This window comes from Mesorhizobium sp. LEGMi-168a (genome assembly GCF_058312955.1).
The window spans coordinates 1-56,828 of the sequence record NZ_JBZEGV010000010.1 but is presented as its reverse complement, the minus strand read 5'-3'; the positions used below and the strand labels follow the sequence as shown (position 1 = coordinate 56,828).

Annotated in this window: 49 protein-coding genes (1 of these 49 running past the window's edge); 28 read left to right on the top strand and 21 right to left on the bottom strand. The window is 64.7% G+C overall.

The features are described from left to right. The 5 genes from AC4FWB_RS15605 to AC4FWB_RS15585 all read left to right on the top strand — a co-directional run. Positions 1-322, top strand: the end of a protein-coding gene (locus AC4FWB_RS15605; protein ID WP_491027064.1) for an efflux RND transporter periplasmic adaptor subunit. 806 nt of this gene lie to the left of the window's left edge; 322 of the gene's 1,128 nt are visible here — the last part of the coding sequence; its start codon lies off the left edge, out of view; the stop codon is at positions 320-322. Next, a complete protein-coding gene (locus tag AC4FWB_RS15600) occupies positions 322-2,271 on the top strand; it encodes a MacB family efflux pump subunit (protein ID WP_491027063.1) in 1,950 nt (649 codons plus the stop codon). The genes AC4FWB_RS15605 and AC4FWB_RS15600 overlap by 1 nt, the downstream gene beginning before the upstream one ends. 258 nt (positions 2,272-2,529) lie before the next feature. Continuing rightward, positions 2,530-3,231, top strand: a complete 702-nt coding sequence (locus AC4FWB_RS15595) for a polysaccharide deacetylase family protein (RefSeq protein ID WP_491027220.1) — start codon at positions 2,530-2,532, stop codon at positions 3,229-3,231. 2 nt (positions 3,232-3,233) lie between these two features. Further along, complete coding sequence (locus AC4FWB_RS15590) at positions 3,234-4,238, top strand: glycosyltransferase family 2 protein (RefSeq protein WP_491027061.1); 1,005 nt, start codon at positions 3,234-3,236, stop codon at positions 4,236-4,238. 184 nt (positions 4,239-4,422) lie between these two features. Further along, the gene (locus AC4FWB_RS15585; protein WP_491027060.1) at positions 4,423-4,935 is read left to right on the top strand and encodes an exopolysaccharide production repressor protein; all 513 of its coding nucleotides are present in this window, start codon (positions 4,423-4,425) and stop codon (positions 4,933-4,935) included. Between the two features lie 236 nt (positions 4,936-5,171). Here the strand turns inward: AC4FWB_RS15585 and AC4FWB_RS15580 are convergent, their stop codons facing one another. The 5 genes from AC4FWB_RS15580 to AC4FWB_RS15560 are packed head-to-tail and all read right to left on the bottom strand — an operon-like array spanning position 5,172 to position 10,818. Beyond that, positions 5,172-5,834 (bottom strand): TetR/AcrR family transcriptional regulator, encoded by a 663-nt coding sequence (locus AC4FWB_RS15580; RefSeq protein WP_491027059.1) that lies wholly within the window; start codon positions 5,832-5,834, stop codon positions 5,172-5,174. Positions 5,835-5,885: 51 nt separating this feature from the next. Beyond that, a complete protein-coding gene (locus tag AC4FWB_RS15575) occupies positions 5,886-6,410 on the bottom strand; it encodes a hypothetical protein (protein ID WP_491027058.1) in 525 nt (174 codons plus the stop codon). After that, the gene (locus tag AC4FWB_RS15570; RefSeq protein ID WP_491027057.1) at positions 6,403-9,285 is read right to left on the bottom strand and encodes a sarcosine oxidase subunit alpha family protein; all 2,883 of its coding nucleotides are present in this window, start codon (positions 9,283-9,285) and stop codon (positions 6,403-6,405) included. Before AC4FWB_RS15570 ends, AC4FWB_RS15575 begins: the two co-directional genes overlap by 8 nt. Then, positions 9,282-9,551: a sarcosine oxidase subunit delta gene (locus AC4FWB_RS15565; RefSeq protein ID WP_491027056.1), complete on the bottom strand. Its 270-nt coding sequence runs from the start codon at positions 9,549-9,551 to the stop codon at positions 9,282-9,284. Before AC4FWB_RS15565 ends, AC4FWB_RS15570 begins: the two co-directional genes overlap by 4 nt. Before the next feature lie 13 nt (positions 9,552-9,564). Next, on the bottom strand, positions 9,565-10,818 hold the full coding sequence (locus AC4FWB_RS15560; protein ID WP_491027055.1) for a sarcosine oxidase subunit beta family protein: 1,254 nt from the start codon (positions 10,816-10,818) through the stop codon (positions 9,565-9,567). 373 nt (positions 10,819-11,191) lie between these two features. On the opposite strand from AC4FWB_RS15560, the gene AC4FWB_RS15555 reads away from it, so the two are divergent. Beyond that, on the top strand, positions 11,192-11,632 hold the full coding sequence (locus tag AC4FWB_RS15555) for a hypothetical protein (protein WP_491027054.1): 441 nt from the start codon (positions 11,192-11,194) through the stop codon (positions 11,630-11,632). A 108-nt stretch (positions 11,633-11,740) separates the two neighbouring features. Next, on the top strand, positions 11,741-12,226 hold the full coding sequence (locus tag AC4FWB_RS15550) for a hypothetical protein (protein WP_491027053.1): 486 nt from the start codon (positions 11,741-11,743) through the stop codon (positions 12,224-12,226). A gap of 41 nt (positions 12,227-12,267) precedes the next feature. Here AC4FWB_RS15550 and fhuB read toward each other — a convergent pair whose 3' ends face one another. Beyond that, positions 12,268-14,310 (bottom strand): Fe(3+)-hydroxamate ABC transporter permease FhuB, encoded by a 2,043-nt coding sequence (fhuB, locus tag AC4FWB_RS15545; RefSeq protein WP_491027052.1) that lies wholly within the window; start codon positions 14,308-14,310, stop codon positions 12,268-12,270. Beyond that, complete coding sequence (locus AC4FWB_RS15540; protein ID WP_491027219.1) at positions 14,303-15,169, bottom strand: ABC transporter substrate-binding protein; 867 nt, start codon at positions 15,167-15,169, stop codon at positions 14,303-14,305. Before AC4FWB_RS15540 ends, fhuB begins: the two co-directional genes overlap by 8 nt. 211 nt (positions 15,170-15,380) lie before the next feature. Between AC4FWB_RS15540 and AC4FWB_RS15535 the strand changes: the two genes are divergently transcribed. After that, the gene (locus tag AC4FWB_RS15535; RefSeq protein WP_491027218.1) at positions 15,381-16,145 is read left to right on the top strand and encodes a pseudouridine synthase; all 765 of its coding nucleotides are present in this window, start codon (positions 15,381-15,383) and stop codon (positions 16,143-16,145) included. A gap of 273 nt (positions 16,146-16,418) precedes the next feature. Here the strand turns inward: AC4FWB_RS15535 and AC4FWB_RS15530 are convergent, their stop codons facing one another. Continuing rightward, positions 16,419-17,000 (bottom strand): histidine phosphatase family protein, encoded by a 582-nt coding sequence (locus AC4FWB_RS15530; protein ID WP_491027051.1) that lies wholly within the window; start codon positions 16,998-17,000, stop codon positions 16,419-16,421. A gap of 189 nt (positions 17,001-17,189) precedes the next feature. Next, positions 17,190-18,524 (bottom strand): dicarboxylate/amino acid:cation symporter, encoded by a 1,335-nt coding sequence (locus AC4FWB_RS15525; protein WP_491027049.1) that lies wholly within the window; start codon positions 18,522-18,524, stop codon positions 17,190-17,192. 235 nt (positions 18,525-18,759) lie between these two features. Here AC4FWB_RS15525 and AC4FWB_RS15520 point away from each other — a divergent pair, with 235 nt between their 5' ends. From AC4FWB_RS15520 to AC4FWB_RS15510, 3 genes are all read left to right on the top strand, one after another. Then, the gene (locus tag AC4FWB_RS15520) at positions 18,760-20,628 is read left to right on the top strand and encodes a sensor histidine kinase (RefSeq protein ID WP_491027047.1); all 1,869 of its coding nucleotides are present in this window, start codon (positions 18,760-18,762) and stop codon (positions 20,626-20,628) included. Further along, on the top strand, positions 20,625-21,971 hold the full coding sequence (locus tag AC4FWB_RS15515) for a sigma-54-dependent transcriptional regulator (RefSeq protein WP_491027045.1): 1,347 nt from the start codon (positions 20,625-20,627) through the stop codon (positions 21,969-21,971). Before AC4FWB_RS15520 ends, AC4FWB_RS15515 begins: the two co-directional genes overlap by 4 nt. A 158-nt stretch (positions 21,972-22,129) precedes the next feature. After that, positions 22,130-22,477 (top strand): hypothetical protein, encoded by a 348-nt coding sequence (locus AC4FWB_RS15510; RefSeq protein WP_491027044.1) that lies wholly within the window; start codon positions 22,130-22,132, stop codon positions 22,475-22,477. Here the strand turns inward: AC4FWB_RS15510 and ggt are convergent. The 3 genes from ggt to AC4FWB_RS15495 form a co-directional block, all read right to left on the bottom strand. After that, positions 22,474-24,213, bottom strand: a complete 1,740-nt coding sequence (gene ggt, locus AC4FWB_RS15505) for a gamma-glutamyltransferase (RefSeq protein WP_491027042.1) — start codon at positions 24,211-24,213, stop codon at positions 22,474-22,476. The two genes, AC4FWB_RS15510 and ggt, sit on opposite strands and share 4 nt — an antisense overlap. Before the next feature lie 397 nt (positions 24,214-24,610). Continuing rightward, the gene (rhaI, locus tag AC4FWB_RS15500; RefSeq protein WP_491027040.1) at positions 24,611-25,903 is read right to left on the bottom strand and encodes an L-rhamnose catabolism isomerase; all 1,293 of its coding nucleotides are present in this window, start codon (positions 25,901-25,903) and stop codon (positions 24,611-24,613) included. 120 nt (positions 25,904-26,023) lie between these two features. Beyond that, entirely contained in the window at positions 26,024-28,126 is a 2,103-nt protein-coding gene (locus AC4FWB_RS15495; RefSeq protein WP_491027039.1) for a bifunctional rhamnulose-1-phosphate aldolase/short-chain dehydrogenase, read from the bottom strand. A 185-nt stretch (positions 28,127-28,311) separates the two neighbouring features. Between AC4FWB_RS15495 and AC4FWB_RS15490 the strand changes: the two genes are divergently transcribed. From AC4FWB_RS15490 to AC4FWB_RS15460, 7 genes are all read left to right on the top strand, one after another. Beyond that, entirely contained in the window at positions 28,312-29,121 is an 810-nt protein-coding gene (locus AC4FWB_RS15490; RefSeq protein ID WP_491027038.1) for a DeoR/GlpR family DNA-binding transcription regulator, read from the top strand. Between the two features lie 55 nt (positions 29,122-29,176). Next, a complete protein-coding gene (gene rhaS, locus AC4FWB_RS15485) occupies positions 29,177-30,172 on the top strand; it encodes a rhamnose ABC transporter substrate-binding protein (protein ID WP_491027037.1) in 996 nt (331 codons plus the stop codon). 84 nt (positions 30,173-30,256) lie between these two features. Beyond that, positions 30,257-31,816, top strand: a complete 1,560-nt coding sequence (locus AC4FWB_RS15480) for a sugar ABC transporter ATP-binding protein (RefSeq protein WP_491027036.1) — start codon at positions 30,257-30,259, stop codon at positions 31,814-31,816. Beyond that, positions 31,813-32,790 (top strand): ABC transporter permease, encoded by a 978-nt coding sequence (locus tag AC4FWB_RS15475; protein WP_491027035.1) that lies wholly within the window; start codon positions 31,813-31,815, stop codon positions 32,788-32,790. Before AC4FWB_RS15480 ends, AC4FWB_RS15475 begins: the two co-directional genes overlap by 4 nt. Then, a complete protein-coding gene (locus AC4FWB_RS15470; protein ID WP_491027033.1) occupies positions 32,787-33,788 on the top strand; it encodes an ABC transporter permease in 1,002 nt (333 codons plus the stop codon). The genes AC4FWB_RS15475 and AC4FWB_RS15470 overlap by 4 nt, the downstream gene beginning before the upstream one ends. Beyond that, the gene (gene rhaM / locus AC4FWB_RS15465) at positions 33,788-34,102 is read left to right on the top strand and encodes an L-rhamnose mutarotase (RefSeq protein WP_491027032.1); all 315 of its coding nucleotides are present in this window, start codon (positions 33,788-33,790) and stop codon (positions 34,100-34,102) included. The genes AC4FWB_RS15470 and rhaM overlap by 1 nt, the downstream gene beginning before the upstream one ends. Next, the gene (locus tag AC4FWB_RS15460) at positions 34,099-35,457 is read left to right on the top strand and encodes an FGGY-family carbohydrate kinase (protein WP_491027030.1); all 1,359 of its coding nucleotides are present in this window, start codon (positions 34,099-34,101) and stop codon (positions 35,455-35,457) included. Before rhaM ends, AC4FWB_RS15460 begins: the two co-directional genes overlap by 4 nt. Positions 35,458-35,466: 9 nt before the next feature. Here AC4FWB_RS15460 and AC4FWB_RS15455 read toward each other — a convergent pair whose 3' ends face one another. Next, positions 35,467-36,723, bottom strand: coding sequence for a D-amino acid dehydrogenase (locus AC4FWB_RS15455; RefSeq protein WP_491027028.1), 1,257 nt, complete (start codon positions 36,721-36,723; stop codon positions 35,467-35,469). Positions 36,724-36,938: 215 nt separating this feature from the next. Further along, positions 36,939-37,934 carry a UDP-glucose 4-epimerase GalE gene (gene galE / locus AC4FWB_RS15450; RefSeq protein ID WP_491027217.1) on the bottom strand — a complete coding sequence of 332 codons (996 nt, stop codon included), beginning with the start codon at positions 37,932-37,934 and terminating at the stop codon, positions 36,939-36,941. Positions 37,935-38,265: 331 nt separating this feature from the next. Between galE and hemA the strand changes: the two genes are divergently transcribed. Then, positions 38,266-39,543, top strand: a complete 1,278-nt coding sequence (hemA, locus tag AC4FWB_RS15445) for a 5-aminolevulinate synthase (RefSeq protein WP_491027027.1) — start codon at positions 38,266-38,268, stop codon at positions 39,541-39,543. A 792-nt stretch (positions 39,544-40,335) separates the two neighbouring features. Here hemA and AC4FWB_RS15440 read toward each other — a convergent pair. Next, the gene (locus AC4FWB_RS15440) at positions 40,336-41,502 is read right to left on the bottom strand and encodes a pyridoxal phosphate-dependent aminotransferase (protein WP_491027026.1); all 1,167 of its coding nucleotides are present in this window, start codon (positions 41,500-41,502) and stop codon (positions 40,336-40,338) included. Between the two features lie 111 nt (positions 41,503-41,613). Beyond that, positions 41,614-42,036 carry a large conductance mechanosensitive channel protein MscL gene (mscL, locus tag AC4FWB_RS15435; RefSeq protein WP_491027025.1) on the bottom strand — a complete coding sequence of 141 codons (423 nt, stop codon included), beginning with the start codon at positions 42,034-42,036 and terminating at the stop codon, positions 41,614-41,616. A 230-nt stretch (positions 42,037-42,266) separates the two neighbouring features. Between mscL and AC4FWB_RS15430 the strand changes: the two genes are divergently transcribed. Next, the gene (locus AC4FWB_RS15430; RefSeq protein WP_491027024.1) at positions 42,267-45,752 is read left to right on the top strand and encodes a PAS domain-containing hybrid sensor histidine kinase/response regulator; all 3,486 of its coding nucleotides are present in this window, start codon (positions 42,267-42,269) and stop codon (positions 45,750-45,752) included. A 26-nt stretch (positions 45,753-45,778) separates the two neighbouring features. Here AC4FWB_RS15430 and AC4FWB_RS15425 read toward each other — a convergent pair whose 3' ends face one another. Continuing rightward, a complete protein-coding gene (locus AC4FWB_RS15425; RefSeq protein ID WP_491027023.1) occupies positions 45,779-46,474 on the bottom strand; it encodes a TetR/AcrR family transcriptional regulator in 696 nt (231 codons plus the stop codon). Between the two features lie 87 nt (positions 46,475-46,561). On the opposite strand from AC4FWB_RS15425, the gene AC4FWB_RS15420 reads away from it, so the two are divergent. After that, the gene (locus AC4FWB_RS15420; protein WP_491027022.1) at positions 46,562-47,218 is read left to right on the top strand and encodes an O-methyltransferase; all 657 of its coding nucleotides are present in this window, start codon (positions 46,562-46,564) and stop codon (positions 47,216-47,218) included. A 114-nt stretch (positions 47,219-47,332) separates the two neighbouring features. Beyond that, positions 47,333-48,634 (top strand): MDR family MFS transporter, encoded by a 1,302-nt coding sequence (locus AC4FWB_RS15415; protein WP_491027020.1) that lies wholly within the window; start codon positions 47,333-47,335, stop codon positions 48,632-48,634. Positions 48,635-48,651: 17 nt separating this feature from the next. On the opposite strand, the gene AC4FWB_RS15410 is transcribed toward AC4FWB_RS15415, so the two are convergent. Continuing rightward, complete coding sequence (locus tag AC4FWB_RS15410) at positions 48,652-49,311, bottom strand: response regulator transcription factor (RefSeq protein WP_491027019.1); 660 nt, start codon at positions 49,309-49,311, stop codon at positions 48,652-48,654. A gap of 134 nt (positions 49,312-49,445) precedes the next feature. Further along, the gene (locus tag AC4FWB_RS15405) at positions 49,446-49,883 is read right to left on the bottom strand and encodes a hypothetical protein (RefSeq protein WP_491027018.1); all 438 of its coding nucleotides are present in this window, start codon (positions 49,881-49,883) and stop codon (positions 49,446-49,448) included. A gap of 171 nt (positions 49,884-50,054) precedes the next feature. Between AC4FWB_RS15405 and AC4FWB_RS15400 the strand changes: the two genes are divergently transcribed. The 3 genes from AC4FWB_RS15400 (at position 50,055) to AC4FWB_RS15390 (ending at position 52,536) form a co-directional block, all read left to right on the top strand. After that, on the top strand, positions 50,055-50,405 hold the full coding sequence (locus AC4FWB_RS15400; protein ID WP_491027017.1) for a DUF952 domain-containing protein: 351 nt from the start codon (positions 50,055-50,057) through the stop codon (positions 50,403-50,405). Then, positions 50,402-51,478 (top strand): quinone-dependent dihydroorotate dehydrogenase, encoded by a 1,077-nt coding sequence (locus AC4FWB_RS15395; protein ID WP_491027016.1) that lies wholly within the window; start codon positions 50,402-50,404, stop codon positions 51,476-51,478. The genes AC4FWB_RS15400 and AC4FWB_RS15395 overlap by 4 nt, the downstream gene beginning before the upstream one ends. Before the next feature lie 95 nt (positions 51,479-51,573). Then, positions 51,574-52,536 carry a PLP-dependent cysteine synthase family protein gene (locus tag AC4FWB_RS15390; RefSeq protein WP_491027015.1) on the top strand — a complete coding sequence of 321 codons (963 nt, stop codon included), beginning with the start codon at positions 51,574-51,576 and terminating at the stop codon, positions 52,534-52,536. Positions 52,537-52,569: 33 nt separating this feature from the next. Here the strand turns inward: AC4FWB_RS15390 and AC4FWB_RS15385 are convergent, their stop codons facing one another. Further along, positions 52,570-53,901, bottom strand: a complete 1,332-nt coding sequence (locus AC4FWB_RS15385) for an MATE family efflux transporter (protein ID WP_491027013.1) — start codon at positions 53,899-53,901, stop codon at positions 52,570-52,572. Positions 53,902-54,048: 147 nt separating this feature from the next. Here AC4FWB_RS15385 and AC4FWB_RS15380 point away from each other — a divergent pair, with 147 nt between their 5' ends. Continuing rightward, positions 54,049-54,951 (top strand): histone deacetylase family protein, encoded by a 903-nt coding sequence (locus tag AC4FWB_RS15380; protein WP_491027012.1) that lies wholly within the window; start codon positions 54,049-54,051, stop codon positions 54,949-54,951. A gap of 10 nt (positions 54,952-54,961) precedes the next feature. Here the strand turns inward: AC4FWB_RS15380 and AC4FWB_RS15375 are convergent, their stop codons facing one another. Next, a complete protein-coding gene (locus tag AC4FWB_RS15375; RefSeq protein ID WP_059185080.1) occupies positions 54,962-55,225 on the bottom strand; it encodes a DUF6460 domain-containing protein in 264 nt (87 codons plus the stop codon). 391 nt (positions 55,226-55,616) lie between these two features. Between AC4FWB_RS15375 and AC4FWB_RS15370 the strand changes: the two genes are divergently transcribed. Both AC4FWB_RS15370 and AC4FWB_RS15365 read left to right on the top strand, forming a co-directional pair. Beyond that, positions 55,617-56,231 (top strand): outer membrane protein, encoded by a 615-nt coding sequence (locus tag AC4FWB_RS15370; protein ID WP_491027011.1) that lies wholly within the window; start codon positions 55,617-55,619, stop codon positions 56,229-56,231. Between the two features lie 159 nt (positions 56,232-56,390). Continuing rightward, positions 56,391-56,780, top strand: coding sequence for a hypothetical protein (locus AC4FWB_RS15365; protein ID WP_491027010.1), 390 nt, complete (start codon positions 56,391-56,393; stop codon positions 56,778-56,780). Positions 56,781-56,828 lie beyond the last annotated feature (48 nt).

Genomic DNA, 56,828 nt, shown 5'->3' with positions numbered 1-56,828 from the left:
GGCAATCTACTACAACGGCCTGTTCGAGGTACCGAACCGCGACAGCCAATTGCGCCCGCTGATGACCGCTCAGGTTCACATCGTGCTCGGCAGCGCGAAGGACGCACTCCTGGTTTCGTGGTCGGCGCTGTCCGGCCGTGACGCCGACGGCCGCTATCATGTCCGCGTCAAGACGGCGCGAGGCGAGATCGAAGACCGGTTTGTCACCATTGGCCTCACCGACAAGGTCCAGGCGCAGGTGATCGATGGGCTTTCGCTTGGCGAAGAGGTGGTCATCACCGCCGATGGGCCGCTCTCCGACCCGACGGCCGGGATGCTGTGATGAGCCTTCTGGAAATTTCCGGACTTTCGCGCGTCTTCCGCGCCGGAGACGAGACGGTCGTCGCCCTCGACGCAATCGACCTGTCGATCGCGGCCGGCGAGATGGTCGCAATCGTCGGTGCAAGCGGCTCGGGCAAGTCGACGCTCATGAACATCCTCGGCTGTCTGGATCAGCCGAGTTCGGGCAGCTACCGGGTGGCGGGCCGCGAAACGGCAAGACTGTCACCGGACGAACTGGCCGAGCTTCGCCGCGGGCATTTCGGCTTCATCTTCCAACGATACCATCTGATGGGCGATCTCAGCGCCTTCGGCAACGTCGAGATACCGGCGATCTATGCCGGAGCTTCCCCTGCAGCGCGCCGCGCCCGGGCCGAAAGCCTGCTCGAGCGTCTCGGTCTCGGCGAGCGGATGCGGCACCGCCCCAACCAGCTTTCGGGTGGCCAGCAGCAGCGGGTTTCGATCGCCCGCGCGCTGATGAACGGAGGCGAAATCATCCTTGCCGACGAGCCGACCGGCGCGCTCGACAGCAAGAGCGGCGAGACGGTCATGAGCGTCCTCAAGGAACTCCACGCCGAGGGCCACACCGTCATCATGGTGACGCACGCCCCCGGCGTGGCCGAACATGCCGACCGCGTCATCGAGATCAAAGACGGGAGGATCGTCGCCGACCGCCGCAAGATCCAAGCCGCGCCTGGCCTGCCTGCCAACATGGCGCCCACTGTCACGTCGAGCACCTTGTCAAGTTTTTGGCGGCGCTTTGCCGAGGCATTGCCCATGGCCTTCCGGTCAATGGCCGCCCATCGCGTGCGCACCTTTCTCACCATGCTCGGTATCGTCATCGGCATAGCCGCCGTTGTCGCGGTGGTCGGGCTCGGCGAGGGATCCCGGCGGAAAGTACTGGCCCAGGTCAGCGACCTTGGCGTCAGTGCCATCGGCATCTATCCCGGCAAGGACTGGGGCGACGAACGCGCCGCAAGCATCAGGACGCTCGTTGCCGAGGACGCCCGCGCGCTCGCGAGGCAGCCCTATGTCGACAGTGTGTCGCCGGAACTCTCGACACCCGGATTGGCCCGCTACGGCAACGTCTCGATCAACGTCACCATCAACGGCGTCGGCGAGAGCTATTTCCAGGTGAACAATCTGAAGATCGGGTCCGGCAGGCTTTTCGATGCGCAGAGCGTCGCTGGCCGGCGGCAGGTTGTGGTAATCGACGACAATACGCGACGCCGGCTGTTTGCCAAGGGCGAAAACCCTGTCGGGCGGCTGATCACGGTCCGCCAGGTTCCGGTGCTGGTCGCCGGCGTGCTTGCGCCGAAGACCGGCGGCGCGGCTGGAGGCGCCCAAAGCCTGCAGGTCTACCTGCCCTATACAAGCATGCAGGCGCGCATGACCGGCTCGTCGTCCGGTCTCAACGGCGTCACGATCCGGGTTGCCGACAATGTCGATACCGCAATGGCCGAGCGCGCGATCGTCAGCCTCCTGACGCTGAGGCACGGCACCAAGGATTTCTTCGCCTTCAACAGCGACCAACTACGAAAGACGGTGCAGCGGACCGCGAAAACCATGTCGCTGCTGATCTCGTCGGTCGCCGTGATCGCGCTGATTGTCGGCGGCATCGGTGTTATGAACATCATGCTGGTGTCCGTAACCGAGCGCACCAAGGAGATCGGGCTGCGCATGGCCGTCGGCGCGCGGCGCGTCGACATCATGCTGCAGTTCCTGATCGAGGCGGTAGCGATCTGCCTGGCAGGCGCCGTTTTCGGCGTCGGCCTGGCGCTTGTTGCCGGCGCCACGCTTGGCTCGACCGATGGCGAGTTCCCGATGATCTTCTCGGTCACGTCGATCGTCGTCGCCTGCCTCTCGGCGATAACCATCGGCCTGGTCTTCGGCTTCCTGCCGGCCCGCAACGCCGCACGGCTCGATCCGGTCGACGCGCTTTCCCGAGAGTGAAAACGATCCCGCGGGCGGCAATCGCGTTGTCCGGCTTTGCCGGCTGTGCTTGCTCACTTCCCGGTATTTGCAGCGGTGGCGCATGGGCCTCCGCCTGGCCTTTGCGAAGCAGATTCCGCCCATCGCGATCATTGACCCATGGAGGGCCCGAAGCTCGCGCCCTCCACGTTTCCTTCGCAAAACCTCGACGAATTACACGCATCGGCATGGTGCATCAGGCGCAGCTTTAGCCTCGACATTGAGCCATTCCAGCACGTCATGCCGATACCGATATTGATGTACCATCAAATAGCTGCCCCCCTCGAGCGCGGCGGCCCTTTTGCCTCTCTCACGGTGGATCCGGGCAAATTCCTCCAGCAGATGACATGGCTGAAGCGAATGGGCTGGACCGGCCTGTCGATGCGAGATTTGTTGCCGTATCTGAAAGGCGACAAGCGCGGGAAGGTGGCCGGCATCACCTTCGATGACGGCTTTCGCAACGTCCATCACAACGCGCTTCCAATCCTGGACGCGTTTGGATTCACAGCGACGAGCTACATTGTCAGCAGACAGATTGGCGGCTTCAACCAATGGGATGCAGCATTCGGTGCGCCCTATTCGGCCTGCATGTCCAGAGACGAAATATGCGAATGGAGCCGATGCGGCCACGAGATTGGGGCCCACACGCTCGATCACGTGCGGCTGACTAAGGTTTCCCCAGCCGAGGCACAACGCCAGGTCACCGAAGTCCGCAAAGAACTGGAAGACCTATTCGGGCACGCGGTGGATGCCTTTTGCTATCCTTATGGCGACTGGTCTCCGCAAATCAGGCACATAGTTGCCGAAGCGGGCTACGTCACCGCCACGACAATGTATCGCGCCAGGGCACGACGCCAGGACGACTTCCTGCGCCTGCCCCGCAGGACGCTGCGCGACACGCACGGCTGGGTTGGCATGTTCCGCAAGTGTTTCGTCGGCTGATCATGCGCAGCACGGCAACGAGAAGCACAGCGACCGCGCGGGAGCGCAGCATTTGTGTCGGAACCATCACTCGCGGTCGCCCCCTGATGCTGCAGAACCTTCTCGTGTCGTATGCCAGGATGCGCGTGCCAGCGGGTGTCCGCCTGGATTTCGTCATCGTCGAGAACAATGACAGGTTCACCTTGCAGGACATCGTCGCCGGTTTTCGCGAACGGCTGCCGCAATGGAGCGTTCGATATGAGCTGGAGCCGCGGCTCGGCATAGCGTTTGCACGCAACAGGGTCCTGGACTGTGCGCTTGGCGCCGGCAATGACCTGCTGACGTTCGCGGACGACGACGAGGCCGTGGAGACGGACTGGCTTGTCCAGCTCCTTGCGGAACGAGATACTTTCAATCTCGACATCGTCGGCTCCCCGGTGCGGATCGCCCCGGCGGCACCGGACGCATCCTGTTGGCAAAAGCTGGTCTGGTCCGGAATTGACCGAATGAACAGAAACAGCGAGGCGAAGCTGCTGCGTCGCCGAAGCAACGGCAAGGTCGACCAGATACCGATCGCAACCGGGAGCTGGATGAGCAGCCTGCCGTTCTTTCGCCGTACGGGGCTGCGCTTTGAAACCGGTTTGGGCCTCGCTGGCGGCGAAGACGGCCTCTTATGGGCCGAGGCCAGAAAACTCGGTGCAAATACGGGCTGGACCCCATTTGCCGTTGCGTACGAGACCGTCCCGGAAGACCGGCTGAGCCTTTTCTATCGGTACAGGCGCAGCAGGGACGAAACGATCGCCAAGTTCAGAAGGAAGCTCGACAGCCCGACACGTGGCGTGCTGCTGAGGCTCCCTGGTTCGCTTGTCGGCAGGACCCTGTCGCTGTGTGTCTGCGTTGCGACCATCCCCTTCACCCGCGGACAAACGCTGGTGCGTGCGGCATGGCACGTGGGCAGCATCGCAGGCATCATACAGGCCTGCATGGGCCGAAAGTCCTTGCACTACGAGCATGTCACCGGTTCGTGAGCCGCGCGGGCTTCCGTCCGCTGGAAGTTTGCTTGCGCAACCGGATCTGATCGGCGGCTCACCCGCCCCCGCCCCAGCCGCTGATCAGACATGTCGGGAAGCCGGCCGCTCTCATGAGCAGCAGCCGGCTTCCCGCTGTCTGCCTTGATCGATGTTTCCGGTCCCACAGGCACCGCAGCGCGACATGTCAGGCCGGATCCAGGCGCAGTTCTGGCAGCTCCTGTTGACGCTGATCAAGCTCATCCAACGGCTTTGTCCGCCCAGGCTTTCTCTACGCTACGTCGACAAAACCTCGGCGGAATCTGTGCCACCCATAACTTCAATGCCGATCAGAACCAGCGCGTCCCGTCTATTCCGGCGTCGTCAAAAACGATGGTTGGCAGCTGGGCAGGCATTCGATCGTCTCAACCTCGGTGACAACGTGTATTTTCCAAAATTTCTGATTGGAATGGCGACATCGCTCGTCGTCGTGGCCTGCTGGACCTACACCCAAACCGGGTCGGCCTGGGTATCGCTGGCATGGACTTTCGCTGCCGCCTTGCTGCTGCAGGCGGGCTACTTCATGGCGATACTGATCATGATTTTTGGCCGCCGAATCCTTCAGATCCGCAGCCCCATTTCCCGGAGCTCGCGGATCGGGCTAATCACAAGCGGCAAGCTTCCCCGCAGTCGGGCCAGGCCGGATCTTGAGCGCTGACCACGAGGCATATCGCGCCGTTGGACATGAAGATTCGCCCAAGCTCATCGTCGCGGGGTACGAATGGGAATGCGCTCCAGAGGCGTATCTTGCGCTGGCTGAAGCTTCTCACACCGTCTTCACGAAACGAGGGGCGCAAAGGCCCTCAGATTTGCGAGCTGGCCGATCTCGTCGCGGACAGACCGCGCGGCAGGCGCAAATCACACGAAGAGGCAATGGGCGCCGGGCGGCCTTGCTTAATCGCGGGCTCGCGGCAGCATCTTTTCGGCAAAGGCTTCCACCTCGCCTACGCGAGGCTCTTTGCCCGTGTGGGTGAGCAGGTAGGCCGGCGTCAGGAAGAGACGGTTGCTCACCGGCTCGACGATCTCGAGCGAGTAATAGCCGATCTGGGTGAAGTACAGCACGCGCGCCCGCACGAACGCTTCCGTGTCCGCATAACCGTGCCGCGAAAACATCGCCCGGATGGCGTCGACCCGCGCGTCGTCCTCCTCGTTCACGATCCGGTGCACTTCGGCGGACTGGCGCGACCAGGCGCGCACGGCGAAATCCAATCGCGGATTGAACAGCTTCTCATCCAGCCAGCACTCGAAGACGTTGAGCACGGCCTGTGTTATCGAGGTAGCAGGCCGTCCCGCCTGCTCGACGATGAAACGGGTGTTGTTGTTGCGCCAATAGTCCAGAAGCTGATCCAGCAGGTCCTGGCGGCTCTTGAAATACCAGTAGAAGCTGGAGCGGGAGACGTTCAGCTTCTGTCCGAGCGCAAGCACGCGCACCGCCTCAACGCCTTCGGCGATCAGCGTCTCCAGCGCGAGCTTCATCCAGTCCTCGCGCGTCACCTTGGTGTTGCCGGTCAGACCGGACCGTCGCGCGACTTCATCAGCACCGGAATCTGAAAGCATAGCGAGCAGCCAAGATTGAGACGCCGGCTAGATAGACGCGAAACGGCGCCGCTACAACACTTGCGACTGTTCGAACCATTCCCAAAGATATGGTGCGAAACCGCGGTCGACGTGGAGACGACCCCGGTTGGCATTGCCGAACCGGTAGAAGAGCACATTGACGCCGGCAAAAAGCACTGAAGCCGAGCGGCTTGCCTGCCCCGGATCGAGCGCCGTGGCCCTGGCGACCAGTCCAGCCAGGCCCGGCCCTTCGAGCTCGAACGCATGCAGCCCGGCATCCATGACCGAGACCGCGAAACCGGCCTCGTGCCAGCCGGCCGCGATGGGGAATGGCCGTTCGCCTACGGCAAGAATGCGATCGCGCGCGATCCGCACCTGGTATTTGTCGCCGCTGGCTAGCGCGCCGGCTCCAACGCCTTCGCCGACAAGGCTGGAAACCTGCGCCCAGGCCGTCAGGTCGCCGCTGACCAGGAGTTGGCTCAGCCCGCCAAGCGTGCGCACGCGAACGCCGTCCTTGTTCAGCGCGGCCGTGGCCCAGTCGGGCGCTGCCGGCCACTTTTCGGCAAGGTTACGCATGCAGGCGACTCCCTTCCGGATCGAGGGCGCAGGGCGCAACTATGGTCGCCTGCCGCACGACGCCGAGATGCTGAACGTCGATCGTTTCGCCATGCCGCGCGGCGCCCCGTTCGATGAGCGCCAGGGCGACCGGGCGGCCGAGGGTCGGACTTTGATAGCTCGAAGTGACGAAGCCGATGCTTCGGCGGCGGCCCCCGCTTTTCTCCACGCCATGCGCGCCGGTCGCCAGCGGCGCCTCGCCGTCGCGGACCGCAAGCCCGACAAGCTGGTTGCGATCGGTTCGGTTCGCCGCTTCGGTGAAAAGCGAGCGCCGGCCGACGAATTCACCTGTGCGTTTGGTCCGCGGCCCGGCGACGCCCAGGTCGTGCGGCATGATGTTGCCGTCGGTGTCCTTGCCGATGACGATATAGCCCTTCTCGGCGCGCAGGATCATCAGCGATTCCAGCCCGAGCAGAACGGCGTCGAACGCGCGGCCCTCCTGCTGCATGCGCTCCCACAGCGCCTCGGCCCGATCGGCGCGGATGGAGATTTCGTAGCTGCGGTCGCCGGTGAAGGAGACCCGGGCGATGCGCACCTCGTCACCGGTAAAACGGCCGGCGGCGACGGCCATGTGCGGCAGGCTGGCATCGTCCAGCGCAGCACCCAGATCGAGCGCTTCCATCAGCTTGCGCGCGTTCGGACCTGACACGGTCAACGTCGCGTATTGCGCGGTGGCGTTATGGATATAGACCGCATCGCGGCCGAAACGGTCCTGGCGCCACTCTTCGAGCCGGGCGTGGACGGCGGCGACATGCGACGAGGAGCAGGAGACGATGAAGCGGTGCTCGTCGAGCCGGACGAGAACGCCGTCGTCGAACACGACGCCGTTTTCCGACAGCATGAAGCCGTAGCGGCAATGGCCGGGCTTCAGGGTCGACATGGTGTTGTAATAGATGAAGTCGACGAATTCGGCCGCGCGCCGGCCGACCACCTCGATCTTGCCGAGCGTCGAGCCGTCGAAGAGCGCGACGGACTGCCTTGCGCGCCGCGCTTCCTCCTGGATCGCAGCCCTGGCTTCGCCGCTTCCGTAATAGGCCGGCCGCAGCCAGCCGCCATATTCCTGGAACACCCCGCCTGCGGCGCGATGGCTTGCCTCCAGCGGCAGACGGCGGACCGGAGCGTGCATGCTTCCCCGGCGCGCTCCGGCCAGGCTGGCAAACGGGACAGGCGTGAACGGCGGCCGGTAGGTCGTGGTGCCGACTTGCGCGATGGCGCGGCCGGTAACCTCGGCCAGCAGCGCCAGGCCGTTCAGGTTCGAGGTCTTGCCCTGGTCGGTCGCCATGCCGAGCGTCGTGTAGCGCTTCAGATGCTCGACGGAGACGAAATTCTCCCGCGCCGCCAGTTCGACGTCCTTGGCGGTGACGTCGCTCTGATAGTCGATCCACACACGACCCTTGGACTTGGGCTTCGGCCACAGACTGACGACGCCCAGCGTTGCTTCAGCCCCCGTGCTGCGAGGCGCGGGCGACGACGATGAACCGAGCGGACCGAGGGCCGCCGCGCCGCTGGCCAAGGTCTCGGAAAGCGAGACCGAGCCGGCCACGGCGCCGGCGACGCCGATATCTTCGACAGCTTCTCCCGGAATGAACGCCGCGAGTTCGTCACTCCAGGCGAGCTTGCCCTTTGCCTGCGAGAACAGGTGCACGGTGGGTGTCCAGCCACCGGAGACAAGCACGCAATCAGCCGCCAGCGTCGTACCATCGTCGAGCAGGACACCCTGGACGGCGTTGTGCCCGCGTGCCGCCGTGACCATGCGCCCCGCCAGGATGCGGATACCGGTCTTCGCTTGCGCGCCACCGTCGTGCCGGCAATCGACCACCGTCACCGAGGCGCCGGCCGCCGCCAGCGCCGAGGCCGGCTCGTAGGCGCTGTCGTTATTGGTGGCGACCACGATCTGGCGGCCGACGAGCACGCCATGCCGGCGCAGATAGGCAAGTGCGGCATCGGCGGAGAGAATTCCCGGAAGGTCGTTGTTGGCGAACGGAACCGGCCGTTCGATCGCTCCCGTCGCCAGCACGATGCGGCGCGGCCGCACGCGCCACAGAGTGTCCGGCCGGCCGTCGCGATGTCGCTGGTTCAGCGCGACCAGATTGTGATCGTAGAGGCCGAAGGCGGTTGTTTCCGTGAGCACGATGTGGCCGCCGCCCTTCAGCCTGGCAACCGTTGCCTCGACCCACGCCTTGCCCTCCACACCGTCGACTTCGCCGGCGCGGTGGCGCAGCGAGCCACCGGGACGCATCCGGTCGTCGACCAGGACGACCGAGTGCCCGGCCGCCGCCGCGCCGGCAGCCGCGGTGAGGCCGGCCGGTCCGGCGCCCACCACCAAGACGTCGCAATGGTGATTGATCTGGTCCGCGACATGGCGGGGCTTCCAGTCGCGGTCGACGATGCCCAGTCCGGCCATGGCGCGGATGCGCGGCTCGAACAGGTGCCAGTCCGGCCACATGAAGGTCTTGTAGTAGAAAGCAGCAGGCAGGAAGCGGGCAAAGCGGTCGAGCACCGCGTTGCGGTCGGCCAGCGCCGTCGGCGAAGCGTTGACGCTCTTGACGACGATGCCGTCGCTCGCCGGCACGGTCGTTGCCCGCGCATTCGGCACGCGGCCGTCGGCGCTCTCGACGTCGACCAGCGCGTTAGGCTCCTCCACGCCGGAGCCCCAGATGCCGCGCGGCCGGTGATATTTGAAGCTGCGGCCGACAACGGCCTGGCCGCTCGCCAGCAGGGCAGAGGCGATGGTATCGCCTGCAAAACCCTCGACGCGCCTGCCGTCGAAAGTGAAGGTCAGCGGGCGGGCGCGATCGATGTCGCTGCCGCCATTGGAGAGACGCGAAGCGCTCATGCGCCGTGCTCCGTTTCGCCGAGCGCGGAAGAACCCGAGACCTTGTGATTGACGCTGTCGCGGCTCATCGCGAAGAACTCGCCGCAGGTAAGATGCATCCAGATCTCACGGGTCGGGCCCTTCGGATTGTCGCGCATGTGCAGATAGGCGGCCCAGCGCTCGGACGTCACGTCGCTGCCTTCGGGCCGAAGGTTGCCGGCCTCGCCGCCATAGTGAAATTCGCTTTCTTCGCGCGGCCCGCAGAACGGGCAGGGAAAGAGCTGCATCTTTTCTATACCTTCAATGGGCAATGCCGGAGCCGGCAGCCTCGTCGATCAGCCGGCCGCGGGCGAAGCGGTCGAGATCGAAAGGCCGGCTGATGTCGTGGTGCCTGCCGGTGGCAAGCAGATGAGCAAGCAGCGTGCCGCCGGCCGGAATCGCCTTGAAGCCGCCCGTGCCCCAGCCGCAATTGAGGAACAGGCCGGGCAGCGGCGCTTCACCGATGATGGGCGAGGAATCCGGGACCACGTCGACGATGCCCGCCCATTGCCGCATCATCTTGAGCTGGCCGAAGATCGGATACATGTCGAGCATGCCGGCGATAACGCCCTCCAGCACCGGCAGGTTGCCGCGCTGGCCGTATGACGGGACGCGGTCGAGCGCGCCGCCGATCACCAGTTCGCCCTTGTCGGACTGGCTGACATAAACGCCCGTGTCCGGCGAGATCACCACCGTGTCGATGATCGGCTTGACCGGCTCGGACACGCAGGCCTGCAATGCGTAGGAGTTGACCGGCAGCCGGAATCCCGCCTTCGCCGCCAGCACCGACGAATGGCCGGCCACCGCCATACCTGTACGCTCGGCGCGGATCGCGCCGCGCGACGTGACGACACCGCGGCAGCGTCCGTTCTCGATGATGAAGTCGGAAATCTCGCAGTTCTGGATGATATCGACGCCGAGACGGCTCGCGGCGCGCGCAAAGCCCCAGGCCACGGCGTCGTGACGGGCGGTGCCGCCGCTCGGCTGCCAGGTCCCGCCATAGACCGGATAGCGGGCATCCGGGCCGAAATTGTAGATCGGCACGACGCGGCGCACGTCCTCGACCGAGAACAATTCGCAGTCGATGCCGTTGACCTGGATGGCGTTGACGGAGCGCGCCGCGGTTTCCATTGCCGCTTCGCTGTGCGCGAGGGTGAGGATGCCGCGCGCGGAAAACATCACATTGTAGTTCAGGTCCTTTGACAGCGTCTTGTAGAGGCTGTGCGCCAGCCCGTAGATCGCCGCGCTTTCTGGATAGAAGTAATTGGAGCGCACAACGGTGGTGTTGCGGCCAGTGTTACCGCCGCCGATCCAGCCCTTCTCGAGCAAGGCCACGTTGGTGACGCCGTGGTTCTTGGCGAGATAATACGCGGTGGCGAGGCCGTGGCCGCCGCCGCCGATGATGACGGCGTCATAACGCGGTTTCGGATCGGGCGAGCGCCAGGCCTTTTCCCAGCCGGTCTGGCCGGCGACGCCTTCCTTGAAGAGTGAAAGCGCTGAATAGTGTCTTGTCATGCACTCAAGCCCGCATCATCAGGCGACTGGTATTGCATCGGTGCGCAGGGGCATTGAGACGCCGCGCCGCCGGCGTGATGCCAAACCGGCGCAATCAACTCGCCCCGCCCTCGAATGTCCATGATCCATTCCGTTCCGCTGCGGATTGACGAAGGCCCTCGACCTTCGCGGGGCGCGAACTTAGCTGGAATGGACACCTGTGTCCATTAGGTATGGACATAATCCTCAAACTGTTTGCCGGTGGAGTCCGCGGTCGTTACAAATCACGGTATTGTGAAATGCATTTGCGCGCATCGGCCCGGTGGCGGATTTGCTTTGCTTGGTGATCCCCCATCGATAGGGCAAACTGCTCGCCGGGCTATCAGGAGGAGAAATGAGAGCACGCGCAGCGACGGTCGGAGACCTCGAGGATGTTTTCCGCGGCCTGTCCAAGCGAATGTCGGACGAGTACCTGGCGGCCGGCAAGGACAGCAAGGCTGCCTACGACAATCTGATGATGAACCTGAAGGAAGGCCGGGCGCACGCGCTGGTCCAGGACGACAAGGCCGTCGCCATCATCGCTTGGCATGAGCACGGCGACGCGGCCGACACGCTGTTTGCCGCACAGGAGGACTTCTTCAGCGCGGCCACCGTTCGCTTCTGCAAGCGCCATATCCGCCATATCCAGGCGCTCGCCGGCAACCTTCCCATACACTCGCGCAGCTGGCTGCATGGACCGGACGTGGCAAGATGGTTCCGGGTCATCGGCTATGTCGACCGGGGGCGGGAGAACGGAGCCACCTTGTTCGAGCTGCCGCCGGCGCCCAATGGCTGAGACCGGTTATTCCCGCAGCGGCTTGCACCGCGCACCAATTGGCGGGATGGTATGGAAGGCAGCCGGGGGCGCTGGCAGGCCGGATATGCATGGCTGCTGGAAATCGAGATGTCGCGCGTTTGCTTGGCCTTTGCCGCCCTTGTTGCCCTGGTGAGGCCGACAGAAGCGGGCGAGCGGCTGCCTCGTCTGCTCGACAACTCCGACCTGGCGGCCGCCTATCTGGGTGAGTCCGACCTTGTAACCGCCTACACGACCGGAATGGCCCGCTACCGCCTTCAGCTCATGGCGCGTACCGGTACAGCCAACCTCGCCGTCCCTCTCGAACCCTTGGCTTTGCGGCCGGAGTTTCGCCAGCGGACATGGCGCTCGGTCGACGGCAGCCTGCTGCAAGGTTTTGCCGGCAAGGGCGGCTTCCGGCTCACCACCGGCAACTGCCTTGCGCGCATCTGCGCGGCCAGCGAATGCAGCGAGGCCGGCTGGCCGGTCTATGCCTGCAGCGACGGACGCAAGCGCAGGATGTCGGTCCAGAGCTTCGTGACGGCGACCTTCGACGGCGTCCCCTACAAGCGATTGAGCGCGCCGCCGGAACCATGACTTCTGCTCGCCGCCCGCGTCGATCCGGAACGGCGCGAGCTTCAGCGCCGCCGCAACAGCCACATCAGCACCGGACCGCCGATGAGCGTGGCAACGAGACCAGCCGGTATCTGGCGCGGGAAGATCAAGGCGCGGCCGATCCAGTCGGCCAAGACCATGATCAGCGCGCCGGCAAGCACGGCTCCGATGGCCTGGGGCAAAGCACGGGCAAGGCCGAGGCGTCGGGCAAGGTGCGGCGCCATCAGGCCGATGAAGGTCAGCGGACCGACGATCAGGGTGGAAGCGGCGGTGAGCATGGCGACCATCAGCAGCACCAGGAGCCGGGTGCCGGCCACATCGACGCCGAGCGAGCGCAGCGCCGGCGCGCCCAGCGGCAGCATGTCCAGCCAGCGGACGAACAGCGGCGACATCAGTAACAGGCAAAGCGCGATCGACGCCGTCAGGATCGCCGAGCCTTGATCGACACCATAGGTCGAGCCGGTCAGCCAGTTGATGAGAAGCATGGCGCGCGGATCGCCGGTGGCGGTGAGCACCAGGATCAGCGCGTCGAACAGCGCCGTCAGCGCGACGCCGGCCAGCAGCAGCCGCTCCGGCGCATAGGCGGCGCAGCGGCCAATCGCAAGCACGACAAGCAAGGTTGCGAAGGCGCCGACGGCGGCTGCCGCGGTCTGCACCGGGCGGCCCGGATCGGAGACGGCAAACATCGCTACCACCATGCCGAGCGCGGCGCCGGCGCTGATGCCCAGAACCTCCGGGCTCGCCATCGGATTGCCAGTCAGCCGCTGCATCATCAGCCCGGCGAGCGCCAGCATGGCGCCTGCGGAAAGGGCTGCGAGCACGCGCGGCCAGCGCCAGGACAGCAAGGGCTGCAATTGATCGCCGACGGCGAAGCTCCAACCGTCCGGCCCGGGTCCGAAAGACAGGGCAAGAACCAGAACCACGAGCATGGCGAGGCTCAGTACCGCGAGCAGGATGCCGGGGCGCCGTAGCCTGGGCAGGCGCTCCGCGGCGAGCACCGGAAGTTCGGCGCCGAGGCTGAGGCGCGGCAGCAGCCAGAGCAGCAGCGGCGCGCCGAGCAGCGCAGTGATGGCGCCGGTCGGCAAGAGGTCGCCCTGCGGTCCGGTCGCCAGTTGCACCGCCTGGTCGGCGGCCCATAGCAGCGCGGCGCCGATCAGCGGCGCCACCATCAGCCGCTGACCGAACCGGCGCGCCCCGCCGATACGGGCAAGTGCCGCGGCCGCGAGGCCGACGAAGCCGATGATGCCGACGGCCGCGACGACGAAGGCGATGAGCGCCACGGCCATGCCAAGCCCGGCGAAACGATAGATGCCAAGCGGCACGCCGAGGCTGCGCGCGCCTTCGTCCTCGAGGCCGAGCAAGGTCAGCGGCCGCGTCATCAGACCGATCGCCAGCGCCGCAATGCCCAGGCGCGGCAGCAGCCACAGCGTCGTCACCCAATCCTGCTGGCCGAGCGCGCCGGCGCCCCAGATGAACAGGCCGGCCAGCCATTCGTGATTGAGGACGACAAGTGCCGCGCCGATCGCTCCGGCATAAAGGCTGACGACGAGACCGACGAGCACGACGGAAAGCGGCGACAGGCTCCTGTGCCAGGATAGCGCAAGCACGGCCGCAAGCGCTGCGAAAGCGCCGGCAAGCGCCACCCATTCGCGGCCGAAGGCGAGCAGCGAAGGCGCTGCAAGCGTTGCCAGCGCCAGCGCCAGATAGGCGCCGGCGGAAACGCCGACGGTTTCGGGCGAGGCCAACGGATTGCGCAGCACCTGCTGCAAAACGGCGCCGGCCAGGCCGAGCGCCGCGCCGCTGAGCAGGCTGACGGCAAGCCTTGGCAGGAAGGCATAGTGGACCAGCACCTGCCGCATATCGTCGATGTCGGGCCTGAACGCCGCGTCGAACCAGAGCGACGCCGGCAGTTGCGCGGCAAGGTTGGCGACCGACGCCGCGAAGCCAAAAGCGGCGAGCACCGCGCCGAGCAAGATGGCGCCAAGCGGCCAGCCGCCCGCGCGCGAAACCGCCGCGCCGGCGAAGCTCGTGCGGCTCTGCGCCATGCCGGCAGCGTCCTCAGCCATGGGCGGTCATCGCTTCGGCAAGCACGCGGGCGAAGCGGGCGGCGGCAGGAAGCGCTCCGAACATCAGCACCGGAGGCAGGCGCATGATCGCGCGATTGCGCACGAAGGGCATCGCGTTCCAGACCGGGCTTTCGGTCAGCGTGCCGCCGGCTCCGGCGGGCAAAGGTTCGAGATAGGCAAGGCGCGCGTCATCCACCGTCGCCAGACCGTCGATGCCGACGGTCGCAAATCCCCAATAATTTGTCTCGGCGGTCCAGGCGTTGCGGATGCCGATGCGGTCGAACACGTCCTGGAACAGGCTCATCCGGCCATAGACGCGCACATTGCGCGGATCCATGAAGGAGACGACATAGACCGGCCTGGCGGCAAATGGCGCCAGTTCCAGCCTGACCTTTGTCAAGCTTGCCTCGGTCGCCGCGACCAGCGCCTCGCCTTCGGCTTGCCTGCCGACCAGCCCGGCGAGTTTTCGAGTGGCTTCGACGGCATTGCGATAGGGCTGGCCGTTCTCCCGATAGATGCCAATGGTCGTCACCGGCGCGACGCGCTCGAGCAGCGGCTTGATGCCATCCAGATAAGGGGTGCTGAGTATCAGGTCCGGCTTGAGCTGCTGAAGAAATTCGAGATTGGGCTCGAGCAGCGTGCCGACATCGGCAACCTCCGGCGGCAGCGCCGGTTCGACCACCCAGTCCTCCCAGACCTTGCGGTCGGCGATGGCGACCGGCCTGACGCCCAGCATCAGCAAAGTCTCCGCCAGCCCATCGTCGAGGCAGACGATGCGCGGCGGCCTCGGCATCGCGGCGACCGGCCGGATGCCCGCGAAAGGCAATGCGAGAAGCCCAAGCGCCGCGCGCCGGGTGATGCGGGCGGGTAGACGCCGAAGCGCGTCGGTTCTCGTTCCGGCCGCCGGCAAGTCGTCTGGCACCACGGTCCCCATCTTCGAAATCCGCTTCGTTGGCTGGTTGATTATGAAACATGAATTCCATAGTCAACATTTAAGCGTTGACCAGGCACTCTCGCGCTCGATGGCGCCGGCTTGCATGGCCTTTGCCATGCATGGCATCTGCGCGGGAATGACACGCAAGCTCATCCCCACGCGGCCGGAAGCCAAACAAGCCGCTTCGGCTCCCAAGGTCAGCCTCAACCGGGCGCTTTCAAAACTCGGGCTGTGCTCGCGCAAGCAGGCCGAACAGATGATCGCCGAAGGGCGCGTGCGCGTGGCCGGCAAGGTGATGCGCGACCCGTCGCTGCGCGTCGATCCAGATCGCGATCGCATCACCGTCGACGGCGAGCGCATCGTCGCCGAGCGCAAGGTCTATCTGATGCTCAACAAGCCGCGCGGCCTGGTCACCACGCGCGATGATCCCGAAGGGCGCGGTACCGTCTACGATTGCATTGCCGATCTCGACCTGCCCTTCGTCTCGCCAGTCGGCCGCCTCGACAAGGCGAGCGAAGGCCTGCTCCTGATGACCAACGACACGCGCTGGGCGAACGGCCTGCTCGATCCGGCCTCGCATGTCGCCAAGACCTATCATGTGCAGATCGCTTCCGTGCCCGACGAGGCGATGCTCGAGCTGTTCCGCCAGGGTGCTGCCGTCGATGGCGAACTGCTGACCGCAAGCTCGATCGAGCTCTTGCGCAGCGGCGGACGCACCGCATGGCTGGAGATCGTGCTCGACGAAGGCCGCAACCGCCAGATCCGCCGGCTGCTCGGCGCTTTCGACATCGAGGTGCTCAGGCTGGTTCGGGTGGCGATCGGCACTTTGCAGCTCGGTGAGCTTGCGAAAGGCAAGGCGCGGCATTTGACGAGCGGAGAACTGGCGATGCTGGCAACGTAATAGCGGTTCCCATGACGTCCTATCAGCGTTACCAGCGGAGAAGCCTTGAAACGCCGGCGGGACAGCGCCCCCCTCTGTCCTGCCGGACATCTCCCCCCCTTGGGGGGAGATCGGACGTCGCCGCGGCTTTCGCCAATCGCCAACGTCGCAGGATTGAGCCCGGCGCCAATGCTGCCGATCTCCCCCGTGTGGGGGAGATGTCCGGCAGGACAGAGGGGGGCGCGAAGGATCACGACAGACCTCACCCTTGCGCCGCTGCGTTCCTCGCCGGAGCTACCGCTGATTCCAGCGACGAATAACCGGCTCGATCAAATCGTGCTCGTAGCCGAGAATGCTGAGGCTGGCGGTATCGAGAGTGAAATGCGCGCCGCCCTGCGGCGGCAGACCGACCCAGCGGGATGCAAAGACGCGCAGGAAATGCGCGCTCGAAAAAATCAGCACATTGCCGTCCACCGCTCGGACTTCGGCGATGATGGCGTCGGCCCGGGCGCCGACGTCCCTCGCCGTCTCGCCACCAGGGCAGCCGTCACGAAACACGTTCCAGCCGGGGCGCTGACCAAGGATTTCCTTCGTCGTCACACCTTCATAGGCGCCATAATCCCATTCCTGCAGGTCGGCCTTCTTCACCGCGCGCTCGCCGAAACCGGCCAGACGGCAGGTATTGAAGGCGCGCTGCGACGGGCTCGACCAGACGGCGTCGAAGGTCGGGCCCTTGAGACGCTCCGCTACGTCCCGCGCGGCCTCTTCGCCCTTCGCGGTCAGCGGAATGTCGGTGCGGCCGGTATGCTTGCCCGACGCGCTCCATTCCGTCTCGCCGTGACGGACGAGGTAGATCTCGGGAAACGCGCTGCTCATCGACCGCCCTCACGGTTGAATGGTTGCGCCGGCAAGGATGCCGGCCCGCGCCACCCTATGCGGCGTCCGGCAAAAAGAACAGGCCACGGCTGGGCCACGGCCTGTTCAGCATCGGGAGGATGCCTGAGCGATTTTTGCTATGACGCAATTCCGGACGGAAAACCGCTGCGCACTTTTCCTGGAATTGCTTCAGGCGGGCTGCAGGCCGCCGGAGAGCGCCAGATCGGCCTCTTCCGGCAACTGGCCGGCCATGGCGGCGGCGAATTGCTTCTGGTCGAGCTCGCCTTCCCAGCGCGCCACGACGATGGTCGCCACAGCATTGCCGACGAAGTTGGTGAGCGCCCGGCATTCCGACATGAAACGGTCGACGCCGAGGATCAGCGCCATGCCGGCGACCGGAACCGACGGCACGACCGAGAGCGTGGCGGCCAAAGTGATGAAGCCGGCGCCGGTGATGCCGGCGGCGCCCTTGGAGCTCAGCATGGCGACGAGCAGCAGCAGGATCTGGTCGCCAAAGGTGAGCGGCGTATCGGTCGCCTGGGCGATGAACAGCGCTGCCAGCGTCATGTAGATGTTGGTGCCGTCGAGGTTGAAGGAGTAGCCGGTCGGGATGACCAGGCCGACCACCGAGCGGTTGCAGCCGGCGCGCTCCATCTTGGCCATCAGGCCGGGAAGCGCTGCTTCCGACGACGAGGTGCCGAGCACCAGGAGCAGCTCTTCCTTGATGTAGCGGATCAGCGCCAGGATCGAGAAGCCGTTATACCATGCGACCGCGCCCAGCACGACCAGCACGAAGAGCAGCGACGTCAGGTAGAAGGTGCCGATCAGCATAGCGAGATTGGCGATCGCGCCGATGCCGTATTTGCCGACGGTGAAGGCCATGGCGCCGAAAGCGCCGATGGGTGCCGCCTTCATCAGGATGGCGACGAGGCGGAAGATCGGCGCGGTCAGCGCCTGCAGGAAATCGACCACCGGACGACCGCGCTCACCGACGAGCGCCAGCGCCACGCCGAACAGCACCGAGAAGAACAGCACCTGCAGGATGTCGCCCTGCGCGAAGGCGCCGGTGATGGTGTCGGGGATGATGTTCATCAGGAAGCCGACGATGGTCGTGTCATGCGCCTTCTCGGTGAAGGTCGACACCTTCGTGGCGTCGAGCGTGGCCGGATTGATGTGCATGCCGGCGCCGGGCTGGACGACGTTGGAGACGACGAGGCCGACGACGAGCGCCAGCGTCGAGAAGACGAGGAAATAGATCATCGCCTTGCCGGCGACCCGACCCACCTTGTGCAGGTCCGAGACGCCGGCGATGCCGGTTGCCACCGTGAGGAAGATCACCGGCGCGATCACCATCTTGACCAGCTTGATGAAGGCATCGCCAAGCGGTTTCAGCGACGCGCCGATGTCGGGATAGAAATGGCCGAGCACGATACCGGCGGCGATCGCCGCCAGAACCTGCACATAGAGATGCCGGTAAAAGGGAACCTTGCCGCGCGGTTCCGCGGCAGCGACAGCTGTCTGCATCGTATCCTCCGTTCAGCCCCGATCGAGAAAGCTCGACCTCCCTGGGGCAGTTGACCTCCACAGCCTCGCGACTGCTGCGGATGCATTTGCAACGGGCGTGCCAGATTCCGTTTCGAAGCATCGATATTGATTCTGTTGACTTTTTTCGACCGAGCGACCAGCTCTTCCGAGAACCCCGTGCGGCGGTCCGCATAGGTCGAATTGTGCTTTGTGCGAAATCATGCACAAATGCGGCATGCTGCAACGCCCCGCTGCTGCCTTGTCGCCAACGCCGGAACTGCTCGCCGGGCGGGCGCGGCGCGCCTGGCTGCTGTTCGCGGCGGTGGCGTTGCTGATCGTTGCGGCGACGCTCTATGGCGCCGGGCTCTACGGCCGTTCGACCGAGATCGAGGCGCTGTCCGCGCAGGGGCGGACCGATGCCAATCTCAAGGTGGCGCTGCTGCGCGCAGTGCTTGAAAATCCGCGCGCGCTGCCGCTGCTTTTGTCCGAGGACCAGCAGGTGCATGACGCACTGACTGAACGCAGCCCCGCCTCCATCGACGTGCTGAACCGCAAGCTGGAAGGGCTGGTGTCGGGCACCAAGGCCTCGGTGCTCTACGTCACCGGCACGGACGGCCTTGCGATCGCTTCCAGCAACTGGCGCGAGCCGGTGAGCTTCGTCGGCAACGACTACGGTTTTCGCGCCTATTTCTCGGGCGCCATGCAGTCCGGCACGGCGGAGTATTTCGCGCTCGGCAATGTCAGCAAGCGCCCCGGCCTCTACATTTCGCGCCGTGTCGACGGCGCCTCGGGACCGCTCGGCGTCGTCGTGGTCAAGATGGAGTTCGACCAGCTCGAGGCCGACTGGCACGAGGCCAATCGCCCGGCCTATGTCAGCGACGAGCATGGCGTGGTGCTGATCACCAGCGTGCCGTCCTGGCGCTTTATGACGACGGCGCCTCTGGCCGCGCCGGTAGCCGCCGGTATCCGCAGCAGCCAGCAATTCGGTGACGCGCCGCTCGTAGCTTTGCCGATCGCGAGGCCGCAACCCCTCAGCTCCGATGTCGCGCTCGTCCATGCGATCACGCCGGGCGGCAGCGACGCGGAATATCTGCGGTTATCCACGGCCGTGCCCTCGACGCCGTGGCGGCTCGACTATCTCGTTCCGGCCGAAGCGCCGATCGCTTCGGCCCAGCGCGAAATGCGGCTTTTGGTGCTCGGCGTCCTCGTCCCGCTCCTCGCTTTAGCCGCCTATCTGTTGTGGCGCCGGCAGTCCGCCCAGATGCGGATCGCCGCCGAACAGGCGGCGCGCGCCGAGCTCGAACGCCGCGTCGTCGAGCGCACGCAGGATCTCAGCCTCGCGCGCGACCGGCTGCAGGCCGAGATTGCCGATCACCGCAGCACGGAGGCGAAGCTGCAGGTGATGCAGCAGGAACTGGTGCAGGCGAACCGCCTCGCGACGCTTGGCCAGGTTGCCGCCGGCGTCGCGCATGAGATAAACCAGCCGGTGGCGACGATCCGCGCCTATGCCGACAATGCGCGCGTCTTCCTGGAGCGCCAGCAGACGGCGCCTGCCGAGGAGAATCTCGGCGCCATCGCCGCGCTGACGGAGCGCATCGGCTCGATCACCGAGGAATTGAAGGCGTTCGCCCGCAAGGGTCGCACGGCGGCCGAACCGGTCGAACTGCGTAGCGTCATCGAAGGCGCCGTGGTGCTGCTCAGGAGCCGCTTTGCCGGCCGGCTGGAGGCGCTGGCGATCACGCTGCCGCCGTCGACGCTCAAGGTGATGGGCAACCGGCTGCGGTTGGAGCAGGTGCTGATCAACCTGTTCCAGAACGCGCTGGAAGCGCTCGAGGGCCGCGACGATGCGCGGGTCGAGGTGTCAGCTTCCGAAACCGCCGACGGCGTTGCGCTGATCGTGTCCGACAACGGCCATGGCATCCCACCCGCGATCCTGAAATCGCTGTTCACGCCGTTCAACACGTCGAAGGAAAGGGGGCTCGGGCTAGGCCTCGTCATCTCCAAGGATATCGTCGCCGACTATGGCGGGCGCATCGAGGTGTCGAGCAGCGAGCAGGGCACCCGCTTCACCGTCCATTTCTCGAAAGCTGGCGTGGCATCATGAACGGCAATCCGGTCATCCTGATCGATGACGACAGCGACCTGCTCAAGGCGACGCGGCAGACGCTGGAACTCGCCGGCTTCGCTGTCTCAGCCTTCGCCTCGCCAAGCGAGGCACTTGCCGGCCTCGACGCGAGCTTTGCCGGCGTCGTGGTTTCGGACATCCGCATGCCGGAGATGGACGGCCTGCAGCTCTTCGACCGCGTGGTCGACCTCGACCCGGACATCCCGGTCATCCTGGTCACCGGACACGGCGACATCGCGATGGCGGTCAAGGCGATCAAGGACGGCGCCTACGACTTCATCACCAAGCCGTTCGCCGCCGACCGGCTGGCGCAAAGTGTGTGGCGCGCGGCGGAAAAGCGCCGGCTGGTGATGGAGAACCGCGCTCTGCGCGAGGCGGCCGAGCAGGCGCAGGAGGGGCTGCCGCTGATCGGCCAGACACCGGCGATGGAGCGGCTGCGCCGCACGCTGAGGCAAATCGCCGACACCGATGTCGACGTGCTGGTGACCGGAGAGACCGGCTCCGGCAAGGAGGTGGTGGCGAGCCTGCTGCACCGCTGGAGCCGCCGCGCCAAGGGCAATTTCGTGGCGCTCAACTGCGGCACCCTGCCGGAGACGGTGATCGAAAGCGAATTGTTCGGTCATGAGGCCGGCGCCTTCACCGGCGCGCAGAAGAAGCGCGTCGGCCGCATCGAGCACTCGAGCGGCGGCACGCTGTTCCTCGACGAGATCGAAAGCATGCCGGCCTCGACGCAGGTGCAGATGCTGCGCGTATTGGAAATGCGCGAGGTGACGCCGCTCGGCACCAACGAGGTCCGGCCGGTCGACCTGCGCTTCGTCGCCGCGGCCAAGGTCGATCTCGGCGACGCGAGCCAGCGCGGCGCTTTCCGCGAGGACCTCTATTACCGGCTCAATGTGGTGACGCTTTCGATCCCGCCGCTGCGCGAGCGCCGGGACGACGTGCCGCTGCTGTTCGGCTATTTCGCCGAGCGCGCCGCGGCCCGCTTCCATCGCCCGGTGCCCGCGGCGCCGGCCGCCGTCCAGCGCCACCTGAGAGAACACGACTGGCCCGGCAATGTCCGCGAACTCGCCCATTTCGCCGAGCGCTTCGTGCTCGGATTGGAGGAGACCGGCGGCAGCCCCTCCCCCCGGCCGGCCGATTCGGACATCGCCATGCCGTTGCCGGAACGGCTGGAGCGCTACGAGGCCGAGATCATCCGCGAGACACTTGGTCGCAACGACGGCGATGTCCGGCGCACGATCGAGGCGCTCGGCATCCCGCGCAAGACCTTCTACGACAAGCTGCAGCGGCACGGCATCGTGCGCAGCGATTTTTCCAGATAGATCAAGCTTGTGGAACCCGATCCAATCCCAGACCGTTGAGCCTGTCCAGGAAACCGTGGCACGTTGGCACCAGCCGGGCGGCGAACGCATGACCGCGATGGCGTTGCCGGTTGCCATTGGCAAGCGTTGATGGTTTGTTGCCGCTCAGCGGAGAACGAATGATGCGCGAATCCCTCGGTCAAGACGAATACGGCTCGGCCAGCCCCTTCGATCCGGACGATCTGCCGAATCTGAACGCGATGGGGCCGGCGATGGGCCGCGGCAGCGATTTCGAGAAGTATGCCGTTGCCGTCATCATCGTGTTCGGCGCGCTGATCATCGGCGGCCTGATGGCTGCGTCCATGAACTGGGGCCATCGCAACGGCTTCCTGTTCGCGCTCGGCGGCGCCACGGCGGCCTGGATTTCAGGCAACGCGCTGCTGCTCGACCGGCCGCGCATCTACGCGCTGTTCGTCGGCATCGCAGCTGTGCTGCTGATCGCTTCGACCATCACCCTGGTGATCTAATAACCCAGCGCCTCGCCGGCAGCGGCGCGGCTGTCGATGGCGCCGTTGTAGCGGGCGCCGCCGCCCTTCTCGATCTCCGCCAGGCTCTTGCCGCCGACCAGGATGCCGGCCGCCTGGCCCCAGGTCTGGTCGCTGAGATCGAGATGATAACCCATGCCGGCCAATAGTCTCTCGGTGTCCGGGGAGAGCCCGAACGGCTCGACATAGATGGTGTCCGGCAGCCATTGATGGTGGATGCGCGGCGCGTCGATCGCCTCCTGAATGTTCATGTCGTGGTCGATAACGTTGACGATCGTCTCCAGCGTGATGGTGATGATGCGCGAGCCGCCCGGGCTGCCGATGACCATGAACGGCTTGCCGTCTTTCGTGACCACGGTCGGGCTCATCGAGGATAACGGCGTCTTTTTCGGCTGGATGGCATTGGCCTCGCCCTGGACCAGCCCATAGAGGTTCGGCACGCCGGGCTTCTGGGTGAAATCGTCCATCTCGTTGTTGAGCAGGATGCCGGTGCCGTCGGCGACGACGCCGGCACCGAAGGAGCCGTTCAGCGTATAGGTGACCGCCACCGCATTGCCGTCATTGTCGATGATCGAATAGTGCGTGGTCTCATTCGATTCGCCGAAACCCTTCGGCATCAGATCCTTCGAGACGCCGGCGCGGAACGGGTCGATCTTGTCGCGGATATCCTTGGCGTAGCCCTTGTCGAGCAGCTTCGAGACCGGGTTGTCGACGAAGTCCGGATCGCCGAGCGCCGAGTTGCGATCGACATAGGCGTGGCGCATCGCTTCGACCATGACATGGACCGTCTCGGCCGATCCGGCGCCGAGATAGGACAGCGGATAGCCTTCGAGCACGTTGAGTATCTCGCAGATGATGACGCCGCCCGAGCTCGGCGGCGGCGAGGAGATGATCTCGTAGCCGCGATAGGAGCAGGTCACCGGCTTCAGCTCGCGCACCGCATATTGCTCGAAATCACCCTTGGCGAGGATGCCGCCCTTGGCGCCGCTTGCCTTGACGATGGCATCGGCAATCGGCCCTTTGTAGAAGGCGTCGGGCCCTTTGTCCGAGATCGCCGAAAGCGAAGCGGCGAGGTCCGGCTGGGTGAGCCGCTCGCCGATGCCGTAGGACTTGCCATCCGGTTTCAAGAAGATCGCAGCCGCCGCCGGATCCTTCGCCAGCCGCGCGGCGCTGCTCGCAAACGAAGCGGCGTCGCCCTGGTTGACGACGAAGCCGTCCTTGGCATAGGCAATCGCCGGCGCCATCAGATCCTGTCTTGGGAGCGTGCCGTATTTCTCGCGCGCCATCTCGAAGCCGGCCACCGAGCCCGGCACACCGACGGCGAGATAGCCGTCGAGGGTGGCGCCCTTCACCGGCTTGCCGTCCTTGTCGAGATACATGGTCTTGGTGGCGGCAAGCGGGGCCCGCTCGCGGAAGTCGATGAAGGTCGAGCGACCATCCTTGAGGCGGATGGTCATAAAGCCACCGCCGCCGATATTGCCGGCGTTGGGGTAGACGACGGCCAGCGCATAGCCGACGGCGACCGCGGCATCGACCGCGTTGCCGCCCTTTTTCAGCACCTCGACGCCGACCTCAGTGGCGAGATGCTGGGCGGTCACCACCATGCCGTGCTCGCCCTTGGCGGGAGCGGGCGAAGCGGCGAAGACGGCTGATGATGATGTGAAGGCAAAGGTGAGCGAAAGGCTGACGGCGATCAGCGTTCGGCGGGTGAAATGCATGGCGGGGCTCCTGGCGGGGGACGCCTAGAAGAACCCTTCGGCGCGGGTTAGTCCAATAACAATTGAAGAAGCGGGTAACTCCCGCCTGGTCGCTTCGCACGGTCGATGTCTTCGGAAAGAGAGAGACTTCCGAGGTTGCCCTGCCTGTGCTGCAAAAAGAAGCGCAACGGCTGCGGCTAGCTGATCTCCCCCCTTGTGGGGGAGATGCCCGGCAGGGCAGAGGGGGGCGCGAAGGATCGCCGGCCTTCGGACATTTGATCCTCTCGAATCAGCTCGATGGCTCAACTGCAATCCATAGAGGAGTCGGCGGGACAGCGCCCCCCCTCTGTCCTGCCGGACATCTCCCCCACAAGGGGGGAGATCAGCAGCTTCAACGACGGCTTCTCAAGCAATCGCCTCAAACAATCCCACCGCCGCCGCCAGCGACCGCCGGTCGTTCCGCCGCGACCTTGGCCCGGTAGCCGGCCTGGCGATAGGCGGCGACGGGATCGATGGCGCCGCCGGTCCTGAGCCGCGCCATGGCCAGGATCGGCTCGACGTCGGTGCGGTAGGCCGCTTTCAGCGTCTGCGTCGCCATCAGCGCGTCGTTCTGTTCCTGGAAACCTTCCAGCGCGCTTCGGTCGACCAGCAGCGCCTGGGCATAGGCGCGCTGCACCTCGACCGCCGACAGCATCAGGCTTTCGATCGGATCAGTGACGTTGTGACTCTGGTCGAGCATGTGCGCGGGATTAAAACCCTTGGCGCCGGACAGCTCGGCATCGACCAGCTCGTTGAAGACCAGGAACAGCCGGTAGGGATCGATTGAGCCGGCATCGAGGTCGTCGTCGCCATATTTGGAATCGTTGAAGTGGAAGCCGCCGAGTTTCCCAAACTGGATCAGCCGCGACACGATCATCTCGATGTTGACGTTGGGCGCGTGATGGCCGAGGTCGACCAGGCAGAGAGCCTTGTCGCCGAGCTCCTTGGCGATGATGTAGTTGGTGCCCCAGTCCTGCACGACCGTCGAATAGAAGGCCGGCTCGTACATCTTGTGCTCGGTGAACAGCCGCCAGTCGTCCGGCAGGCCGGCATAGATTTCGCGCATGGCGTCAAGATAGCGCTCGAAGGCCTTTGCGAAATTGACCTGGCCGGGGAAGTTCGAGCCATCGCCGATCCACACCGTCAGCGCTTTCGAACCAAGCGTCTTGCCGATCTCGATGCATTCGAGATTATGCTCGACCGCCTGCCGGCGCGTGCCGGCATCGGCATGCGATAGCGAGCCGAACTTGTAGGAGAGCTTCTGGTCCTTGGCGTCGGAAAACGTGTTGGAGTTCATGGCATCAAAACCGAGACCGAAGCGCGATGCCGCCTGCTTCAGCCGGTTCGGATCGGCCTTGTCCCACGGGATATGCAGCGAGACAGTCGGCGTCGCCCGCGTCAGCTGGCTGATCACGGCGCAATCCTCGATCTTGTCGAAGATGTCGCGCGGCTCGCCGGCGCCCGGGAAACGGGCGAAGCGCGTGCCGCCGGTGCCGACGCCCCAGGACGGGATCGCCACCGCGAATTTCTCGACTTTGTCGCGGATGGCGTCGATGGCGATGCCGCGCCGGTCGAGACGCTCGCCGAGCGAGGCGTAGTCGCGCTCGAGGTCGGTTTTGCGCGCGGCGTTGTGCTTGGTGACGAGATCGGCGGAGATGATGACTTCAGACAATGCGGTTCCTCCCAAGAATGCGTTCGGCCGGCGCCGCCCCTCATCTGCCTGCCCGTCCTACGCAGCAGCTGCGGAGGGTGGACCGTCACCTTCTCCCCGTTGAACGGGGAGAAGGAAAGATCAGCGCGTAAAGCTCTGCGCGTTGCCGGCGTCGACGTTGACGATGTTGCCGGTCGATTTGGCCGACATGTCGGAGGCGAAGAAGTAGATCGCTTCCGCGATGTCCTCGGGGAAGACAGAGCGCTTCAGCATCGAGCGCGAGCGGTAATGCTCTTCCAGATCGTCGGTCGACATCTTGTAGGCGGCGGCGCGTTGCTCCTTCCACTCGCCGCTCCAGATCTTGGAGCCGCGCAGCACGGCGTCCGGATTGACGACGTTGACCCTGATCTGCGCCTCCGCTCCCTCCAGCGCAAGGCACCGCGCGAGGTGGATTTCCGCTGCCTTGGCGGTGCAATAGGCGGCGGCGTTGGGCGAAGCGGCGAGCCCGTTCTTGGAGGCGACGAAGACGACATTGCCGCCGATCTTCTGGGCGCGGAACAGCCGGAAGGCCTCGCGCGCGACGAGGAAATAGCCGGTGGACAGGATGTCCATGTTCCGGTTCCACAGCGCCAGCGTCGTTTCCTCGATCGGCGCGGAGGAAGCGAGGCCGGCATTGGAAACCAGAATGTCGATGCCGCCGAACTCGACCGAAGTTTCGGCGAAGCCCGCGACGACCTGATCTTCCGATGTGACGTCGATACGCACCGGACGGACGAAATCCTTGCCATAGGCTTTCGACAGCTCGTCATTGGCTGCCGCGAGCGCCGCTTCGTCGATATCGGCCAGCACCACGCAGGCGCCTTCGCGCAGCAGCCGGTTGGCGGTGGCCCGGCCGATGCCGCCGGCACCGCCGGTGACCAGCGCGATCTGGCCGGCCAGCGCCTTCGGCTTCGGCAGGCGCTGCAGCTTGGCTTCCTCGAGCAGCCAGTATTCGATGTCGAAGGCTTCTTGCGCGGGCAAGCCGACATAGGACGAGATCGTCGAGGCGCCGCGCATGACATTGATGGCGTTGACGTAGAACTCGCCGGAGATGCGCGCCGTCGCCTTGTCGCCGGCGAAGGTGAACATGCCGACGCCCGGCATCAGATAGACAACGGCATTGGGATCGCGAATGGCAGGCGAGTCGGCGTGCTTGCAGCTGTCGTAATAGGCTTGGTAGCCGACACGATAGGCGGCAATGTCGTCGGCGAGGCGAGCGATAACGGCGTCGACGTCCGGGTTCTTCGGATCGAACTCGATCACCAGCGGCCGGATCTTGGTGCGCAGGAAATGATCCGGGCAGGACGTGCCGAGCGCCGCCAGCGGCCGCAGGTCCTTCGAGTTGACGAATTCAAGCACGGCGGGCTGGTCGTCGAAATGGCCGAGCTTGTGGCTCTTTTCCGAGATCAGGCCGCGGATCCGAGGCATCAGCTTCGCAGCGGTGGCGCGGCGGGCCGATGCGTCGAGCGACTTCACGACCTCGCCGCCGAAGATCGCCTTTCCCTCAGACTTGCGCTCGAACCAGTCGATCGCCTGGTTGATCACCGAGATCGTCGTTTCGTAGCATTCCTTCGGCGTGTCGCCCCAGGTGAACAGGCCGTGGCTTTCGAGCACGACGCCCTTGGCGTCGGGGTTCTCGAGGCAGAATTTTTCCAGCCACAGGCCAAGCTCGAAGCCCGGCCGCTTCCAAGGCAGCCAGCCGATAGCGTCGCCGAAAACCTCCTTCGTGATCGCCTTGGAATCCTTGGCGGCGGCAATGGCGATGATGGCGTCGGGATGCATGTGGTCGACGCAAGCCTTCGGCACGAAGGCATGCAACGGCGTATCGATCGAGGCCGCGCGCGGATTGAGGTTGAAGGTGCAGTGCGGCAGATAGCCGACCATCTCGTCCTCGTGCTCGACACCGCGATAAAGGCCTTTCAGGGCGCGCAGCTTGTCCATGTAGAGAGTCGCAAAACCGTCAAGCTTGATCGAGGCGCTGTCGCCGCCCGAGCCCTTGACCCACAGAACCTCGACATCCTCGCCGGTCAGCGGATCCTTCTGCCAGACCTTGGACGAAGTGTTGCCGCCGCCATAGTTGGTGACGCGCTTGTCGGAGCCGAGCGTGTTCGAGCGATAGACCAGAAGCTCGGGACCGCTCATCCCTTCGGCTTTTGCATCGTCCCACAGATTGGCGAGGCGCGAGCCGGAGCGCTTGTCGAGCATAGGTATCCTCCCTTGGGACGCAAAAAGGCGCGGTCCTTTTCGCCGGGAATGTCTACGCAACAGGCGCTCTTGTCAATCACAAACGATCAATATCGATCATATTGCACTGCACAATGAAATTTTGTGATTGGAAATGATTGACAGTGCGCGTTTTGTGGTGCCTGATGGCCAGGCAGGGAGGAACTATGCACGAAAAAGAGCGCCACAGGATCATTCTGTCCGCCGTCCAGGAAAAACCTGTGGTGACGGTGCAGGAGATGGTCGAGCTGACGGACTCGTCCGAGGCGACGATCCGGCGCGATATCGCCGCGCTCCATGTGCAGAAGCGACTGCGCCGCGTGCGCGGCGGCGCCGAGGCGATCTCGCCGCCGCAGTTCATCGGCCTCGCCGGCCGGCCCTTCTCGGTCAACGAGACGCTGAACGCCGCGCAGAAGCGGGCGATCGCACGCGAAGCCGTGAACCTCTGCCAGGACGGCGAGCCGATCATCATCAACGGCGGCACCACGACCTTCCAGATGGTGCATTACCTGACCGGACGCCGCATGCCGATCTTCACCAATTCCTTCCCGATCGCCGAGCACCTGCTCAAGCATTCGAAGAACACGGTGATGCTGTCCGGCGGAACGATCTACCGCGAGCAGAACATCATCCTGTCGCCCTTCGACAATGACGTGACGCGCAATTTCTATGCGCGTCGCATGTTCATGGGCGCGCAGGGCCTCGGGCCGCTCGGGCTGATGGAAGGCGATCCGCTGCTGATCCAGGCGGAGCAGAAGCTGATCGACCAGGCCGACGAGCTGGTGGTGCTGGTCGATTCCTCGAAATTCCGCATGCGCTCCAGCCTGATCCTGTGCGGGCTGTCGCGCATCGCGACCGTGATCACCGACGACGGCATCGAGGACCGCGAGGCCAAGATGCTCGAGACAGCAGGGGTGGCGCTGATCGTCGCCCGCAGACAGTCAAGCGACAAGGAAGAATCTTCACTGCAGGCCTGAGGAAAACTCGCGCCCGCAGCGGCGATGGAATGCAACGCTCAAGGGAGGATATTCGATGAGCTTTTTGAAGAAACTGCTGGTCACGGCGGCCTTTTCCGCCGCCATGTTCGTGAATGCCGCCTATGCCGACAACGTCAAGATCGCGCTGGTGGTGAAGTCGCTCGGCAACGGCTTCTTCGACGCCGCCAACAAGGGCGCCGAGGAAGCGGCCAAGGAACTGGGCGATGTCGACGTCATCTATACCGGCCCGACCAAGGCGACGGCGGAAGCGCAGATCGAGGTGATCAACTCGCTGATCGCGCAGAAGGTCAACGCGATCGCCGTTTCGGCCAATGACGCCGACGCGCTGGTGCCGGTGCTGAAGAAGGCGATGGATCGCGGCATCACCGTGATCTCGTGGGACTCGGGCGTCGCCAAGGAAGGCCGCCAACTCCACCTCAACCCGTCCGACACCAACCTGATCGGCGAGACCATCATCAAGCTCGCCGCCGACTACCTGCCGGAAGGCGGCGACGTCGCCATCCTGTCGGCCTCGTCGACCGCGACCAACCAGAACGCCTGGATCGAGGCGGCGAAGAAGGTGCTGCCCGAGAAGTTCCCGAAGATCAAGCTGGTCGCCACCGTCTATGGCGATGACGATTCGGCGAAGAGCACCGACGAAGCCAAGGGGCTGTTGAAGTCCTATCCGAACCTCAAGGCGATCATCGCGCCGACCACGGTGGGTGTTGTCGCGGCGGCACAGGTGGTGACCGACGAGAACCTGATCGGCAAGGTCAACGTCACCGGCCTTGCGCTGCCGTCGGAGTTCAAGAAGTTCATCGACAACGGCGCCAGCCAGGCGGTCGCGCTGTGGAACCCGATCGACCTCGGCTATTCGGCGATCTATCTGGCCCATGACCTGGCGGTGAAGAAGGAAGAGGCCAAGCCCGGCGCCACGCTGTCGATCGGCCGCGTCGGCAAGGTGACGCTCGACGACACCAACTCGGCTGCGATGGCTCCGCCCTTCCAGTTCGACAAGACCAACATCGAGAAGTTCTCCAAGATCTATTGATCCTGGTCGACTTCAGGCTCATGCGGCGGGACAATTGTCCCGCCGTAACGTCAAACGGACCTTCTCTCAGGGCCTGATACGGATATGGACACGACAGCCCAACGCAAAATGGAGACGGCGCGGCCTGAGCCTTCGAGCTCGGCCCCAAGCGCCAACCCGCGCCTGACGCTCTCGGGCATCTCCAAGAGTTTCCCGGGCGTACGTGCCCTGCACAATGTCAGCCTGTCGCTCTATCCGGGCCAGGTGACGGCGCTGATCGGCGAGAACGGCGCCGGCAAGTCGACGCTGGTCAAGATCATGACCGGCATCTACCAGCCCGATGCCGGCGAGATCAGCATCGACGGCCAGGCCACGACGCTGCCCAGCGCGCATGCCGCCTTCGGCCACGGCATCACCGCCATCCATCAGGAAACGGTGCTGTTCGACGATCTGTCGGTCGCCGAAAACATCTTCCTCGGCCACGCGCCGCGCACCCGCTTCGGCACCATCGACTGGCGCACGATGCGCAAGAACGCCCGCGAGGTGCTGGAGACGATGCGCGCCGGCCATATCGACGCCGACGCGCGGCTGAAGGACCTCGGCATCGCCAACAAGCACCTCGTAGCCGTTGCCCGCGCGATGTCGATCGACGCGCGCATCGTCATCATGGACGAGCCGACCGCCGCGCTGTCGATGAAGGAGATCGAGGAGCTTTTCCTGCTGATCGAATTCCTGAAGAGCGAAGGCAAGGCGGTGCTGTTCATCAGCCACAAGTTCGACGAGATCTACCGCATCGCCGACCGCTACACCGTCTTCCGCGACGGCGAGATGGTGGGCGAAGGCCTGCTCAAGGACACCGGCCAGAACGAGATCGTGCGCATGATGGTCGGCCGCAACGTCGACCACATTTTTCCGCAGCGCGAGCCGAAGATCGGCGCGCTGGTGCTGTCCGTCTCCGGCCTGTCGCATCCGACCGAGTTCGACGACATCGGCTTCGAATTGCGAAAGGGCGAGATCCTCGGCTTCTACGGGCTGGTCGGCGCCGGACGCAGCGAAGTGATGCAGGCGATCGCCGGCATCACCCGCACCAGCAGAGGCGCGATCTCGCTGGGCGGCAACGCAATCGCGCCGAAATCGGCCGCGGATTCCATCGAGGCCGGCATCGTCTATGTGCCTGAGGAACGCGGCAAGCAGGGTGTGGTGATCGGCCTGCCGATTTTCCAGAATGTTTCGCTGCCTTCGCTGAAGCGCACTTCCAAATCCGGCGTGCTCAAGCTCGCGGAAGAATTCTCGCTCGCTCGCTCCTATACCGAGCGGCTCGACCTACGCGCCTCCTCGCTCAGCCAGGATGTCGGCACGCTTTCCGGCGGCAATCAACAGAAGGTGGTCATTGCCAAATGGCTGGCCACGACGCCAAAAGTCATCATCCTCGACGAGCCGACCAAGGGCATCGACATCGGCTCCAAGGCCGCCGTGCACGGCTTCATGGCCGAGCTGGTCGCGCAAGGCCTGTCGGTGATCATGGTCTCGTCGGAGCTGCCCGAGATCCTCGGCATGTCGGACCGGGTCGTCGTCATGCGCGAAGGCCGCATCGCGGCGACCTACGACAACAAGGGCCTCGACGCTGAGACGCTGGTCAGGACGGCAGCGGGGATCGCGGCATGAAGAATTTCCTCAAATACCGCGAGATCTGGCTGCTCGCCGGCATCGTTGTGCTGATGGGCCTGATCTCGACGCGGTTCCCCGGTTTCGCCGATCCGGCCAACCTGCGCCAAGTGTTCAACGACACCTCGATCCTGATGATCCTGGCGCTGGGACAGATGGTGGTGATCCTGACGCGTTCGATCGACCTCTCCATGGCCTCCAACCTCTGCTTCACCGGCATGGTCGTGGCGATGCTCAACGCCGCCCATCCGGCGATCCCGATCCCGGTGTTGATCGTCATAGCTTTAGCCGTCGGGCTGGTGCTCGGCGCCATCAACGGCTTCCTGGTGTGGCGTCTGAACATCCCGTCCATCGTGGTGACGCTCGGCACGCTGACCATCTATCGCGGCGCCACCTTCGTCGTCTCCGGCGGCGCATGGGTCAATGCCGACCAGATGAGCCCGGATTTCATCAATTTCCAGCGCGCGGCCTTCGTCGGCCTGCCGGCGCTGTCCTGGATCGCCATTGCCGTAATCGCGCTGTTCTTCCTGGTGATGACGCGCACGCAGATCGGCCGCTCGATCCATGCCATCGGCGTCAACCCGACCGCGTCGGTCTATGCCGGCATCGATGTCGGCCGCACCAAATTCATCGTCTTCTGCATTTCAGGCATGATCGGCGGGCTCGCCGGTTACTTATGGATCTCGCGCTATGTGATCGCCTCGGTCGAGGTCGCCAACGGCTATGAGCTCAACATCATCGCCGCCTGCGTGATCGGCGGCATCTCGATCGCCGGCGGCATCGGCTCGGTCGGCGGCGCGGTGCTCGGCGCGCTGTTCCTCGGCATCATCTCCAACGCGCTGCCGGTCATCAACATTTCGCCCTTCTGGCAAATGGCGATCTCGGGCAGCGCCATCATCCTGGCCGTGGTGCTGAATGCGCGCGGCGAGCGCCGGCAGGGCCGCATCATCCTCAGAAAGGCGGAAGCGGCATGACCGACGCCCCTCACCCGCGCCATATCCCCGACCGGCTCGACAAGCCGCTTTCGTCGGCGATCTTCTCCTGGGAGGCGCTGCTCGTCGTCATCGCGGTTCTCATCTTCGCGATCAACAGTTTTGCTTCGCCCTATTTCCTCGACCCGTGGTCACTGTCGGACCTGACCTTCAACTTCACCGAAAAGGGCCTGATCGCGCTCGCCATGGCGCTCTTGATCATCTCCGGCGAGATCGACCTGTCGGTGGCGGCGATCGTGGCGCTCGCCTCGACGATGATGGGCATGGCCGTGCAGGCCGGCGCCGGCACGCCGGTGCTGGTGGCGATCGGCATTGCTGTCGGTATCGGCTGCGGCGCCTTCAACGGGCTGCTGGTCACGCGGCTCGGCCTGCCCTCCATCGTCGTCACCATCGGCACGATGAGCCTGTTCCGCGGCATCGCCTTCATCATCCTCGGCGACCAGGCCTACAAGGGCTATCCGGAAAGTTTTGCCTTTTTCGGCCAGGGCTATGTGTGGTGGGTTTTCTCGTTCGAGCTGGCGTTGTTCCTCCTCGCGGCGCTCATCTACTGGTTCGTGCTCCACCGCACGAGTTTTGGGCGGAAGGTCTTCGCCATCGGCAACAACCCGGTCGCCTGCCAGTTCTCCGGCGTGCGCGTCGGCCGCATCAAGTTCATCCTGTTCTGCCTGACCGGACTGATGTCGGGCATCGCCTCGGTGCTGATCACCTCGCGGCTCGGCTCGACAAGGCCGTCGATCGCGCAGGGCTATGAGCTCGAGGCGATCACCATGGTGGTGCTGGGCGGCGTCTCGATCCTCGGCGGCGCCGGCAGCATCCTCGGCGTCGTGCTCGCCGCCTTCATCATGGGGCTGGTGACCTTCGGCCTCGGTCTGCTCAACGTGCCGGGCATCGTCATGTCGATCTTCATCGGCCTGCTGCTGATCATCGTCATTGCGCTGCCGATCGTCTGGCGGCGACTGCGCGAGGGACGCTTCGCCTGATGGAAAAATATGCCTTCAAGATGAAGCTCAATCCAGGCATGAAGGCCGAGTACAAACGCCGTCATGACGAAATCTGGCCCTCGCTGGTGGCACTTTTGAAGCAGGCCGGCGTTTCCGACTATTCGATTCATCTCGACGAGGAGACCAACATCCTGTTCGGGGTGCTGTGGCGGCGTGATGACCACGGCATGGCCGACCTGCCGAAGCATCCGGTGATGCAACGTTGGTGGGCGCATATGGCCGACGTCATGGAGACCAAGCCAGACAATGAGCCGGTGGCGGTGCCGCTGGAAACAATGTTCCATATGGCATGATTGTCGCCGTCATCGATATCGGCAAGACCAACGCCAAGGTGGCGCTGGTCGACCTCGAGCGCATGGCCGAAGTGGCGCTCCGCCGCACAGCCAACGCGGTCGCCACGGACGGCCCCTACCCGCATCACGACGTCGAGCGGCTGTGGGCGTTCATCCTCGAAAGCCTGGCCGCGCTGCACCGTGAGCAGCGCATCGACGCGATCTCGATTACCACCCACGGCGCGACGGCCGTGCTCGTCGATGCGGAATGCGGGCTTGCCCTACCGGTGATCGACTATGAGTTCGCAGGGATCAACGATCTGGCGCGGGACTATAACGCCGTCCGCCCGCCTTTTGCCGAGACCGGCACGCCGCGCCTGCCGGCTGGCCTCAACATCGGCGCGCAGCTGTTCTTTCAGCAGAAGCGCTTTCCCGCCGAGTTCGCCGAGGCAAGCGCAATCCTGATGTATGCGCAATATTGGGCGCTGCGGCTTACCGGTGTCGCCGCCAACGAGGCGACATCGCTCGGCTGTCATACCGACTTGTGGAACCCCTGGCGGGCCGACTACTCGTCGCTGGTCGACAGGATGGGCTGGCGCTGTCTGATGGCGCCGGTGCGACCTGCGAAAGACCGCCTCGGACCAATCCTGCCGGCGATCGCGCAACGGACAGGACTCGACCCCGCAACCCCAGTGTTCTGCGGGCTGCATGACTCCAACGCCTCGCTGCTGCCGCATCTGTTAGCCGACCGACCGCCCTTCTCCGTCGTTTCGACCGGCACATGGGTGGTGTCGATGGCCGTCGGCGGCAGCAAGGTCGAACTCGACCCGGCGCGCGACACGCTCGTCAATGTCAATGCGCTCGGCGACCCCGTGCCCTCGGCCCGCTTCATGGGCGGGCGCGAATTCTCGCTGCTCACCGAGGGCCAACCGCAGGACTGGAGCGAGGACGATGTCGCCGCCGTTCTGGCGCGAAAGGCGTTGCTTCTGCCCTCCACGCAACAAGGCTCCGGGCCCTTCCCGCATCACATCGCTCAGTGGCGCAATGCCGAGGGCCTAAACCCCGGCCAGCGCTTCGCCGCCATCTCGTTCTATCTGGCGTTGATGACCGCGACCTGCCTCGATTTGATCGGCGGCGACGGGCCGACGACTGTTGAAGGGCCCTTCGCGCAGAACCAGCTTTTCGTCCGCATGCTCGCGGCTGCGACGGAGCGGCCAGTCATTGCATCGGAGACGTCGACCGGGACCAGCATCGGCGCTGCGCTGCTGGCGTCAGATGGCGCGGCCGTGATGAGCAAGGGCGAGCGGACGGAACCGCCAGTCGATCCGGCCTGGTTCGACTATGCTCGGGCGTGGCGGCAGGTCGTGGCGGCATAAGCCGATCGATCAGCGCGCAGTGCCGTAAAGCAAACCCTGCGGATCGATCTCCGGCTTGCGGCCGGCGACGAGGTCGGCCAGGAATTTGCCGGAGCCGCAGGCCATGGTCCAGCCGACATGGCCGTGGCCGGTATCGAGATAGAGATTGCGGTATTTCGCCTGACCGAACACAGGCACGGAGCTGGGCATCATCGGCCTGAGGCCGGCCCACAGCACCGCCTTCTTCTCGTCGAAGGCGCCCGGGAAGAGGTCCTTGCCGGTTTGCAGGATGGTTCTGAAATCGCTGGGCTTGAACGTGCGGTCGAAGCCGGTGAACTCGGCCGTCGAGGACATGCGGACCCGGTTTCCCAGCCTGGAGTAGCCGATCAGCCGGTCCTCGTCGGCGCCGCCCATGGTCGGCCCCTTGCTCTCGTCCTCGAGTGGTACCGTCACGGTGTAGCCTTTTACCGGATAGACCGGCAGGTCGATGCCGTAACGGCGGCCGAGCAGCCCGCTTTCCGGTCCCATGGAGATGACGATGGCGTCGCCGGCAACCGGACCGGCAGAGGTCATGACGGCGCGGACCCGATCGCCCTCGATGTCGAGGCCCTCGACCGTCGTGCCGAACAGGAATTTGACGCCGAGCTTTTCGGCCGCATAGGCGGCGAGCCTGTCGGTGAACTGCTTGGAATCGCCGGTCTGGTCGATCGGCGAATAGATGCCGCCGGCGATCTTATCCTTCACGCCCGCGAGCCCCGGCTCCAGCTCGACCAGACGGTCGCGGCCGACGATCTCGATCGGCAGGCCGTGCTCGCCGAGATAGCGGTAGTTGTCGGTGCCGGTGTCGAGGCTTTTCTGCGAGCGGAAGAAGTAGAGGATACCTCGCTTGCGTTCGTCGTAGTGGATGCCGGTCTCATTCGACAGCGCATTGATGCAGTCGCGCGAATAGAGCGCCAGCCTGAGCTTGACGTCGGTGTTGGCGCGCAGGCGCTTGACCGTGCATTCGCGCAGAAAACGCAGGCTCCAGGCATAAAAATAGGGGTCGAGGCGCAGCCTGACCTTGATGCCGAGATCGTGGTTCCAGAGCCCTCGCAGGAAGGTTTTCAGCGCCGCCGGCGAGGCCCAGGCGGTGGCGTCGCCCGGCGAGACCAGGCCGGCATTGGACTGGCTGGTGCCGCGCGCCGCCGCCTCATGGCGTTCGATCACCGTCACCTCATGGCCGTCGCTGGCCAGATAGTACGCCGCCGCCGTGCCAACCACGCCGGCCCCGAGCACCAGAACCTTCATGTCGCCCCTCGAGGATCATGCCGGCGGTGCGCTTCTGGCGCACCGCCTAGGGAGCCTCAATAGCGCGTATCAACACCCTGGACGAGCCCTTGGCCCAACAGCTTGCTGTGCCTAAAGCGCGTCGCGATCTTTCAGATTCGCTCCGTGCGCTTTAGGCCTTTGATTTTACGCATGTCTTTGTCCCGAAACCGGTTCCCACTTTCGGGAGACTTGCTTTAGCTCCGCGCCGAGTTCTTGCCGGTCAGGATGCGCTCCCAGGCCAGCGCATCTTTGACGATCTGGTCGAGATCGTCGCGCTGCGGCGTCCAGCCGAATTCCTTGCGGGCAAGGTCGGAATTGGCGACCACCGCGGCGGCGTCGCCCGGCCGGCGGTCGCCCATGCGGACGTCGAAATCATGGCCGAAGGCGCGTCGCACGCTGTCGATCACTTCGAGCACCGAATAGCCATGGCTGTAGCCGCAATTGGCGACAAGGCTCTCGCCGCCGTCGCGCAGCCGCTGCAGCGCCAGCCGGTGCGCCGCCGCCAGATCGCTGACATGGATATAGTCGCGGATGCAGGTGCCGTCCGGTGTCGGATAGTCCTTGCCGAAGACCTGCATGAAGGGCCGCTTGCCAAGCGCGGTCTCGCAGGCGACCTTGATCAGATGCGTGGCGCCGGGCGTCGATTGTCCGGTGCGGCCCCTGGGATCGGCGCCGGCGACGTTGAAATAGCGCAGCGCCGTGTAGCGGATGTCGTGCGCGATCGCCGCATCGCGCAGCATCCACTCGCTCATCAGCTTGGAGAGGCCGTATGGCGATTCCGGCGCCAGCCGCGCGTCCTCGCGCACCGGCTCCAGCCCGGCGCCGCCGTAGACCGCTGCGGTGGAGGAGAAGATGAAATGCGGCACGCCCTCGCGTACCGCGGTTTCGATCAGCGTGCGCGTCTTGCAGGTGTTGTTCTCATAGTAGCCGAGCGGATCGGAGACCGATTCCGGCACGACGATCGAGCCGGCGAAATGGATGATGGCGTCGACCTTGTTTTCCCGGATGATCCGGCCGACCAACTCGCGGTCGGCGACGTCGCCGACGACGAGCTTCGCCTCGGGCGCCACCGCCCATTCGAAGCCGGTGGAAAGCCGGTCGAGCACGACGACGCTTTCGCCGGCATCGAGAAGCTCCCAGACCATGTGGCTGCCGATATAACCGGCACCGCCCGTCACCAAAACCGTCATCATCTACCTCGCTGATCAAGATTTATCGGAAACTGTATCAACAGCCGCCGTTCTGGAAACCCCGCCGCAAGCCCGTTAAGCGCATGTCGTTCCCCCAAAGGCGCTGTGCACTTTTGGGCGATATGCATACGCCTCCCTATAATGTTAAGTCCGTAACAGTTCCTCCCGTCCGAGGCATCGTACTGAAACAAAGCTGCTTCAAACAGCCGGGAATAGGCCACGATCCGGCATCGTTAGGAACAGGCCCGGGGCGTGGCATTTTGACCGGTGGGGCGCGGTGGACGCGGCATAGGCCAATGACTATGATCCGCGCAAAATTTGGGAAGCCGACATGAATTACCAGCGGTTCTTCGAAGACGCGATCGACCAGCTCCATGCCGAGCGGCGCTACCGCGTTTTCGCCGACCTCGAGCGCATCGTGGGCAAGTTTCCGCGCGCCATCTGGCGCTCCAACGGCCGCGCCCAGGAAATCACCGTCTGGTGCTCCAACGACTATCTCGGCATGGGCCAGAATCCGGATGTCATCGCCGCCTTCCAGACCGCGGCAGCAAAGATGGGCTCGGGCGCCGGCGGCACCCGCAACATCTCCGGCACGTCCAACCCGCTGGTCGAGCTCGAGCATGAGCTGGCCGACCTGCACGACAAGGAAGCAGCCCTGGTCTTCACCTCCGGCTTCGTCTCCAACGAGGCCTCGATCTCGACCATCGCCAAGCTTTTGCCCAACTGCCTGATCATCTCGGACGAGTTGAACCACGCCTCGATGATCGAGGGCGTGCGCCGCTCGGGCGCCGAAAAGAAGATCTTCCGCCACAACGACGTCGCGCATCTGGAAAGCCTACTGCAGGCCGCCGGCCGCGAGCGCGCCAAGCTGATCGTCTTCGAAAGCGTCTATTCGATGGACGGCGACATCGCGCCGATCAGGCAGATCGTCGAGCTCGCCGAGCGCTACAACGCCATGACCTATATCGACGAGGTCCATGCGGTCGGCATGTACGGACCACGCGGCGGAGGCATCACCGAGCGGGAGGGTCTGGCCGACCGTATCGACATCATCGAGGGCACTTTAGCCAAGGCCTTCGGGACGCTCGGCGGCTACATCGCCGGCACGAGCGCCGTCATCGACGCCGTGCGCTCCTACGCGCCTGGCTTCATCTTCACCACCGCGCTGCCGCCGGCGATCGCGGCGGCCGCTACCACTTCGATCCGGCATCTCAAGCGCTCGCAGGCCGAGCGCGACGCGCAGCAGCGGCAGGCAGCCAGGACCAAGGAAGTACTCGCCGCCGCCGGCCTGCCGGTGATGGAATCGGCCACCCATATCGTGCCGGTGCTGGTCGGCGATCCCGAACTTTGCAAGATGGCGAGCGACCGCCTGCTCGGCGTCCACGGCATCTACATCCAGCCGATCAACTACCCGACGGTGCCGCGCGGCACCGAGCGGCTGCGCATCACGCCGACGCCGTTTCATTCCGACGCGCTGATCGCGGAACTCCAGGACGCGCTGGTCGAGACCTGGGATGCGCTCGGCATTCCCTATGGTGCCGCTGGGCGCCCGGCTGTCGCCAAGAGCGACCGGATCATTCCGCTGCTGGTGCCCAAGTCAGGCGGCTGAGCCAACACCGGCCGCCTATCGACTCCTTTGGTGGGACCCACAGTCTAAATCAATGTCTGCTTCTCTGCGGCCTCGATGCTTGCCGATGGGCGTTGAAGCTGGGCGGGTGTTGAAGCTGGGCGCCTTGAAATTCGATGAAACCTCGAGTTGCGAAGATGATAATTCTCGCGCCTGCTCCTAGCATTATTCCACCGAAAAACATTCTAAATTGGTAGATGAAACTTATTCCGGACAACTCAAAACCAAATGCCACAAGGACAATCCCAACAGCGAATGCTAGAGCAAATTTACTAAATATCAAGCTAACAATAGCGCTAGTATTTATTCCATAACTGGTCATTTTCGACCTCTCTTACGGCCACTGGGCAATCCTATATTTACACCATATGCCCCAAGTCCCGCGCCAAAGAGTGTTTGAGCCATGTCAGGTGCCATATGGACGCTGGCCAAGAAATCCGGCGCAAAAAGCTCGCTTCCACCTAAGCCAGCTAAAAGCAAGGGAAGGCAACCTCGAACGATCCGTCCCGAAGTATCGAGAAAAAGGTCGATCTTCTCCTGCGGAGTCATCTTCCGCTCCACGGCTTCTTTTCGCCGTGCGTTTTGATCTTCTCCAGAGTCTTCTGTATTCGCGCCCTTCGGCAACCCACATCCCCCGGTAGCACATCGTCAACAGTCTAACGCATGCTCACTGGATTATAAAGATGTTACTCATATTGTAGTAGACTGATTGAAAAGGCACGCCGTTTGCAAGCATTTCAGCAACGCTGGCGATCCGCGCCAACAGGCCGTCTGCTATCGACCCTTCATCCATTTCGCCAGTCGATTTGCCGCTTCCTCGAGCTGGTCGAGGCGACGGTGGAAGCATAGCCTGAGGAAGGCCTCGCCGCCGGGGCCGAAGGCCGTTCCGGGCGCCAGGCCGACATTGGCGTTGTCGACGATATCGAAGGCGGCGGCGCGGGAATCGGTGATGCCGTCGACGGTGAAGAACAAGTAGAACGCACCTTGCGGCACCGTGAAGCGCGCCTTGCCGGTGGCACCCAGGATGTCGCAGACGAGGTCGCGCGCGGCGTGTGCCCGCTCGACCTGCTCCACGATAAATCCGTCGCCCTCGTCGAGGGCGGCGACGGCGCCGCGCTGCATGAACTGCGCGACGCCCGAGGTCGAATACTGGATCAGGTTCTCGAACACCTGCTGCAAGGCGGGATGGGTCTTGATCCAGCCGACGCGCCAGCCGGTCATCGCCCAGTTCTTGGAGAAGCTGTTGACGAACAGGATGCGGTCCTCGTCCGTGGCGATGTCGAGGAAGGACGGCGCACGGCCATGGCCATAGTGGAACAGCGCATAGATTTCGTCGGCGATGATCCAAAGGTTTCTCGCGCGGGCAAGGTCGAGGATCGCTTGAAGAGTCTCCTTGTCGGCGGTCCAGCCGGTCGGGTTCGACGGGGTATTGATGAACAGCGCCTTCGTCCGCGGCGTGATGGCGGAGGCGATCTTGTCGACATCGCAGGACCAGCCATTGCCGGACTGCTCGAGCGTGACCGCAACCGGGACGCCGCCGGCAACACCGGCGGCGGCAGCGAAATTCGGCCAGGCCGGCGAGAGGTAGATCACCTCGTCGCCGCTGCCTGCGATCGCATCGATGGCGAGCTGGATGGCATGCATGCCTGAGGCGGTGACGATGAACTCTTCCTCGGCGAAGCTCTTGCCGAAATGCCTGTAGTAGTAGCGGGCGAGCGCCTGTCTCAGCTCCGGAATACCCTTCTGCCAGGTGTAGAAGGTCTCGCCATTGGCGAGCCCGCGGGCGGCGGCATCGCTGATGAAGGAGGGCGTCGGCAGGTCGCCCTCGCCGGCCCAGAGCGGGATCAGGCCTTCGCGCAACCGGCCGTGTTTGACGACGGCGACAATGCCGCTTTCGGGCGCGGCGCGAGCTTCCGCGCGCAATGTCTGGATCAGGGTCATGCAAGAATCCATCCGGTTTTCCACGACTGCTAACGTCTTTTACGACAGCCGCAAACAGAAAACCCCGGCCGTGAGCAGCCGGGGTTTTGGTCCAGCGTGTCTACCTGCGGACTACTTCTTGGCGAGCAGGTCGCGGATTTCGGTCAGAAGTTGGACATCGGCCGGCGGCGCCGCTGCAGCGGCGGCGGGCTTCTCGCGCTCCAGCCGCTTGCGCAGGTTGTTCACCATCTTGACCATGAGGAAGATGATGAAGGCAAGGATCAGGAAGTTCAGCACGACGGTAATGAAGCTGCCGTAGGCGAAGACCGCGCCCTCTTTCTTGGCGTCGGCCAGCGCGGCCGAGTGGACGTTCGAGGACAGGCCAAAAAAGTAGTTGTTGAAGTCCAGCCCGCCGAAGATCGCGCCAACGATCGGCATGATGATGTCGTTGACCAGCGAATCGACGATCTTGCCGAAGGCCGCGCCGATGATGACGCCGACGGCCAGGTCCATCACGTTGCCCCTGGAGATGAATTCCTGGAATTCTTTCAGCATTCGACCCTCCTTGCCATGACAGGCCGTGCCGCCGCCCCGGCTCTCCGGCGCCGACCCAAATCCACCATAACAAAAACCCCCGGTTGCAAAATCGGAAAAAGGGTCAAGCCACCGGTTTGTGCTGTGCCGTCAGGCACATATGCGCCGAAAGCCGCGATGGACTTGGGCTCCAAGCTGTGATTGCGTCTTAATGCCCAAGTGAGGAACCGGTCAGGGAGGAAGGTCGAACCGTGCAAGGCTGGTTCGTCGTCATCATCGCGATCGCCTATGTGACGCTGCTTTTCGCCATCGCCAGCGTCGGCGACCGGCGCTCGGCGGCCGCCGGGCCCGGCCGGGCGCGGCCCTTCATCTATGCGCTCAGCCTCGCCATCTACTGCACCTCCTGGACCTTCTTCGGCTCGGTCGGGCTCTCTTCCGAACGCAGTCTTGAATTCCTCGGCATCTACACCGGCCCGGTGCTGGTCTTCGTGTTCGGCTTCCCGCTGCTCAACCGCATCGTGCGACTGGCCAAGAGCGAGAAGATCACCTCGATCGCCGACTTTCTCGGCGCCCGCTACGGCAAGAGTTTTGTGGTCGCGGCGATCGCCACGCTGATCGCGACGATCGGCGCCGTGCCCTATATCGCGCTGCAGCTGAAGGCGATTTCGGGCTCGGTCAGCCTGATGATCGAGCACTACACCGGCTCGCCGCCCTCCTTCGACCCATTCGTCAGCGACATCTCGCTGGTGGTCGCGATGCTGCTGGCTTTGTTTGCGGTGCTGTTCGGCACGCGTCACGCCGACGCCACCGAGCACCAGGACGGGCTTGTGCTGGCTGTCGCGGTCGAAACCGTGGTCAAGCTCGCCGCGTTCCTTGCCATAGGTCTTATGGTGACCTTCCTGATCTTCGGCGGCCCCGGCGACATGCTGGCGACGCTCGCCGCAAATGACCAGGTACGCCAGGCCATGGGCTACAACACTTCTTTGGCCACCTGGCTGGTGCTGACGACCTTGAGCGGCTTTGCCATCCTGATGCTGCCGCGCCAGTTCTACGTCACCGTCGTCGAAAACCGCAGCGAGGCCGAGCTGCGCACCGCGACCTGGGTGTTTCCGCTCTACCTCGTGGCGATCAACCTGTTCGTGCTGCCGATCGCCTTTGCCGGCCTGTCGCTGGTCGGCACAAAGACCAGCAGCGACCTTTACGTGCTGTCGCTGCCGCTGTTCAGCGGCCACGACGTGCTCGCCATGGCCGCCTTCATCGGCGGCCTGTCGGCGGCGACCGCCATGGTCATCGTCGAGAGCGTCGCGCTGTCGATCATGATCTCCAACGACCTGGTCATCCCGCTGTTCGTGCGCCGGCTGCTCAAGACCACGTCTTCGCAGAACGAGGACTGGTCGACGCTGATCCTGAACGTCAGGCGGGCGTCGATCTTCATCATGCTGTTCATCGCCTTCCTCTACTATCGCGAGAGCACCAACAGCGCGCGGCTGTCCTCGATCGGGTTGATGTCGTTTGCCGCGATCGCGCAATTCGCGCCGGCGCTGATCGGTGGCCTGATCTGGCGCCGCGCCAATGGCCGGGGTGCGGCGCTCGGCATGGTCGCCGGCATTCTGGTGTGGGGCTATACGCTGCTGCTGCCCTCGCTCGTGGCTCCCGAGACCGATATCGTCGTCCACGGCCTGTTCGGCTTCGAGGCGCTCAGGCCGCAGGCGCTGTTCGGCACCGTGGGCGAGCCGCTGAACCACGGCGTGCTGTGGAGCCTGTCGATCAACACGTTGTTCTTCGTGCTGGGATCGCTGTCCCGCGCGTCCGTGCCGCTGGAGCGCATTCAGGCGGCGATCTTCGTGCCGCGCGAAGCCAGCCCGATGCCGAGCCTGCGGCGCTTCCGCACCGCCGTCACCGTCAACGACCTCAAGGACACGATTTCCCGCTATCTCGGCGTCGAGCGCACCGAGCGTTCCTTCCAGTCCTTCGAGAAGAACGCGAACGTCTCCCTGCACGGCAAGGAACAGGCCAGCATGGACGTCATCCGCTTCTCGGAGCAATTGCTGGCAAGCGCCGTCGGCTCGTCCTCGGCGCGGCTGATTCTGTCGCTGCTCTTCCGCCGCAACGACCGCGACTCCAAGGATGCCTTCCGGCTGCTCGACGACGCCACCGAGGCGCTGCAGCACAACCGCGACCTGTTGCAGATAGCGCTCGACCAGATGGAGCAGGGCATCACCGTGTTCGACCGGGATTTCCGGCTGATCTGCTGGAACCGGCAATACCGGGCGCTGTTCGACCTGCCGGACGAGATGGGCCAGGTCGGGGTGTCGCTCGACCAGATCCTGCGCCACCTCGCCGAGCGCGGCGACATTCCCGCCGACCAGCGCGTGACGATGCTCAACCGGCTGACCAGCTTCGTCAGTCCCTGGCAGATGGAGCTCAAGACCAGCGGCCGGATCCTGGAGCTGCGCTCCAACCCGATGCCGGACGGCGGCATCGTCGCCACCTATGCCGACATTTCCGGCCGCGTCGAGCAGGACCTGGCGCTGAAGCGGGCGAACGAATCGCTGGAGCAGCGGGTCAGGACCCGCACCATCGAACTGACCCGCGTCAACGAGGAGCTGGCGCAGGCGCAGATGCTGGCCGAGGAAGCCAACCTCAGCAAGACGCGCTTCCTCGCCGCCGCCGGCCACGACATCCTGCAGCCGCTCAATGCCGCCCGGCTCTATTGCTCGTCGCTGATCGAGAAGGCCGGCAAGGGACCGGCCGGCAAGGCCGCGGTCAACATCGAATCCTCGCTGGAGTCGGTCGAGACCATCCTCGGCGCGGTGCTCGACATCTCACGGCTCGACGCCGGGGCGCTGAAGCCGGAGGACACCGCCTTCAGCCTCGGCGGGCTGCTCAGCCAGATCGGCAACGATTTTCGCCCGCTCGCCGCCGAGAAGAAACTCGACCTGAAAATCATGCCGTCGTCGCTCGGGGTCATGACCGACCGCAACCTGTTGCGCCGGCTGATCCAGAACCTCGTCTCCAATGCGATCAAATACACGCGCGAGGGCCGCATCCTGGTCGGCGTCAGAAAGCGCGGCGAGCTGGCGGAAATTCAGGTGATCGACACCGGCATCGGCATTGCCGGCGACAAGCTCAACACCGTGTTCCACGAATTCACCCGGCTGGACGAAGGCGTGCGCGAGGCCGAGGGCCTCGGTCTCGGCCTTTCCATCGTCGACCGTATCGCGCGGGTGCTGCGGCTTGAAATCCGCATCTTCTCCAACCCCGGCAAGGGCACGCGCTTTTCCGTCATCCTGCCGGCTGCGGCGGTCGCGACGCCGCCGCGAGAGGTCGCGAAGGCGCCGACACGCCCGGCATCCTCGCTTGCCGGGCTCAACGTGCTCTGCATCGACAATGACGCGCGCATCCTCGACGGCATGCGGCTGCTGCTCGAGGGCTGGGGCTGCAGCGTCGAGACGGCGTCGGGATCGGGAGACCTCATGCGGCCCGGCGCTGCAAGGCCGGATGTCGTGCTTGCCGACTACCATCTCGACGGCAGCACCGGGCTCGACGCGATCCACAGGCTGCGCGCCGCTTACGGCCAGGACCTGCCTTGCGTGTTGGTCACCGCCGACCGCTCCAGCGAGGTGCGCGCGGCGGCAAGTCGGCTCGACATTCCAGTGGTCAACAAGCCGCTGAAGCCGGCCGTGCTGCGCTCGATGATGGCGCGCGTCAGGGCGCTGGCGCCGGCGGCGGAGTGACGTCGAGGCTAGCTGTTCCGTCTGCTTCAGCCCGGGCGCGCCCTTTGTTTTGATGCATGTCGTTTCCCCAAAACCGCTGCGCACTTTTGGGCGACATGCGTTAGGCTTCCGAGATAGGCGCAGAACATATCGGCGAGCGCGTCGGCATAGGCCTCGATCTCCTCCGATGTTCGCGGGCTCGCCGAGAAATCCTGCCCCACTGTGCTGAGCGTCGTCAGGATGAGCTCGCCGGCCATGGCGCGCACGGCTTGCGAGGCCTCCGGCAACGCCTCCCGCATGAACGTCTCGGCCGTGCGCTCCGCCGAAGCCTTTGCCTCCCGCGCCTCGGGCGCATCGCGATAGAGGGGCGCTGCGTCGTTCAGCGCGACGCGCACCGCTGCCTCCTCGCATTCGGAGCGGATGAAGGCGTGGACCAGGATGCGCAGCCGTTCGAGCGGCGGTTTCTCGGCGTCCTCGAGGATGCCGCATAAAAGGTCGGTCGTCTGCCGCCATTCATCGCTCTGCAGCCGGAACAGCAGCGCCGCCTTGTTCGGGAAATATTGGTAGAGCGAGCCGACGCTGACGCCGGCCTTCTCGGCCACGCGCGTGGTGGTGAAACGCTGCGCGCCTTCGCTCGCCAAAACCTGAGTAGCTGCCTGCAGAATCGCCGCGACGAGCTCCGTCGCGCGTGCCTGTTTGGGCTGTTTTCGGGTGGAAATTGAAAGGCTTGGGCGTTGGACCATGGACGCGCTCGGGAATGCGAATTGGAAACCTGAAGGATTATTCGTATTTTCGAGACGACACAAGAACGCAACTGACCGGAGCCCACCATGACCATCCTGACCGGAACCCCGCTCGCGCCTCTGCTCGCCCGCCTCTTCAAGGAAGCCGCCGCGGCGACCAGCCCGGCGGTGGCCCGGTACTCGGGCGAGGAACGGGCGCGCCTGCTCGGCAGCAAGACAGAGTATCGCGAATTCTACGGCAGCCTGAAGGATCTCTGGCTCGCGGTTTCGCCTGAGACCGGCACGCTGCTCTACATGCTGGCGCGCAGCACCGGCGCGCGCATCATGGTCGAGTTCGGCACCTCTTTCGGCATCTCGACGCTCTACCTTGCCGCAGCACTCAGGGACAATGGCGGCGGCCGCCTCATCACCACGGAATTCGAACCCTCGAAGGTGACGCGGGCCAAGGCCAATCTGACGGAAGGCGGCCTTATCGACCTGGTGGAGATCCGCGAGGGCGATGCGCTGGAGACGCTGAGCCGGGACCTGCCCGACCGAATAGACCTTCTGCTGCTCGACGGCGCCAAGGCGCTCTATCCGGAGATTCTCAGCCTGGTCGAGAGCCGGCTGAGACCCGGCGCGCTGGTCATCGCCGACAATGCCGACTTCTCGCCCGACTATCTGGAGCGGGTGCGCTCGCCGGCGGGAGGCTACATGTCGACGCCGTTCGGCGACGACGTGGAACTCTCGATGCGGCTCGGCTGAACAAGCCCGGCACAAGCAGACCAACAACTCACGCTGCTCTTCGAGCGGCCGTAGGCGTTCACGTCAGCCAACGCGCCATCCCGGCCTTCGGGCCTTTGACGCGTAGGTGACATCATGACCATTTTATCCTCCTGGCGCGAGCTGCCGCGCCCGGCGCTGCTCGGCCTCTTCCTGTTCTTCTGCGCCGGCTTCGCCGACGGCGCGCTGGTGCCTTTCTTTCCGCTGTGGGCAAGCAGCGAAGCGGGCATTCCCATCGGCGCGATCGGCCTGCTGTTCGGCTGCTATGCCGGCGGCGAATTGATCGCGGCGCCGCTGATCGGCGGTATTGCCGATCGGGTCGGCCGGCGGCCGGTGCTAATTGTCTCGTCGCTCGGCGTCGGGTGCGGCTTCGTCGCGCTCTTCTTCGTCCACGGCGTCGCCGCAACCGCAATCGTGCTCATTTTGACCGGCATGTGCGAGTCTGTGCTCCATCCGACCATCCTTACCGCGATTGCCGACGTGACGGCGCCTTCAGCGCATCCGCGCTGGTTCAGCATGGCGCGCGTCAGCTCGAGCGCGGGGCAGATCCTCGGACCGGCCTGCGGCGCCCTGCTCGCGCTGATATCGCTCAGCAGCGTGTTCCTCGCCGCCGGCGGCATGCTCCTCCTGGGCGGCGTCGTGATGCTGGCTGCGCTTGGCGAGACGATCGGCAGCGGACACGCCGCCAACGATCAGGGCGAGGAGGAAGAAGAGGAAGGCCTGTCGGCGCTGTTGCCGGCCTTTCGCGACGGCCGCCTGGTGAAACTGCTCAGCTGGGTCGTGCTGTTCGAGATCTCCGGCAATTGGATCGAGGCCGTCATCCCGCTCTATGCGCAGGACGCCGGCACGCTTTCGCCATCCGGCATCGGCACTTTGTTTGCCTATGCGGCAGCACTTACGGTCGGCCTGCAGATGCTGGTGAGCCGCCTTGCCGAGGCGCGGTCAGCACTTTGGCTGACCGCCGGCGCCGGCCTCTCGACCATTGCAGCCTTTGCCCTGCTCGCGGCCTCGCCGGCGATGCTGTCGCTGATTGCCGCGGTGAGCCTCTGCTCGGTGGCGCAGATGCTGGTCGGGCCGCTCGTGCCGACCGCCGTCAACGCGCTTGCGCCGCCGGCGCGGCGGGCCTCCTACATGGCGGCTTCGTCGGTGGCTGTCGATCTCAAGGATTCGCTCGGCCCCTCGATCGGCACCGCGCTCTATGCGTTGGCGCCGCATCTGCCCTGGATCGCCGGCATTCCGCTGGTGGCGGTCGCCTCGCTTGGGTTGGGCGTCGCGATCGGACGAGCGCGGCATTCTTCGAGTGCGGCCCTTTCCGAGGCGAGCCCCGCTGCGGGGGCTGCCAGGCTGGAGAAATCCGCGACCTGGTCCTCGAGACCGGCAATGGAGGAGCAGTCCTGAAGCACAAGGGGCGGCGATCAGGCGACCGGCTGCAGCGGGTCGCCGCCGATCTTGGAAAGCAGGATGACCGCCTGGGTGCGGCTGTCGACGCCGAGCTTTTGCAATATGGCGGAGACATGCGCCTTGATGGTGGCCTCGGAAACGCCGAGCTCATAGGCGATCTGCTTGTTGAGCAGGCCTTCGGCCAGCATGCCGAGCACGCGCGTCTGCTGCGGCGTCAGCGCCTGCAGGCGCTTGATCAGGTCCGAGATTTCCGGGTCGCGCTCGACGCCGAGCTCGATGCCGGCCGGCGCCGCAATGTCGCCGGCAAGCACGGCCTGCACGGCGCTGCGTATCTCCTCCATGCTTGCCGATTTGGAGATGAAGCCGGACGCGCCGAGATCGAGCGCGCGGCGGATGGTGACTGGATCGTCATGCGCCGACACCACCACCAGCGGCACCGAGGAATGGATGCCGCGCAGAGAGATCAAGCCGGACAGGCCGCTGGCGCCCGGCATCGAGAGGTCGAGCAGCACCATGTCGATGTCCTCATTGGCAAGGACAAGCGCCTTGGCGCCTTCGAAATCGCCGGCCTCGTAGATGGCGGCGACGTCGCCGAGGCCGGCGAGCGCCTCCTTCAGCGCGCCACGAAACAGCGGATGGTCGTCGGCAATGACGAAGGTGTGGCCCGACGGCAAATATTCCTCCCCGGATCCCATCGCTGATTTATGCTTCTTGCGGGATCGGAATGATTATGCGGCGGCGCGGCCTGTTTTCAAGCGGCAAAGGCCGCGCGCGGTTTTTTCCCCAGAGCAGTTCAATTTTTGAGAGCTCAGGTCTTTTGCGGGCTGGGCTTGGCGCCGCCGTCGCCTTCTTCCTTGTCCATGTCCTTGACGATGTTCATGAAGCTGCGGAAGAAGCGCTCCATGTAGCTCATCGTCTTGTTGAAATCCTCCTCGCTCGGCAGTTGGGACTCCAGCCGGGCGGAAGGCGAATTCTCGAGCTTGGCGACGCGCTCGTCGAGCGCCTTCACCGAGCTCTGCAGACGATCGATCTCGTCCTGGAAGGCGGCGCGCTCGTCGGCGGCCATCTTGCAGACGAGCTGGCCGGAATGCTCCTCGCAGATCGACATGGCGCCGGTCTGGGTGTCCATGCGGACATAGCCGTTGGCGGACTTTTCGAGCCGGTAGCGGTCGGTCTCCTCGGAATAGGCCGATGCGGCGACCAGCGAGCAAAGCGCTGCTGGGATCAGGATGTGCTGCAGACGCATGTTGTTTATCCTCCATGAGCCGTTGAGCCAACAATATCGCAGGTTTGCGCCTGAAATGGGGAAGAGCGCAGTTTGGTCCTGCAGCAGGTTCTTACCGGAAAACCGCGTCACACTTTTCCGGAACCTGCTTGCCCCCTTTCCCCTATGGTTCGTTCGGACTATAGCGCAACAATGTCTCAGATTATCTACAAGATCGCGCCTGAAGCCATGTGGCGCGAGGCCGAGAAGAATGGCACCTTCACCGGAGCGCCGATCGATATCGCCGACGGCTTCATCCATTTCTCCACCGGGAGCCAAGTGCGCGAGACGGCGGCCAGGCATTTCGCCGGGCAGACGGGTCTGCTTCTGATCGCGATCGACGAAGCAAAGCTGGGCGATGCGCTGAAATACGAGGTGTCGCGCGGCGGCGCCTTGTTCCCGCATCTCTACGCTCCGCTTGACCTTGATGCGGTCGTCTCGGTGTGGCCGCTGCCGCTCGGCGCGGACGGATCGCATCGATTTCCGAAACTGGAGGGCGAATGAGCGTGCTCGACCGGATCGGCCAAAGACTGCTTTTCTCATTCGATCCGGAAACCGCGCATGGGATGTCGATCGCGGCGCTGCGCTGCGGCCTGCCGGTCGCCTCGCCTGCCCCGCGAGACGCGCGGCTCAAGGTCAACCTTTGCGGGCTCGACTTCCCGAACCCGCTCGGCATGGCGGCCGGCTACGACAAGAATGCCGAGGTGCCGGATGCGCTGCTCCGGTTGGGTTTCGGCTTCGCCGAGGTCGGCACCATCACGCCGCTGCCGCAGCCTGGCAACCCGAAGCCGCGCATATTCCGGTTGACCGCGGACGAAGCCGTGATCAATCGGCTCGGCTTCAACAATGAAGGGCACGCAGCCGCCGAAAAACGGCTGGCGGCGCGCAAGGGGCACTCAGGCATCGTCGGCGTCAACATCGGCGCCAACAAGGACAGCGCCGACCGCATCCGCGACTATGAGCGCGGCGTCGCCCGCTTCTCAGCCTATGCCAGCTATCTCACCGTCAACATCTCCTCGCCCAACACGCCTGGCCTGCGCAACATGCAGGCGCGCGAGCAGCTCGGCGAGCTCTTGACGCGCGTGATGGCGGCGCGAGCTGCGGCTTCGGCACAGCCGCCCGTCTTCCTCAAAATCGCGCCGGACCTCGTCGAGGCCGAGCTGGAAGATATCGCCGCCGAGGTCGCCGAGAAAAAGATCGACGGCGTCATCGTTTCCAACACGACGCTGTCGCGGGTCGGGTTGCGGAGCGCAAGCTTGGCGGGCGAAACCGGCGGACTGTCGGGCAAGCCGCTGTTCGAGCGCTCGACCGCGGTGCTGGCGAAAATGCGCAAGCTGGTGGGCCCGGAAATGGCGATCATCGGTGTCGGCGGCGTCGACTCAGCGGAAACCGCGCTGGAGAAAATCCGCGCCGGCGCCGATCTCGTCCAGCTCTACACCGGCATGATCTATGCCGGTCCGGCGCTGCCTGGGCGCATCGTTGCCGGCATGGCACGCTTCGCGGATCGGGAGCGGCTGAGCTCAATCCGCGAGCTGCGCGACGCCGGCCTTGATAGCTGGGCGTCAAGGCCGATCTGAGACGTACAGCGTTCCAGATCGCGTCTCATTTCAGCTAGCTGTATGGGGATGTGGGTTCGGCAAGGCACCGCGAACCGGATCGACAAGGGAAGACCATGACCGATGTTTTGAATTCCGTCGTCGACGCAATCGGAGGAACACCGCTTGTCCGGCTCGACAGGCTGACGGAACAGGCCGGCGTCAAGGGCACGATCTTAGCCAAGCTGGAGTATCTGAATCCGGGCTTTTCCAAAAAGGATCGCGCAGCGCTCGGCATAATCGAGGAAGCGGAACGCACAAGGGCGATCAAGCCGGGACAAACGGTGGTCGAGCTTACGTCCGGGAACATGGGCACGGGCCTTGCGATCATTTGCGCGGTCAAGGGCTACCCATTCGTCGCGGTGATGTCGAAAGGCAACTCGGAGGAGCGCGCGCGGATGATGCGCGCCCTGGGTGCAGAAGTGATCCTTGTGGACCAGTTGCCCGGGTCGGTGCCGGGGCAAGTGTCTGGCGGTGATCTGGCGCTCGTGGACCAGAGGGCAAACGCCGTTACCGAAGAGCGCGGCGCATTCCGTGCGGATCAATTCAATCGAGAAGGAAACTGGCTTGCGCATTACCGCAAGACAGGCCCGGAAATATGGGACGCGGCGGGCGGGACCGTCGACGCGTTTGTGGATTTCATCGGCTCAGGCGGGACTTACGCGGGTATTACGAAGGCGCTCAAGGAGCGCAATCCGCGGATCAAGTGTTTTGTCGTCGAGCCCCAAGGCGCCGCTGCCGCGGCTGGCGAGACAATCACGCAAGCCGAACATCCGATTCAGGGCGGCGGATATGCGATGCCCGATCTGGCTTTCCTGAAGAGCGTTCCGGTCGACGGATACCTTCAGGTTTCGGGCGACGAGGCACGACAAACCACCCGACTGCTTGCGCGGAGCGAGGGTATTTTCGCAGGCTTCTCGTCCGGCGCGAACGTGGCCGCCGCACTGCACCTCCTTTCGGGCGAGGAAGCAGGGAAAACCATTGCCGTCGTGATTTGTGATTCCGGCCTGAAATACCTCTCGACCGACCTTTGGAGCTGAGGGGCGGCTGACCGCGCGGCCCTTAGATGCCGCCTAAAACGCCGTCCGCACCCTGAGCCGCAGCACCGTGAGCAGGCTCAATCCGCGCACCAGCAGGAAGACATGCAGTGATGCCCAAAGGCCGTTGTTTCCGAAGGCCGGCGCCAGCGTGATGAGCGCGGCGGAAAAGGCCAGGAAAGACACAAGCATCATGTTGCGCATGTCTCGCGACCACGTCGCGCCGATGAAGACGCCGTCCATCTGGAAGGCGAGCACGCCGCTTAGCGCCGTGAAGGCGGCCCAGGGCAGGTAGGTGTCGGCGGCCTGGCGCACATCCGCCGAGGTCGTCACCAGCGCCACCAGATTGGCGCCGGCCGTGAGCAGCACCAGGGTCGCAGCACCGGCGAGGCCAAAACCCCAGATCAGCGTCAGCCGCACGGCCTGGCGGAAGGGCGTTGCCGCATGCGCGCCGATGGCGCGGCCGGCAAGCTGCTCGGCGGCGGTGGCGAAGCCGTCGAGGAAATAGCCGGCGATGAGGAAGAAGTTCATCAGCACGGCGTTGGCGGCGAGCGTCACCGTGCCGAACTGCGCGCCCTGCCTGGTGAACAGCGCGAAGGCAGCAAGCAGCGAGAAGGAACGGATCATGATGTCGCGGTTGAGCGACAGCATGCGCCGGTAGGCCGGCAGGTCGAGGATACGCCGGCACGACGGCCGCTCGAGCTTGCGAAAGCGGCTCAGCACGATGGCAAGGCCGAGCAGCATCGCCAGGAACTCGCCGGTGACGGTCGCCCAGGCGACGCCGGCGACGCCCCAGCCGAGCTCGAGGCCGAGCAGGAAACAGAGCGCGATGTTGATGCCGTTGAGCACGGCCTGCAGCATCAGCCCGAGCCCGCCTTCGCCGCGGCCCAGGACGTAGCCCAATATGGCGTAGTTGACGAGCGAGAAGGGCGCGGCAAGAAGCCTGATGCGGATATAGACCGACATCGCCGCGCTGACGCGCGGCTCGGCGCCCATGAACCACTGACCGGCAACTGCAAAGAGCGGCGCGAGTGCTGCGAGCACCACGCCGGCGACGACCGCGATCAGCACGGCGCGCCAGAGCACGGCCTGTTCCTCCAGCGGATCGCCGCGCCCGAAAGCCTGGGCGACGAGGCCGGTGGTGCCGGAACGCAGGAAGTTGAAGGTGGTGAAGACGACGTCGAACACCAGCGATCCCGCCGCCAGGCCGCCGAGCAGGGCGGCGTCGCCGAACTGTCCGACCACCGCCGTGTCGACGATGCCGAGCAGCGGCGTCGTCAGATAGGCAAGCGTCATCGGCACGGCGATCGCCAGCACCGAGCGGTTGGTGACGATGAAGGATCTGGCGTTGGCCCGGGTCGCATCCAAAGGGACTGCTGCCTTGCTGCTTGATCGAACCGCCGATGTGCCCCAGTTTGCCGCTGCCGCGCAATCGCCAACCCGTGGCGGCCAACCGAATTCCCAGGCTGGTGCAGAAACACTGGTGCAGAAAGACTGGCGCAGGCCGCCCCCATCATGCCTTTGCAAATCGTCCACCATCCCGACTATGACGCCGGCTTTGCCGTCAACCATCGCTTTCCAATGAGCAAATATCCGCTGCTTATGGAGGCCTTGCGCGCCCGCGGGCTGGCCATGCCGGAAGCGCTTTCGATGCCGGAACCGGCGCCGGCGAAGTGGCTGAAGCTCGCGCATGCGGCCGACTATGTCGACCAGGTGCTCGCATGCGAGGTGCCCGAAAAGATCGAGCGCGAGATCGGTTTCCCGGTCGGCCGGCGCGTGTCGCTGAGGGCACAGCTTGCCACCGCGGGCACGGTGCTGGCGGCGCGGCTGGCGCTGAAACACGGCATTGCCTGCAACGCCGCCGGCGGCAGCCATCATGCCAGGCACGCGCAGGGAGCGGGCTTCTGCACCTTCAACGATGTGGCGGTCGCTTCGCTGGCGCTGCTTGCCGAGCGCGCAGTCGAAAACGTCCTGATCGTCGATCTCGACGTGCATCAGGGCGACGGCACGGCGGATATTTTGAAGGATGAACCGCACGCATTCACCTTCTCCATGCACGGCGATCGCAACTACCCGGCGCGCAAGATCGCCTCCGATCTCGATATCGCCCTGCCCGACGGCACCGGCGATGCCGCCTATCTCGACCGGCTCCGCGCCATCCTGCCGGAACTATCGGAAGGCAGGCGCTGGGACATCGTCTTCTACAATGCCGGCGTCGACGTCCATGCCGAGGACCGGCTTGGCAGGCTGGCGCTTTCGGATGACGGCCTGCGCGCCCGCGACGAGATGGTGATCGCCCATTTCAGGGCCCGCGGCATTCCGCTGTGCGGCGTCATCGGCGGCGGCTATTCGACCGACGTGCCGGCGCTTGCCGCGCGCCACGCCATCCTGTTCGAGGCGGCGGCTCGCTATGCGTGACGCGTCGAGGCTACTTCCTGTAGCTGGCGATCCTGAGCAGGATGAAGGCCGGGACGACGATCGCCGCGCCGAGCAGGATATAGCCCAGGAAGCGGTCGACGGCGTGGAAGCCAAGATTCCACAAATCGACGAAGAACTGGCGGATGCCATAGAGCACATCCATCGGGCTCCAGCCGAAGGCGTGCATGACGAGGCCGACGAGGAAGGAAACCACCAGCAGCTTCACGAGCACCCTGAGTGGCGTATCGCCGAGGAAGCGTGTCAGTGCGGACAAGGCCGTTCTCCGGTTCGAGCTGCCCGATTCGGCAGCATGGCCCCAGAAATACGCATTCGGTTCCCCAGCATCAAGCCGTGCAGCTGGTGATCTGCGTTGTTGCAAGTGCTTAATTTTGCGTAAACAGAAACACAGCAAATTGCTGAAAATAAACAGAAAAATCTTCACTTTGCCGGTCCGCGCAATGTGCGTGCAATTTTCGCCTGCCAGTTAAAGCAGGTCTTTCGAGCAGTGTGGAGCGACGGAAGTTTGGACCGCAAGGCAGCGCCTTCGCGGACGGGACTTTTATTGCCCGCGAAAGACTCAAGGAGCCGGAGCAGCCACCCAAGGACCGCTCCACGGTCAAATCCGCGCACGGTCCGCCCTGCGCATGCGTGTCTGGAGTATGCAAATGTCTTCTCGAACCAAGATTGCCCTGGCGGCGGGCCTCGCTGTGTGTCTCGGCGGGGCGGCGATGGCCGCCGATCTCGCGCCTGCCTACAACGATCAGCCCGCCTTCCAATGGAGCGGCGCCTATGTCGGCGTGCATGGCGGGACCGCCTTCACCAAAATGCCCAATCCGTTCGCCGGCAGGAATGGCTGGAGCGGCGGCGTGCAGGCCGGCTACAACATACAGACAGGGCCGGCGGTGTTCGGCGCCGAGCTCGAAGGCTCCTATCTCGGCGGCGCCGAACACAATGTCGAGGGCGGCAAGATCAAGGAGAAGTGGCGCGCCGCCGCCAAGGCCAAGGCAGGCCTTTCCTTCGACCAGACGCTCGTTTTCGGCACCGCCGGCGTGGCGGTGACCACATTCGGCAAGGGCGATGGCGTGCGCGACGCCGACAGCCGCAAGCTCGGCTACCTGGTCGGCGCCGGCGTCGAACAGGCGTTCGCGGGCGGCCTCTCCGCCAAGATCGAATACGACTATATCCGCACCCCCAATGTGGAAACGAGATCGGCCTTCGGCACAGCGAAGACCGGTATAGGCAGCCAGGAGCTGAAGGCCGGTATCAACTACCGCTTCTAGCTCGGGGCGTGCCGGAGAGCAGTTTTCCGTGGCGGCTGCCCCGCCGATCTCCACCACGGGAGACTGCCTTTCTCCTTCCGCCTGGCAAGCCGCCACGTAATGTCGAGGCAATTTTCGCGGCCTAGCTCAAACGCGCTTCCCCACGACAGGAATCCAAACATGTCCATGACAGCCACAAGCCCTGGATGGGCTTCGAAAGCCTTGTTCGCGGCAGCATTGCTGGCAATGTCCGCATGCGCTTCCGACATCATGAAGAACTATATCGGACAGCCGGTGGAGTCCGTCGTCCTCGACTACGGGCCGCCGACTGCCGTCGTTGATCTCGGATCGGGCGAGCGCGCCTATCAATGGCGCAAGATATCCACCAACGTGGTTTCCGGCACGTCGAGCGGCGAAGTGCATCAAACCAAGCACGGCACCGAATATGAGTTGACCGAGACACCCGGCTATGTCGAACGCCAGGAGTGTTTCTACACCTTTTACGCCCGCGCATCGGGCGGCCGGTGGTTCATCACCAACTTCCGCAAGCCGAAGCTGGAGTGTGAATAGGATGGAGCGGTTCTGGGGTTGTGGGTGACGCCGAAACCCGGGATATGA

What these genes read in the sequence shown, in the direction of transcription:
- AC4FWB_RS15600 (WP_491027063.1), top strand. Translation starts at nt 322, where the DNA reads ATGAGCCTTCTGGAAATTTCCGGACTTTCGCGCGTCTTCCGCGCCGGA.
- AC4FWB_RS15595 (WP_491027220.1), top strand. Translation starts at nt 2,530, where the DNA reads ATGCCGATACCGATATTGATGTACCATCAAATAGCTGCCCCCCTCGAG.
- AC4FWB_RS15590 (WP_491027061.1), top strand. Translation starts at nt 3,234, where the DNA reads ATGCGCAGCACGGCAACGAGAAGCACAGCGACCGCGCGGGAGCGCAGC.
- AC4FWB_RS15585 (WP_491027060.1), top strand. Translation starts at nt 4,423, where the DNA reads ATGTCAGGCCGGATCCAGGCGCAGTTCTGGCAGCTCCTGTTGACGCTG.
- AC4FWB_RS15580 (WP_491027059.1), bottom strand. Translation starts at nt 5,834, where the DNA reads ATGCTTTCAGATTCCGGTGCTGATGAAGTCGCGCGACGGTCCGGTCTG.
- AC4FWB_RS15575 (WP_491027058.1), bottom strand. Translation starts at nt 6,410, where the DNA reads ATGCGTAACCTTGCCGAAAAGTGGCCGGCAGCGCCCGACTGGGCCACG.
- AC4FWB_RS15570 (WP_491027057.1), bottom strand. Translation starts at nt 9,285, where the DNA reads ATGAGCGCTTCGCGTCTCTCCAATGGCGGCAGCGACATCGATCGCGCC.
- AC4FWB_RS15565 (WP_491027056.1), bottom strand. Translation starts at nt 9,551, where the DNA reads ATGCAGCTCTTTCCCTGCCCGTTCTGCGGGCCGCGCGAAGAAAGCGAA.
- AC4FWB_RS15560 (WP_491027055.1), bottom strand. Translation starts at nt 10,818, where the DNA reads ATGACAAGACACTATTCAGCGCTTTCACTCTTCAAGGAAGGCGTCGCC.
- AC4FWB_RS15555 (WP_491027054.1), top strand. Translation starts at nt 11,192, where the DNA reads ATGAGAGCACGCGCAGCGACGGTCGGAGACCTCGAGGATGTTTTCCGC.
- AC4FWB_RS15550 (WP_491027053.1), top strand. Translation starts at nt 11,741, where the DNA reads ATGTCGCGCGTTTGCTTGGCCTTTGCCGCCCTTGTTGCCCTGGTGAGG.
- fhuB (WP_491027052.1), bottom strand. Translation starts at nt 14,310, where the DNA reads ATGGCTGAGGACGCTGCCGGCATGGCGCAGAGCCGCACGAGCTTCGCC.
- AC4FWB_RS15535 (WP_491027218.1), top strand. Translation starts at nt 15,381, where the DNA reads ATGACACGCAAGCTCATCCCCACGCGGCCGGAAGCCAAACAAGCCGCT.
- AC4FWB_RS15530 (WP_491027051.1), bottom strand. Translation starts at nt 17,000, where the DNA reads ATGAGCAGCGCGTTTCCCGAGATCTACCTCGTCCGTCACGGCGAGACG.
- AC4FWB_RS15525 (WP_491027049.1), bottom strand. Translation starts at nt 18,524, where the DNA reads ATGCAGACAGCTGTCGCTGCCGCGGAACCGCGCGGCAAGGTTCCCTTT.
- AC4FWB_RS15520 (WP_491027047.1), top strand. Translation starts at nt 18,760, where the DNA reads ATGCTGCAACGCCCCGCTGCTGCCTTGTCGCCAACGCCGGAACTGCTC.
- AC4FWB_RS15515 (WP_491027045.1), top strand. Translation starts at nt 20,625, where the DNA reads ATGAACGGCAATCCGGTCATCCTGATCGATGACGACAGCGACCTGCTC.
- AC4FWB_RS15510 (WP_491027044.1), top strand. Translation starts at nt 22,130, where the DNA reads ATGATGCGCGAATCCCTCGGTCAAGACGAATACGGCTCGGCCAGCCCC.
- ggt (WP_491027042.1), bottom strand. Translation starts at nt 24,213, where the DNA reads ATGCATTTCACCCGCCGAACGCTGATCGCCGTCAGCCTTTCGCTCACC.
- AC4FWB_RS15495 (WP_491027039.1), bottom strand. Translation starts at nt 28,126, where the DNA reads ATGCTCGACAAGCGCTCCGGCTCGCGCCTCGCCAATCTGTGGGACGAT.
- AC4FWB_RS15490 (WP_491027038.1), top strand. Translation starts at nt 28,312, where the DNA reads ATGCACGAAAAAGAGCGCCACAGGATCATTCTGTCCGCCGTCCAGGAA.
- rhaS (WP_491027037.1), top strand. Translation starts at nt 29,177, where the DNA reads ATGAGCTTTTTGAAGAAACTGCTGGTCACGGCGGCCTTTTCCGCCGCC.
- AC4FWB_RS15480 (WP_491027036.1), top strand. Translation starts at nt 30,257, where the DNA reads ATGGACACGACAGCCCAACGCAAAATGGAGACGGCGCGGCCTGAGCCT.
- AC4FWB_RS15475 (WP_491027035.1), top strand. Translation starts at nt 31,813, where the DNA reads ATGAAGAATTTCCTCAAATACCGCGAGATCTGGCTGCTCGCCGGCATC.
- AC4FWB_RS15470 (WP_491027033.1), top strand. Translation starts at nt 32,787, where the DNA reads ATGACCGACGCCCCTCACCCGCGCCATATCCCCGACCGGCTCGACAAG.
- rhaM (WP_491027032.1), top strand. Translation starts at nt 33,788, where the DNA reads ATGGAAAAATATGCCTTCAAGATGAAGCTCAATCCAGGCATGAAGGCC.
- AC4FWB_RS15460 (WP_491027030.1), top strand. Translation starts at nt 34,099, where the DNA reads ATGATTGTCGCCGTCATCGATATCGGCAAGACCAACGCCAAGGTGGCG.
- AC4FWB_RS15455 (WP_491027028.1), bottom strand. Translation starts at nt 36,723, where the DNA reads ATGAAGGTTCTGGTGCTCGGGGCCGGCGTGGTTGGCACGGCGGCGGCG.
- galE (WP_491027217.1), bottom strand. Translation starts at nt 37,934, where the DNA reads ATGACGGTTTTGGTGACGGGCGGTGCCGGTTATATCGGCAGCCACATG.
- hemA (WP_491027027.1), top strand. Translation starts at nt 38,266, where the DNA reads ATGAATTACCAGCGGTTCTTCGAAGACGCGATCGACCAGCTCCATGCC.
- AC4FWB_RS15440 (WP_491027026.1), bottom strand. Translation starts at nt 41,502, where the DNA reads ATGACCCTGATCCAGACATTGCGCGCGGAAGCTCGCGCCGCGCCCGAA.
- mscL (WP_491027025.1), bottom strand. Translation starts at nt 42,036, where the DNA reads ATGCTGAAAGAATTCCAGGAATTCATCTCCAGGGGCAACGTGATGGAC.
- AC4FWB_RS15425 (WP_491027023.1), bottom strand. Translation starts at nt 46,474, where the DNA reads ATGGTCCAACGCCCAAGCCTTTCAATTTCCACCCGAAAACAGCCCAAA.
- AC4FWB_RS15420 (WP_491027022.1), top strand. Translation starts at nt 46,562, where the DNA reads ATGACCATCCTGACCGGAACCCCGCTCGCGCCTCTGCTCGCCCGCCTC.
- AC4FWB_RS15415 (WP_491027020.1), top strand. Translation starts at nt 47,333, where the DNA reads ATGACCATTTTATCCTCCTGGCGCGAGCTGCCGCGCCCGGCGCTGCTC.
- AC4FWB_RS15405 (WP_491027018.1), bottom strand. Translation starts at nt 49,883, where the DNA reads ATGCGTCTGCAGCACATCCTGATCCCAGCAGCGCTTTGCTCGCTGGTC.
- AC4FWB_RS15400 (WP_491027017.1), top strand. Translation starts at nt 50,055, where the DNA reads ATGTCTCAGATTATCTACAAGATCGCGCCTGAAGCCATGTGGCGCGAG.
- AC4FWB_RS15395 (WP_491027016.1), top strand. Translation starts at nt 50,402, where the DNA reads ATGAGCGTGCTCGACCGGATCGGCCAAAGACTGCTTTTCTCATTCGAT.
- AC4FWB_RS15390 (WP_491027015.1), top strand. Translation starts at nt 51,574, where the DNA reads ATGACCGATGTTTTGAATTCCGTCGTCGACGCAATCGGAGGAACACCG.
- AC4FWB_RS15380 (WP_491027012.1), top strand. Translation starts at nt 54,049, where the DNA reads ATGCCTTTGCAAATCGTCCACCATCCCGACTATGACGCCGGCTTTGCC.
- AC4FWB_RS15370 (WP_491027011.1), top strand. Translation starts at nt 55,617, where the DNA reads ATGTCTTCTCGAACCAAGATTGCCCTGGCGGCGGGCCTCGCTGTGTGT.
- AC4FWB_RS15365 (WP_491027010.1), top strand. Translation starts at nt 56,391, where the DNA reads ATGTCCATGACAGCCACAAGCCCTGGATGGGCTTCGAAAGCCTTGTTC.